Origin of the sequence: Acinetobacter sp. SH20PTE14 (assembly GCF_021391555.1) — a bacterium.
Classification (GTDB): Bacteria; Pseudomonadota; Gammaproteobacteria; order Pseudomonadales; family Moraxellaceae; genus Acinetobacter; species Acinetobacter amyesii.
Genome location: NZ_CP090067.1, coordinates 3,109,229 through 3,165,828 on the forward strand (window position 1 = coordinate 3,109,229; position 56,600 = coordinate 3,165,828).

Here is a 56,600-nt window from a genome sequence, read left to right on the forward strand (position 1 = left end):
ACCCCGTATTCTTGCTGTGCCATAACCGCGGCTCGTCCACTCATAGGCTCATGAGGATTATTTTTTGCATCAACAAATTCGCGTACAAGATGCTTCGCAAATTCGCGTTTGTTTTTTATTGCCGATAAATCATAGCTGGGAAAAGCTTGTTTTAAATATTGATCCAACTGTTGTGGTGTCGCCTGATCAATGACGGCATTCACCTGAGTCATTTGATTTTTAAGTTGCTGTTGTAATTCGATATTATTTTCAGACTGCTCAGGTATATTCTGCTGAAGGTTTTGAATAAACCTAATCCCTGTCTGATCTCTATTACTTTCTATAACTGTAGGATCATCAGATACAGTATTAGACGGGGCTATTAAATAGCCCAATCCAAAACAGACGAGTCCAATCAACATTGGCACAATGAATTTCATCAGCATTAATTACACGTAATCGTTTCAGTCACGTTATTCGCCAGCGTGATTTTCAAACTTCCATTTGTAAATAATGCCCCCTGATTCACTTCTTCTTTAGTTCGATTACTGCCTGACAATAATCTTAATCCTTCTGATGTACAGATTCCTGTCTGGGTATCATTTGTTAGCTTTAATACACAGCCTGCTGTTGTCACTTTATGGGTATTTGCTACAGGTTGAGTACATATTGCCGTGATCACATTTGTAGACGGTGTTTTAAGATCACACGCTGAACAATCTCGACTTGCACTACCGCATGCATTTGCTGCTTTTTCACTGCGGCAAATATAGGTTTGAGTACCAAAAGTAAATTCTTTTTCATAAGATGAATTAAAACTCCCACTGCTTCCACCACCACATGCTGTTAATAAAGCACTTGTCATTACAGTTAAAGCCATTAACATTTTGTTCATATGCATTGTCATACCTTTTATTTTTAAAAATTTTTTTAACTATTAGTCAAATTATATTCGGTAGATTGTAGCAGTTAAATTGTGTAAATGATAAACAACCGAAAAAACAACAGGCAAAAAAAAACCTCAAACAATGGTTTGAGGTTTTTTCGAATATGGTGGCGAGACCCAGGATCGAACTGGGGACACACGGATTTTCAATCCGTTGCTCTACCTACTGAGCTATCACGCCGATGCGGTGTATTAAGCCGTATCTCAGTCAATTAGTCAATCATATTTATAAAAATATTTTTCGTATGCATATTTTTTAGGCAAAAAAAAATCCCTGATGGGATCAGGGATTGATAAACTGAAAAATCAGTTTTGAATATGGTGGCGAGACCCAGGATCGAACTGGGGACACACGGATTTTCAATCCGTTGCTCTACCTACTGAGCTATCACGCCGATGGGGCGTATTAAACAATTTCAGTCTCATGGCGTCAAGCATCCGTTGCACTTTTTTGTGCAAATGTTTATTTTTAAATCAATATTTCACATTATTTGCTTATTTTTTGAGTGCTTTTAAATTTCCACAGCTGAAATTACTGTGACGACAACGTATTTATCCAACAAAAAAGCAGCTCAATGGCTGCTTTCAATTGGGGGACCAGTTATTCAGCCGCAGTAATTTTACCAATGTGCGCCAAACAGCGATGTATCGCGCCACAACCCGGCTCAAAAGTCTTCACCCCTTTTTCTTCTTCCATACGGGTAGCCTCACTGACCAAGCGCTCTGCAACACCACGCCCACGATTTGCAGGGTGTACCACAATATATTCAAGGGTTTTGCTTTCACCTTGGCCTGTACACCAAATCGCGCCAATCAATTTTGTATTAAATTCTGCAGTATAAACTAAGGTATACTGAGCTAAGTTCTGCTCAAGTTGTTTAATCGCATCGGAACCGTCGCTAAACTCAGGGCTGGTGTCATACAGTCGCTCAAGCTGGCTGCGCACTTCATCATTTTCCAAAGAAGTATAGGCATGTACGGTAATAGGCATTGATAAACCCTCCTGAGCAATCTAATATGCGGTGACTTTTCGTCACAGCGAAAATATTTTTACATCAATCATTTTGACGTATTTGAGGAACGTGTCTATGACAGATCGTATCAGTGAAGTGGTAAGAAACACCAACGAAACCAAAATTCGAGTTCGTGTGAATCTTGATGGTACTGGTCAAGGCACTTTAAACACTGGTGTTCCATTTTTAGATCATATGATTGATCAAATCAAGCGACATGGTCTGTTTGATATTGATATTCATTGTGATGGCGATCTTGAAATTGACGATCATCATACCGTAGAAGACTGTGGGATTACACTTGGCCAAGCCTTTGCTCAAGCATTAGGCGATAAAAAAGGCTTACGTCGCTACGGTCACTTCTATGCGCCGCTCGATGAATCACTGAGTCGTGTTGTGGTGGATTTATCTGGCCGTCCGGGTCTTTGGATGGATATTCCATTCACTCGCGCGCGCATCGGGACTTTTGATGTGGATCTTTTCTCTGAATTTTTCCAAGGTTTTGTGAACCATGCGTTAATGACGCTGCACATCGACAACCTAAAAGGTAAAAACAGCCACCACCAAATTGAAAGCGTATTTAAAGCCTTTGCCCGTGCATTACGTATGGCGTGTGAAGTTGACCCGCGTGCCGAAAATACTGTTGCGTCTACCAAAGGAACATTGTAATGACCCGTATTGCCCTTCTTGACTATGGCATGGGAAATCTTCACTCAGCAGCAAAAGCCCTCGAACACGTGGGCGCAACTGTTGATGTCACCAATGATCCTAAGCTGATTGCACAAGCAGATAAAATTGTGTTCCCCGGTGTTGGCGCAATGCGTGACTGTATGCAAGGCATGCATGATGCAGGCATTGATGAAGTGGTCCGTAAAGCGGCATTTAATAAACCTGTGCTTGCGATCTGTGTCGGTATGCAAGCCCTAATGCAGCATTCCGAAGAAAATGGCGGTGCAGATGCATTGGGTATTTTTGAAGGTTCGGTTAAACGCTTTCCTGACGTAGAGGGATTAAAAGTGCCGCACATGGGCTGGAACCAAGTGCATCAGGCAGACCCTAGCCACCCGATGTGGAAAAACATTGAGCAAGATGCACGTTTCTATTTCGTACATAGCTTCTATGTAGAGCCGCAAGATTCAAGCATTGTCGCTGCTACCTGTGACTATGGTTTGGAATTTTGTACCGCAATTCACAAGGAAAACTTGTTTGCGACACAATTTCACCCAGAAAAAAGTCATACAGCCGGTCTGCAATTGCTGAAAAACTTTGTGGAATGGGATATTTAAAATTCCTTCACCGCAAAAAAGCCCGCTCCTTGTGGGCTTTTTTGTACAGTTTATTTTTCATCCTTTTATTTTCTACATATTCATTTTAGAATTTGCCTACTTATAAAAATACCAAAGCCTAGGAATAATAATGAATACCTTCACATCTGACTCACCGACCCAAGCCAGTGGTCGCTTTAGCCGTCGCGCATATCTTGCATGGAATCTACTTCTCGGCATTATTTTTACGCTAATTGCTGTTGTGGTCGGCCTGCTCATACCCGGTGCGCAAAATGCGCTGACTGAGGGTGCTATGTCAACGCCACTCATGATTATTTTCTTTATCATGTATGCCATCGTCATTTATTACAGCGTCATTTTCTTAATCCGTCGTTTACATGACCGAGACCATTCAGGATGGCTTGCACTGCTGATCTTAGTTCCTGTAGTGAATATATTGTTTGCGCTCTATGTGTTATTTGCACCGGGTAATAGCGGTAGTAATAGCTTTGGACAACCACGCCCGACCAAAGGCTGGGAAACAATGCTGGCTGTTTTGTATATCGTGGTGTTTATAGTCGGGATACTTGCTGCGATCATGATTCCGTCTTACCAAAACTAAGTGATCCGCTCTCAACAAGCCACGATTCAACAACAATAATGATAAATCATTAGATGCCGCCGAGATCGTCCTAAACAGCAATACATCTACTCAAACAAGCTCACACAAGTGGGCTTTTTTTGTACTTTACCTTTATAATCAACGCGCTTTTTTGGTACAGGATCAAATCCTGTACTTTTTCACATTTTTATGTCGTTTTTAGCTCAATTTTTTGCGGCTAAAAATGAATGATAACAATACTTTTTACGATAATTTAAGATCATTTAATATGAATAATTCACCCAATATTAACTCTGGCTGGAACCGTGACGGTCGCTTTAATCGCATGTCATTTATCGGTTGGAATGTCTTCTATGGCCTCATGCTAAGCATACTGATGCTGCTGATTGTCAGCATGATGCCCAATACTCTCAATGCCCTAATAGCTCACGCTGAAAATCCAATGACGCAAGTGATTGGATTTATCCTAAATGTTTTAATGCTGATCCCTTTGATGATTTTTTCCGTACGTCGTCTGCATGACTTTAATCTCTCAGGCTGGTTTGCACTCTTAGAGTTGATTCCGTTGCTCAATATCGTTATGTGCATTGCGCTGATGCTCATCCCTGGGTCTGCAAATGCCAATCAATATGGCGAGCCACGTGCATCCAAAACATGGGAAGTGGTCCTCGCCTTTCTCTTTATCGGTTTATTCTTACTGATCTTGGTAAATGTATTATTTACTGCGCGTTTTCTGTTTTAAGTCACTGTGTTTAAGTGCCCTCGTCACTGTCATAGCAACGCGCTATGACAGGCAGATGAGTCAATGGCTCATGCTCAACGCCACATCTCGGAATTTGCATTTCCGACCTAAACTCTCTAGTCTGCAACAACAAGCCTTTGAATTGAATCACAATGACTGATGCTCTACCGACACCTATTTTGCCAACAAAAGAACAGATTAAAGATTTTCCATTGTTCCAAAATTTAGTGCCAGAGCAGATCCATGTCATTCACAATGCAGAACAATGCCAACACTGGGCCGATGAATTGCAGACGACTGCCTTATTCGGTTTCGACTCTGAATCTAAGCCGACTTTTCGTAAAGGTGAGGTCTCTACCGGTCCACATTTAATCCAACTTGCGACGGCGCAACAGGCGTGGTTGTTTCAAATGAACGAATGCACTTGGGATTTTTTAAGACCAATCTTGAGTAATCGTGATCAAATTAAAGTGGGTTTTGGCTTAAAAAATGATGCGCATTTATTTCGTAAAAAAGGCATCGAACTGAATAGTGTATTGGAACTCTCCAAGTGCTTTGCTTCTTTTGGCTTAAGCCAACCTTTAGGTTTAAAAAATGCCATGGCACTGCTTTTTCGTGTGAATTTTCCAAAATCTAAATCGGTCAGCACCTCGAATTGGGCCAAAAAGCGCTTAAGTCCGGAGCAAATTCGTTATGCCGCTGCCGATGCCTATGCCCCTGTTTTGGTCTTTGAAGAATTATTACAACGTGGCTTATTACCTAAAACCATTCCCAATACGTCTCTCAAACTAAGAATTCGTCCGCACATGAAATTTTAAATCCTTAATTATTTTAATGATTTAATTTATATTCAGCGATGTAACCGCTCTGTAACTGGATATTGCCCCAATCTATGGCATGACCAAGTGCAAAGATCGGCTGAAGAGTGCCAATGAATTTGCAGTTTATTTGCACTAGAGATTTAAACAGTACGTTATTGCCTTAAAAATAGTCACAGCACAGTCTAAAAAAAATAAAATCGCACCTTTTAAGTACATTTATATCTTTGATTTAACTCATTTTAATTACATTAATACACATTTATATTTTTATTCGACTAAGGTTTTGATCTCTCTAGATTTTCTAGCAGAATTACATGATTTATCTCATTCATTCTATACTTTCATAATTTTTTTTCATCAGTCCCCTTTTGCTAAAACAAATCTGCCAAATACATAACACATCATAATTTAAAAACTTGGAGAACCTGACATGTTGAACTTATTTACAGGAAAAATCAGCGGTGTACTCAGCCTGACTTTACAAGGGATCAGTAAAGCGGTTGGACTGGTTTTAAATACTGTTTTGGATACTGTAGACAGCGTTTTAGAGACCGTGAATAGCTTAACAGCGCCCTTAACAGATGCACTGACTGAACTACCACTCATTGGCGGGACCATCGAAAAAGTACTCACGGTTGAAAATCAGTTGGTCGGCACCTTAGGTGACGGCTTACATGCTGTAGCTGATCAACTAGCGACAGGTGATCTTCTCGGCGGTGTACAGACCGCTCTCAATGGCGTAACTGGTGTGGTCGGTCAAACTGTGACTGAAGTTGCAGGTTTGGTTGATCATATAGGTGGTGTTGCTGCACCAATCACAGACGCACTTTCTGACCTGCCATTGCTGGGCGGGCTATTGAATGCAGTAGGCGAAACTACGGGTAATTTAACTGGCTTGTTGGCTGAAACGGGCGACTATGTAGCCAGTATTGATCCTACCGAATTATTAACATCCGTCCTGAACGATCCTTTAGCAAGTGTGGGTGGTGTCGTGCAAGATGTTTCAGGCACTTTAGATGCCTTACTGGATGACATTGCACCGATTACATCGATTGCCACTGAACTTCCTGTGGTCGGTGATCTCGTTCAAGTGGTCGGTGAAAGTACCACCGCTCTCAATCAAGGCTTGTACGATGTCGGCACCTTACTTCAATCCGTAAACAGCGATTTATTACAAACAACCGCTTATGTTTAATGACTAAAAACGCGAATACACAGCGCATTTTTTTAGACCAAGAATAAAATCCAATCCTCTATTTACACTGGCCTGACACATGTCAGGCTTTTTTAATTCATCAATTCTGATATTAGCATTTAGTGAATAGCCGTTTATTTGATAAGATTAGGCACAAATTCATTCTTAATTTGATTGAGCAAGGAGCGAAAGCATGCTGATCATCCCTGCAATTGACCTGAAAGATGGCAAATGTGTCCGTTTAAAACAAGGTCGTATGGAAGACGATACCGTATTTTCTGACGATCCAGTGGCAACTGCACAGCATTGGGTAAATGAAGGCGCGCGTCGCTTACATTTGGTAGATTTAAACGGTGCTTTCGCTGGTACACCGATTCATAAGCCTGTGGTTGAAGCGATTGCTAAAGCACAGCCTGAATTGCCAATTCAAATTGGTGGTGGTATCCGCTCTCTTGAAACCATTGAACACTACCTTGATGCAGGCGTCTCGTTTGTCATCATTGGTACAAAAGCGGTAAAAGAGCCTGAATTTGTTGAAGAAGCGTGCAAAAAATTTGCAGGCCATATCATTGTCGGTATCGATGCCATGAACGGCATGGTGGCAACGGATGGTTGGGCAAATGTCACTGACGTGAAAGCGACTGATTTGGCAAAACGCTTTGCAGATGCCGGCGTATCGAGCATCGTCTACACCGACATCGCACGTGATGGCATGATGCAAGGTGTGAACGTTGAACAAACCGTTAACCTTGCAACGTATTCTGGCTTACCTGTTATTGCATCTGGTGGTGTGACCAACCTTGACGACGTGCGTAACTTAAAAGGCCAACCGGGTATTTTAGGTGCGATTACCGGTCGTGCAATTTATGAAGGCACATTGAACCTTCGTGAAGCTCAATTACTGCTTGATCAACAAAGCTTATAATTTACCCGAGCAGAAAAGAGGTCTTCGGGCCTCTTTTTTTATTTCTCCACTTTGAACATTCAAATACACATGCCAACCGTCCAATCTGCTTGGAAAGCCAAGTTTCCGCAGCTCGCACTCATCCTGATTACCATGATTTGGGGCGCCAGTTTTATCACCGTGCAATACGGTTTAAATTTTAGCAGTCCCGTGCTGTTTGTCGGTCTACGTTTTGCCGCAGCAACACTGGCTGTGAGTCTTTTATCACTCAAATATCTTAGACACTTTTCTCAATATGATGTCATTGCGGGCGCAAGTATCGGCGCGGTGATTGCGATCGGCTATGCGACGCAAACAATCGGCCTGCAAAGCATCAGCAGCAGTGAATCGGCTTTTTTAACAGCGCTGTATGTACCGCTGGTGCCGATTTTTATGTGGCTCTGTTTTCGGCATAAACCGCATCTGATGACATGGCTGGGTGTGTGTTTGGCTTTTGTTGGTTTGGTCTTTTTAACGGGTAATGGTTTTGGCGCTATTCAGCTCAATTTTGGACAAATCATTACGCTGCTCGGTTCGATTGCCATTGCCTTTGAAATTATCTTGATCAGCTATTTTGCGCCCCGCGTCAATCTGCGCAGAGTGACGGTTCTACAACTGGCATTTGCCTCACTGTTCTGTTTTTGCTTTGCTCCACTGGTAGGTGAAACCACATTGCCCAAATTTGAATGGCCATTAATCGCTGTACTCTGCGGATTGGGGCTGGCCAGCGCCGTGATTCAACTGGTGATGAACTGGGCGCAGCGTATGGTTGACCCTGCACAGGCGGCAATCATCTATGCAGGTGAACCGGTTTGGGCCGCGATCATTGGGCGGCTTGCGGGTGAACGCTTAACACCGCTCGCTCTCATTGGCGGACTGTGTGTAGTGCTTGGTGTGATTGTGAGTGAATGGCGGCCGAAATGGTTAAAGAAACGCTAATTTCTGCATCCTCTATTAGATCAAAAAAGCGACTCATACGGTCGCTTTTTTGATGCTAAGATTTTTATTCCAAAAAGTTCTGAACTCGCATCACTCATACATCGGTCGGTTGTCATTGACACGGATTAAACCTTTAATCGCACGGTACACAATCCATAACCAAGACAGTCCGATCACCGTGACGCAGAAGGTACTCGCTCCCAGTGCCACACCCGCAAAGGCATTGGCATTATTGCCAGTAAAGAACAGAAAAATAAAAGGCACGAAAGCAATGATATTCCAAATGAGATACCACCAAAACGTACGGATCTGCCAAGTGAAATGGCTTTCAAAAATCGTGCCGCGCACATCACTGCGTTTGACGTAATTGATAATCAACGCGAGGACCGCAAGCAAGCCGGCAGAAAAAATCGCCACAATATAAAGAATATACAAAATAATCGTGAGCAGGCGGTTTGGATCTTTATCAATGGAATAATTCATTTCGCTCTCCGTCATGATGATTTTGCGGATCATTCCACCCTAGATATGCAGGATATTAAATGGTGAAATTAGCCATAAAATCAGTAATATGTTAAAGGCTATGGTACAGAAATATATTTTTCGAAACGGTTGTTTTTGTGTTTTATGCCGCAAACGTTGCTGAGCCAGCCATGCCGCCGGCCACCCACCTAAAAAAGACAAAAGATGCAGTGTATTTTCTGGCACACGTCGGTTCCCTATTTGCGCAGCTTCTTTATCTTGAGCATAGAACCAATAGGTCAAGACATTGATAATACTCACAAAAAGCAGCACCATGCCACTGAGTAAACCCGCCACAGATAAGCCCGCCAAGGCTAGGATATACACAATGCACAAGATTTGCATCGGCTCTGCCTGACGCGGCATCTGCACCACATTTTTTTTATTGGGGCGTTGTGTAGCTTTGGTTTGTGAGGCTTTTAAATAATGCACTTGCTGCGCACGAAAGCGTCCGCGTTCGTCTAAGATCACAGCATAATCCAACGCGCAGCCCACGATTGGTCGTGGGCCGGGACGGGAAAAGTCTTTAATGTGCAAAAATACGCGATCTTTGGTGCTATCGTTCGGTTGAATGAAGCCGTAGCCCTTATCATCAAACCATTCTACTAAGCGTCCTTGATCACGCATGCTTTTCCCTCTCGTTGTTTTTAAAATTTATGCAGTGACGAATTTTAATCGTTCAATCAGCATATTACGCATTTCAGCAGGGTTTTTCTGCAAAATATCATCACCTGTACGACCTTCTGCAGCATTTTTCTGTGCCACCTGTAAACGCATCATCCAGAAGCGACCCGCCGCCATCGCCAAATATAACTCTAGGCATGATTTTTCATCTGCGGTTAATGGACGCACGCTTTCATAGGCATTTAAAAAGGCAATGGCTTTGTCTTCATTCAAATGTACATCCGGATATTCAGTACAAAAGTCATTTAAAGTAATAGCAATATCAAACAAGAGTTCGTCTTTATTTAACTCATAAAAGTCTAAAATGCCGTTGAGTTGATCGCCTTCAAATAGAGTATTGTCACGGAACAGATCAGAATGAATAAAACCGGTAGGACGGTCTGGATACATCGCCGTTAAGATGTCATATAAGCCCAACAGATTGTTAAGTAACGTGGTATCTGCTTCATTTAATGTTGGACGAATATCACGTGAAACTTGTAACCAATAAGCATGATCACGATATTCTGCACGTTCCAAAGGGAAATCTTGTAAAGCCACATGCATTTTCGCTTGGGCTACAGCAATCGCTTCTGCTTGCGCTAAGCTCGCAGGCATGGGATGTTGACCTTGCATGCGTGGCGCAATCTGTGCAGGTTTATCCTTTAAGCTATGAATCGCTTTACCTGAATGATTCAGTGGTACAGGCACAGCTAGACCAGCCTGCCCCAAGTGTTCGAGTACAGGAACCAGCTCCCCTGCACCTTGCTCGTCCATCTCTTCAAAAACGGTTAATACATACTGCGTGCCATTTTCGCAAACAATAAAATAGTTGGTATTTTGAATACCGCCTTGAATCGGAATCAGGTCAATCACCTCCAGTCCATAAGGTGCTGCAAAATCCTGAACTTCCTTTAAAGTCAAAGTGGTATAAACCGACATAGAAAACCTGCGAAAAAACTTACATATTTTTGATAGAATAACCGCTCCGACTACTAAGGTGTAGCATCTAAGTCGCGAAGTTTCATAATCGGCTGTTATTTTTGGAAAAAATTATGCTTGCTAAACGTATTATTCCTTGCCTCGACGTGGACAACGGTCGTGTAGTGAAAGGTGTTCAATTTCTTGATATTCGTGATGCAGGCGATCCAGTTGAAGTTGCACGCCGTTATAACGAACAAGGTGCGGACGAAATTACCTTCTTAGACATTACCGCAACCTCAAATGGTCGTGATACCACTTACCGTACGGTAGAGCGTATGGCTGAGTCTGTATTTGTGCCATTAACAGTCGGTGGTGGCGTGCGTAAAGTAGAAGATATCCGCCTGTTATTAAATGCCGGTGCGGACAAAGTTTCGATTAACTCTGCGGCTATTTATAACCCTGAATTTGTACAAGAAGCCTCTCAGCGTTTTGGCGCACAGTGTATTGTGGTTGCTATTGATGCGAAAAAAACCGGCGATAATAAATGGGAAATCTTTACCCATGGTGGCCGTAAAGAAACCGGTATCGATGCCATCGAATGGGCTGTAAAAATGGCTGACTTCGGTGCGGGTGAATTATTAGTAACCTCAATGGACGCAGATGGTACCAAAGCGGGTTATGACCTTGAACTGATGCGTAACATCAATGACCGTGTCACCATTCCAACCATTGCTTCTGGTGGTGTCGGTAATCTCCAACATTTGGCCGATGGTATTTTAAAAGGTGGCGCAGATGCTGTGCTTGCAGCCTCTATTTTCCACTTTGGTCAACACACCATTCCTGAAGCGAAAAAATATCTAGCAGAACAAGGCATTGAAATGCGTCTTTAATTGATTCGTTTTCAATGAAGATTTAAAAGAGCGATGATTCGCTCTTTTTTTTGCCTTGTTGCTTTGATGCCACGTCATTGACGTTGTAGCAGAGCATCGTCCATACAATTCATTTACTATAGACATAAAAAAAGGAGCCTTTTCGGCTCCTATAAACCAAGAAAAACTACAGCACTTGGTCTGATACTTAAAACAAATGAAAAAATATACATAGCAACTTCATCAATCAACTCGTCGTGTACAAGCCTTTTGATGATTTAAATATAGGGCATTTGCACTGCATTTGATTGACAGTAGATTCATAATTTATTGACAAATTGCGACAGCTCAATTGAATGGCAACGCTTGTTGTCAAAACGCTCAGTGCATTCATATTAGACCGTTTCAAGCAGTGCAACTGGCTTTTCACGCTCAGCGACCCACTTTGCAGGAAATACCCGATTCACCCAGTGTGACAATGGCTTGGCAATCGCTGTCGGTAGTAGCACACCCAGTGGATTCTGTTCCTGTAATTTCGCCGAGGAGATCACCCGAGTTCCTAAAATATAATCAAACCACGGCTTAGTCACACACCAGTTGGCATCCTGATTTGAATTCATATGGTGGTCATAGTGCCATGGAATTTTTTTCATCGCCCACTCTGGCTCAAGATGTGCGCGACGATGGATATAATAATAATTGCAAGCACTATACAGCACTGCCAAGCTCATTCCTTTCGACACAGGATAAAATAACGGCGTAAATACACCTGCAACTATAGCCAAAGATATAATTTCATTTTTCGTGCGCCAGTTCTGTACACCTTCAACATAGCCATGATCATGAAAATCTGTTTTTCGAACTTCACGATGATGTTCCCAATGTGATTTCATGCTTTTCGGTACTGGACTAAAACGTGGCTTGCCTGACCGATGTGTCCCATGCAAAACATATTTATGCGCGAACCATTCAAAGGCATTGGCGACGACCAACCCTGCAATAAAACCTTTTAACATGACCAATATCTCCTTTTCTTAGCTCCACTATAGGTAATGAAAAGGGCTAGATATTGACCGTTTTTTTTAATATTATTGACAAAACACGACAAAATTTAGAATTAAAAAAATATGCAACAACTCAAGGACTATACAGGATCGGTCTATGGAGGACTGGGCCATTTGCTCTATGCTTATCACCAAGCTCAAGGCATTGCTATTCCTGAAAAATTGAATAAAGTTAAAAACTTAGAGCGTTTTGATTATGCCATTTGGCGTGATTTATTGATGGATTTAGATCAAAAGATCCAAAAGCCGGCGCTGGGTTTAGAAATTGCTGAACATGTGCAACCCAAACATATTGGCATTATTGCGTATATTGCCCTGTCCTGTGAAAACTTGGGCGAAGCGCTGCTCCGCTACCATGATTTTCATCGCTTAATCTTCGATGGTAGTCCATTGCTGATTGATATTCAAAATGATTTTTTCTCGATCGGTTGGAATGATTTACCCATGAATATGGCCAATCAATTGACCGATGAAATTGCGATTGCCTTAATGCTGCAGTTTCTAAAATTATTCATGCGTTTTGAAGATATCAATTTACACGAAGTGCATTTTCATAATCCTGCACCGAAAAATGTCGCTCAGTATGAACAATATTTTCGCTGTAAAGTTCGATTTTCCCAAGAAAAGTCGAAAGTTATTATTCCCATTCAAGAACTGTCTCGCCCCTTTTCCCAAGGCGATCAGACCTTACAAAAACTGTTAATGCAACAGGCACAGTCTTTATTGGAAAAGCTGCCGAATACCACGCAAATCGACCAACGCTTACAGCAAGCCATCTTAATGGGTTTACAAAAAAATCAGTTCCAAATTGAACATGTCGCTACGCAACTCAATCTTTCCGTCCGACAATTACAACGCCATTTACAACAACAAGGCAGCACCTATCAGCAACGCATGCAGGAGGTCCGCTGTATGATGGCTGAAGAATTTTTAAGAGACCCACATTTAAGTTTGCAAAAAATTGCGCTACTGCTGGGTTATTCAGAACAGAGTGCATTTCAACGTGCTTTTAAACAATGGCGAAATTTAACCCCACAGCAATGGCGCTTATCGCAAATTGAAGCAGCAAGTTAAAATGTGACGCAGTTATCATTTTATATATTGTGATTTTCAGCAAAATCCATTAAAGCTATGCATATTCAATAAATGAATAAAACAACACTTCACAACTATATTGCACTCATGCTGAGTGAAAGATTGAAAATCTATTCCAAATGACAAAAACAAATGGAATTTTAAATGAATAAATATTTAGCAGAACTGATCGGTACGTTTTGGCTGGTCTTTGGTGGTTGTGGTAGTGCGGTCTTGGCTGCGGCCTTTCCTGAACTTGGCATTGGCTTCGCAGGCGTGGCACTGGCCTTCGGTTTAACGGTGTTAACGGCTGCTTATGCGCTGGGTCATATCTCAGGGGGACATTTTAACCCTGCCGTGAGTATCGGCTTGTGGGCCGGTGGTCGTTTTGAAGCGAAAGAACTAGCACCCTATATTATTTCTCAATTGCTGGGTGCAACCCTCGCCGCATTTATTCTATTCATCATTGTACAAGGTCAGGCCGGATTTACAGGAGTCGGCGGTTTTGCCACCAATGGCTATGGTGAATTATCTCCAGGTAAATACTCTATGCTCTCAGCGTTAGTCATTGAAATTGTGCTGACGGCTGGCTTCCTGATTGTGATCATGGGAGCAACGGATAAACGTGCCCCTGCTGGATTTGCCCCAATTGCGATCGGTCTTGCGCTTACATTGATCCATCTGATCAGCATTCCCGTCACTAATACTTCGGTCAACCCAGCGCGTAGTATGGGTGTGGCATTCTTTGCTGAAACTGCTGCGCTATCACAAGTTTGGCTATTTTGGGTAGCCCCAATCATTGGTGCGGTGATTGGTGCGGTCATCTATAAACTGATGGCAAAAGACGAATAAATAGAAGAAGACACCATAAAAAAGCTCACAATCTGTGAGCTTTTTTTCATTCATCCCGAATTGAGCTTTGCTTCCTTCGACGGCCGATGACACAGCTTTAAAGAAATGGATTTTCTACTTCGTTTTCTTCACCGCCCTGCGCTATTTTTTCAGCTAAGTTGGTTTCTGCCTCAAGCGTGGTCACCACATCATTGAAAAATGCCTGTAAAGCTTTCGCTGCAGCTAAACCTGCTTGGTCTTTCGTCACCTGTAAGTTGCCATAAATATTAATTCGATCTTGGCCATTTTCTAGTGTTAAGTCATGAATTGCATGCGACGCTGTGTCATTTTCAAATGCTTTAAACATGTTGGATATCCTTCTTTTTTGTTGTAGTGATGCAGCAATAGAAATACGTGAAAAAGATTTCAACTGCAAGCAATGATCCTCTTCATCGCTCGCAGTTCAGCGCTATTATCTACTCAATTATTTCAAAATCTGTAGCAGATATTGCAGAATTTCTTCAATCAATTGTTTGACCAAGGCATCTTGATTGTTGTCATTTTCACTGCTTGCCATGGATGTCTCTCCCACAGAACCACCACTCGATTTAAACTCTTTTTGCAAACTTAAAATCTTGTCTTCTGCGACATCTGCAGCACACTGGCTTTCAGCATCCCAATGCAAATAAGCGATATCTTGATTTGCTTTTACTTGGGTGGCTTTGAGTGGCAAACGGTAGGTATTACGCTTTTGGTCTTCGGTTAATTCTGGAAAGAAATTAATTCCAGTCAGCTCTTCTAACGCACAAATACTCATCACTTTGACTGTCGGTGCGGTATCACGCAAGGTATTGTCCGCATAGTACACACCGGCAACACCTTTTTTCGGCAAATAGATCGCCTTATAGGTGGCGGTCGGCACAATCACCCCTTGCCCGATGGTTTTTAATTTTTTCGCACTGTATACCGGCCCCGTCACCACATAGACATCTTGCTTTTGTTTGGTCACTATCGCCCGTGTGGCTTCTTCTAACTCGCGCCACACTTGCTGATTATTTTTTGGGGCTTGCGGCACCATATTGGCCAAAGAAAAACTGTCTAACTGTGCCGCTTTATTGGGCATATCGGCATTGGGTGCCATGTGTCCACGGTCATAGCCTGAAGATTTATAGTCTGACAGCAAAGCCCGATATTCAGACGGCACGCGAGTCTCTTCATGAAAGTTATCTTCACGCGGAATTTTTTGACTCAGCCGTGCGGGGGTTAAGGCTTCTGCTACCCAAAGCGGTGTCTTGGATATTCCTGAATACATGACATTAAAGCCATTAAAACACAGGGGGAAACTATTTTTGTGCAGGCTTTCACGGACCAAATAAGGCGGCACTTCACGGTAAAATTGGTCCAAACAGGCGCTATTTGAACTGCTGCTCATGGAAACAAGTTGTTGAATTTTTTCTTGCCCGAAAGCAATAGCAAAGCTTCCTGTTGCCACCAGACCCAACAGCACTTTTATGCCATTTTGCCCAAATAACTGTGAAAGTGGATTTGCTGAATTGCGTTTCTTTTTGACCATGACTTACAACAATGACTTCTAAAAGGACTATTTTTCCGCAGCTTAGCAAGGGTGCATATTTTAGTACACTTTTCTTTTTTAATTTGCTTAACAATCACACAAATATTGTTTAACAAAGCAGCAGTTGATGTAACTTTATGTCGCAGTTGTGCAGTTCTTTATAGGAGGTCATGAAGCAGTTGCGTATGTTTCATTGAATTCGCCTCAAGAATTATGACAAGGTAAAAATACGAAAAATTGCGATAAAAATATACGGAGTGATTATGCATTCTAAAATTTTAGGTTTAGGTTTAATTTCAGGTTTAATGAGCGCAGCAGCATTTGCAGAGCCGCCGATTCAACCCGGTGATACATTAGAAAGCTTATCTAAAGTCAAAATTGTGACCACCGTGAATGGTCAACCTGGTTCCATTCAGGACTTAGTTTCAAGTGGCCAAGTTCAATTGGTTGAAGCTCCTGCCGGACAAGTCAATGCCGCTGCAACAGAACAGCCCTTAAACCCTGAACAGGCTCAGGCAAACCAAATCGATCCGAATGCCCCTGCAGTCCCTGCAAATGCTGAACAAGCCGTGACTGAAGCGGAAAATGCACTCGCAAATGAACAACAAAGTGTAGCTGCTGCACCTACAGAGCAGTCCGTTCCAACTGAACAAACAGCAGTGGCCAATACACCTGAAGCCGTATCAGCGGATAACAACGCTGCACCCGTCATTGCCTCTTCTGCAGAAGCGCCAGTCAATGCCGATAGCGCATCGGCTGCATTGCCTGAAGCTCCTCAAGCACAACAAGATGCTTTTATGGCAGCACCTGAGACTCAAAGTGTAAATCCTGCAGATGCATCAATTCAAGCCAACCCAGAAGCACCTGTTGCTGACGAAGCCATCCAAGCTGCGCCTGAAGCCTCTGCAGATGTAGACGCGACAATCAACTAATCAGCGTATTTTCAAGGATGAAATAACGCAACATCTTCATTCTGTTGTTTTGCTCGCATACTCCTCCCAGGAAAAAGTAACAGAATGATCTCTATGTCTTTGGACTAAAAAAGTTTAATTATTACAGATAAAAAAAAGCCAGAATTGATCTGGCTTTTTCGTGTCTAACTTTTAAATCTATGCCTAAAAGTTCAATCTACGTCTTAAATTTCAATCTGACTGCCCAACTCAACCACACGGTTGGTTGGAATTTGATAAAAATCGCTGACTGGACTGGTATTTCGCTGCATAGAGATAAACAGCTTTTCTCGCCAAGGTGCCATGCCTTCACCCAAGGTATGAATAATACGGTCTCTGGAAATAAAGAAACTGATTTGCATTAGATCAAATTCAAAGCCCAATTCACGATACGCATGCTCCAAAGCGGCAGGAATATTCGGCTGATCTTTAAACCCATAAAACATTGTGATTCGATAGAATCGATCATCTAGTTTTTCCGTGATCACCCGCTCATTTTCGGGTACAAATGGCACATCTCGGGTGTTGACCGTAACCATAATATTGCGTTCATGCAGAACTTTGTTGTGCTTAATATTATGCAACATGGCATGAGGCACGATCTCAGGCGTTCCTGTCAAGAATACGGCATCACCTGGAACAAACTTGGTTTCACTACCCATGCTGACACTGCGAATAAACAGGTCAATAGGCAAGGCATCTTTACCGAGTCGATTGAGCACCAATGCCCGACCATCTTTCCACGTCATTAAAATCGTAAACAATACCGCACCAATCAGGATTGGAACCCAACCGCCCGCTGCAATTTTTAATGATGTCGATGCAACAAAGATCAAATCAATCAATAAAAATGGCACTGCAAATATTGCCACTTTCCAAACGGGCCAACGCCATAAACCATAAGCCAAAACTGAGATCAAAATCGTACCGCAGAGCATGGTCATGGTCACAGCTACGCCATACGCACTGGCCAAATTCGCACTGTTTTCAAACAGCAAGATCAAGATCAGCACCGAGATAAACAATGCCCAGTTAATAAATGGCAAATAAATCTGACCACGTTCAACTTCAGAGGTATGTTTCACTGTCAAACGCGGCAAATAACGCAATTGAATCGCCTGATTGACCATGGAGAATACCCCTGTGATCACCGCTTGAGAGGCAATCACCGCGGCCGCAGTTGCCAAAGCAATCATTGGATACAATGCCCATTCAGGAATCAGCATATAGAATGGATTGGCTAAAGCTTCAGGATTACGCAGTAGCAAAGCACCTTGACCCGCATAGTTCAACAGCAAGCACGGCATCACCACAATAAACCATGCCAAGCGGATTGGGAGTCGGCCAAAATGCCCCATATCGGCATAGATTGCCTCACCACCCGTCATCGTCAAGATAACCGCACCCATGGTCAAAAACGCAACATAAGGCTGCTGAACCACAAAATTGAAGGCCCAATGTGGACTGATCATGGTCAACACAAATGGCGTTTGCGAAATACTCCATAGTCCAAAACCACCAATGGATAAAAACCACATGAGCGTTAAAGGCCCAAAGAATTTACCCATCGTGCCTGTGCCATGGCGTTGCACTAAAAATAGCCCCGCTAAAATACCGATCGATAAGGGTTGCAGCCATTGGTTAAACATCGGCGTCGCAATACTTAAGCCTTCAATCGCGGATAACACAGAGATTGCGGGGGTAATGATCCCATCACCAAAGAACAAAGATGCCCCAATAAAGCCAAGGGCAATCAGGTAGATTTTTTTGTTTTCGGCAATTCGTGTGGTTCGTAGATTCAAGGCCAACAGCGACATAATACCGCCCTCGCCATTGTTATCTGCGCGCATGATGATGCTGACGTATTTAAAACTAATCGTCAGCATGATGCACCAGAAAATCAGGGACAGAATACCCAGCACAGACGCTTCGCTAATCGCCAAGTGTGCTGTGAGGAAACATTGGCGCAGCGCATATAACGGGCTCGTTCCAATGTCTCCGAATACTACGCCCAAAGCTGCCAAGGTGATGGCAGGCAATGCGGCTTTTTGTGCAGTACTTTGCATATAATTGTCTTCAATTTAGACAGGATTTTTGCGAATCATAGCACCGCTCAAGATGTTTTTGTCTAATTCAATTGTTTCTCTTGGCAGAATATATTTTTTTCGCTATTATCCACCGCGCAAAAGGTGAAGTGTCCGAGTGGCTGAAGGAGCACGCCTGGAAAGTGTGTAAACGTTTATAGCGTTTCGAGGGTTCGAATCCCTCTTTCACCGCCAGAATAAACTGCTATACCAAGCAGAATGAAGGTCTAAATTGATAAAATTTAGGCCTTTTTTAATTTTATTGTTCTCAATATTAAATATTCCCCTAATTGATCTTTTAGCCTTTTAGCTCAATGACTTCACAGTATTTGAGTCCTGATTGATGGATTTAAATCACACGTTTTTTCCTAATGCACGACTTATGGATTTTTTATTGGCAGCAATAAGTACACGTATATTTACAAATACAAATTTTATATTCTAAAGACAATTACTTAAGCCTATGCTAAAAAATAATCATCCTCTCAATATAGGCACTATTCAAAAAATTATTCATTAATTTAAACATCATAGAACTGAAACGCGATTGCGGTACTTTTAACTTGATCAACGAAAAACTTAAAAAACACCTTTCATATATCACTGCTATTCGGGAGAGAACATGAATAACAGCCAGAATTATGTTAAGCAGATCAAGAACGCCAAACGTGGTGGCTATACCCCAACCCTTGCCAAAGACATCAATAAACATAAAATTCAAAAAGCACAGCGTCTGATTGACGAATGGCGAAAGCTCGCCAATGAACTCCGCCCCCAAATGCAACTGGAGATGGCATATACACTTGAAGAATGCGCCCAGGATCTAGACCAAATTTTAAGAATGAAATAGCACTCAACGTTCATCCATCCTATTTTTTCGCCCACATCTTGTGGGCGAAACATTGCCTAATTTTATTTTTCTGGTTTTTAGAGCCAAACATCGGTTGAATGCTGAATAAATCAAACGTATAAATTACATTCGATTTGCTGTTTTTTTAACTTGCGCCGCTTCAAAAAATCTGTAGAATGCATTCCACAACGCCGGCATAGCTCAGTTGGTAGAGCAACTGACTTGTAATCAGTAGGTCCACAGTTCGAATCCGTGTGCCGGCACCATTTCTTAGCCTCGCTTTTTAGTGAGGCTTTGATGTTTTTAGAGCCGCTCTTTTATGGCTTCCTCGCGCTAATCTGCACATAACGAATCAGCCCGTCTCGATACAACTTTTCGCACAATTTTGCCGTCATCTTGATTTTGAATTGATCCACATGACTCAGGCTCATCTGACTTTTTTGTTCTTGAATATAATCGGCAAAACCCTGAAATACGAATTCGCTGATATCTTCAATCTGGATATTTTCGAAACCTGCCTGTTGCACTTGGTGTTGTAAATTTTGTTTTGAATTTAAATTTTTCAAATTTACATCTGCTGCTTTCAACAGACTTTGATATTTCAATCGTTGCAATGAATTTAAATTCAAAAACGCATCAGACAACATTAAATAGTGAAAAGCAAAGCGCCCTTTTGAATTCAAAACATTAACAACTGATAAAAGCAATAAATTCAAATCACTATGATACGCAGCATCAATACACAGCACCGCATCCATACAGTTTTGTGGATAAATATTTTTTAAATTCAAAAATGAATCTTGTTGTATTTCGATTTTTGAATTTAAATTTTTTTGGATCTTTTCCACACATTCGGTTTGCAATTCGACTGCGGATAAGTTTTGAATTTGAAAATGTTCCATCCAAAAAACCAAGCTCGCGCCCTGCCCACAACCAAGGTCTAAAACACGATCTGTAGATTTTAATTGAATGGATTTGGCAAGATGGAAAGCGAGTTTTTGACAGGCTGCAGGATAGGATGATTTTGCATCATTCCAATAGCCCAAATTGCTCCAAGCAAGCTCCGCATCATCTCCGAGTAGTCGACTGTTAATCGCATATTTATGGCTAGGGATGTACTGACGAATTGCTTGAAGCCATTTCATGTTAGTAACCGAGTTGAGGGGCAACCTCCACTTTAGGTTTTAAACCTACAAACGGCAATGGTGCACCAAAAATTTCTGCAATATGCATAGCAGACGTTACCGCAGACTCTAAAATCGGCAGACCGTCACAAGACCATGAGCCACAGAAGAAGACTTTACGCTCAGGGGATAAATGTCGTTGCTGTAACTCTTTATTCAGCGCCACCGTATGTGAATCCACCACTGCGCGTGTCAAACTGACCGAAGAGATCACTTTTTTAGGATCAATCGGTGTCACTGGCTGCCAAGTTTGGAACACTGGAGTTTTACCCACCAAGCTCGGCTCGATTGAGTTCAGCCACACGGTAAATTGCTGACGAGTAAATTTACGATCCATCATATAACTTAGTACAGACCAATCTTTGCGCTTCGGCGGCATCACGGTTTGATCGGTGTGAATCACCAACTGACCTTGCTCAAATTTAAATTTCTTTAAGAGCTCAATATCATCAGCAAACTGGGTTGGATCTAAAAATTCTTCCGTTTTGGTGGTTGGTGTCGCAACAACCACGCGATCGAATAGATGATGTGCACCGGCCTCAGTTTCCACCAAGACTTTATCGTCTTGCTCGTGCACTTTGGTAATTGCCGTACCACTTTGAATATTTAAACCTTCAATCAGTTTATCAACCAACGCAGGTGTACCGCCTTGGATACGCAGCAAGGCATCACCATTGGTCAATTGACGCAAGAAAATCAACAGCGGTTTCGCAGGCCATTCCCCAATCGTTTTCGGGTTACAGGTGCAAATGGTATACAACACAGGCATGACCGCACCATGCCAAAATACTTCTTCAATTTCATTTTTATTAATGAATTCAGCAAGCGTAATGTCCTGATTTTTTGATTTAAAAAATCGAGTGATCGCGGCTTTGAGTTGCAACATTCCTTTGACTAAACGCCAGCCATATTGTTGTAAGCCTTTACGATTATTAATAATTGGGAAATTACCAATACGGCTACGACTGGTGGTCAACCACGTTTCTGTACGATCTTCAAAGAGCCAACTGCATGCCATATAGGTACGGACTGGGAAAGTTTTAATCCCTAAATGGGTCGCCAAACTTAAGGTATTTTTCCAGAGGTGTGGATTCATCACACGCAAAGGGGCATCGATCAAGCCACCTTCAAACTCAGTGCTGTGGCTATCCATACCACGACCAGGCAGAGCTTCGAAAATTGTAATGTTATGCCCTGCGTCTTTAAGAATTCTTGCGGTAGCCAGCCCAGCCATGCCACTACCGATGACTGCAATTTCCAATTTTCTTTTCCATCTATAAAACACAGTTTAAAAGTATGACTGATCAGAAGTTAAAAATAGCTATTAAAAAATACCAGATTCGCATTTTTTGTATGGATTTCAGTACAGCGGTTTTTAAGTTAAATTTACAAATATTTACAGTCAAAAAGCACACAATTTAAGCTTTGTTTTTTAAACATATTTTTCTTTAAAATTTTAATTACCCTATAAAACCAAACAATTAAATTAACCATTTTTATAACTTTCGGTTTACTTTAAAGCCAAGTCTCGCTAAGATGCGCCACATAAGAAAGTGATAAATTCATCACAATTTATAAAAAGTAAAATGATATTTAAATCATGACAACTATAAATACTACAGCGCTTAATAAAAAAGCCTCTGACTGTTCAGAGGCTTTTTTTTCGGCTATTTCAATGTCATGAATTTCGCTTAAGCTTCATGCGCCAGTGCAATTTCACCAAATTTTCCGTTATTGAAATCATCAAAGGCTTGAATGATTTCAGCTTTGCTATTCATCACAAATGGGCCATAACCTTGAATCGGCTCATTTAGTGGCTCACCGCTAAGCAACAAAAATTGTGTGTCCTGCAACGCTTGTAGCTGAATGGCGATATCGTCTTTGGCAAACATGACCATCGAACTGTCTTGCACTTTATGGCTTTCATTCACCACAACCTCACCCTTCAAGACCACCAAAATGGTGTTATGCCCTTCAGGTACATGTAAGGTGGTTTCATATTGAGCTTTCAACTCACCATCCCAGACATTCACTGGACTAAAGGTCTGTGCTGGCCCAAGGTGACCACCCATTTCACCGGCAATCACCCGAATATGCCCTGCACCTTCATCCATGTCTATGCGTGGAATATCTTGGCGCGTGATCGCTTGATAACGAGGCTGAGTCATTTTGTCTTTTGCCGGTAAATTCACCCACAATTGAACCATCTCAAAAAGACCACCTGCTTGAGCAAATTCAGGCGAATGAAATTCTTCATGTACCAAACCCGAACCTGCGGTCATCCATTGCACATCACCCGTTTGAATTGTGCCGCCACCACCACTTGAGTCTTTATGAGTCACTTCACCGCTGTAGGCGATAGTCACGGTTTCAAAACCACGATGTGGATGTGAACCCACGCCATGCTGTGCAGTGGTGGGATCGAACTGATAAGGTGCTGCATAATCCAAAAGCAAAAATGGGCTAATCGCCTGACCTAGACGATCATAGGAAAATAAGCTTTTGACTGGAAAACCATCGCCCACCCAGTGCATTTGCTGATTACGATAAACACCAATTACTTTTTTCATTTCTTAGCTCCTATATTCATACGATAGGATGAACATAGCGCTAATTTTAAACTTTGAAATACTTACTGACCATCATCCAGATAGCATTCTATATCTCAAATATAGAACAATAATCAGTAATACAATCTAAAATTTACTCAAAAACAAGCATTGATTTGAAAAATATAGGGGTTTAAGTCATATTCAACAATAAATTATCCCAATTTTATGATTGTTTTTCTCATTTAAACCCATTCCGTTATCCCATTTTTATAGCTATGCTAAATCGAGTTAACACGCAGACTTCATCTGATCCTGCGTACTTGCAAACAGGAAAGAGGACAATAAAATGGGCAAACCTTACGTTCGTTTAGATAAAGATAATGCCGCGGTACTTTTAGTTGACCATCAAACGGGTCTACTTTCATTGGTTCGCGATATTGATCCAGATAAATTTAAAAATAATGTGCTCGCACTTGCTGCAGCTGCTAAATATTTTAATCTTCCAACAATTCTCACCACAAGTTTTGAACAAGGTCCAAACGGGCCATTGGTTCCAGAACTCAAAGAAATGTTCCCTGACGCACCTTATATTGCACGACCAGGTCAAATTAATGCTTGGGATAATGAAGATTTTGTGAAAGCAGTCAAAGCAACCGGCAAAAAACAATTGATTATTGCCGGAGTAGTGACTGAGGTTTGTGTGGCATTCCCAACCTTGTCTGCTTTAGAAGAAGACTTTGACGTCTTTGTGGTGACCGATGCTTCAGGTACTTTCAACCATTTAACCCGCGACTCAGCATGGGAACGTATGACGCAAGCGGGTGCACAGCTCATGACGTGGTTTGGTACCGCGTGTGAATTACACCGTGACTGGCGTAATGATATTGAAGGTTTAGGTGCGCTTTTCGGCAATCATATTCCAGACTACCGTAACCTCATCAACAGCTATACGCAAAATACTGAAAAGAAATAATCCTCCAGTAGTAAAAAGCGGCTTCGAGCCGCTTTTTTTATACCTGATGTATAAATTGACGTATGATAATTGGAATTGAAATAATTTTTCACTGCATAAGGTGATCCATGCATTCATTTGATGACTATTACTACTTTTACTTGGTGGTGAAACATGGCGGTTTTAGCGCTGCAAGTGAAGCATCGAATATTACAAAGTCAAAATTAAGCCGACGCATTTTAGATCTTGAAGCCAAATATAATGTCACCCTTATTCAGCGTTCTACCCGACACTTTAAGGTCACGACATTAGGCCAAGAATTGTATGAAGAATGCATAAAAGTGATCGAACAAGTCGAATGTGCGCATCAGGTGCTCTTGAAGCAAAAAAGTGAACTTGAAGGCTTGGTTAAAATTAGCTGTCCACCAGTCATGATGGAACATCAAATTCGCCCCTTGTTAAATCAGTTTTTAAAAGATCATCCCAAAGTTCAGGTCGAACTCGAGCTGTCTAGCCGCCGTGTGGATGTCTTACATGACGACATTGATTTGGCGATTCGCACCAATTTTAGTAAGAATGAAGACTCGAGCATTATTGTACGTGACGTGATTAAAACCGTGCATTGCTTAGTGATTAGTCCTGAACTTCTACAAGGACGCGAGTTAAAGCATATTACCGAATTGACAGAATTTCCGAGTATCGTTTTGGGCACACAGAAAAACCGCTATCAATGGCATTTGCATCATACGGGACAGCAAGAACAGATTGAAATTGCCTTACAGCCTCGGATTAAAAGCAATGACTTAGCCGGTGCTTATTATGCAGCACTCGATGGTTTAGGCATTGCAGACTTACCCTATTTAACCGTGCAAGCAGATATTGAGGCAGGTCGTTTAATTCACCTCTTCCCCGAATGGTGCTCAAATGTCGGTACGGTACAATTGGTATATGCTTCGCGCAAAGGTCAACGCCTAGTCATGGAAAGATTAATTGACTATTTAGTCGATGGAGTTCGTGGCTATGCTCCAGAACATGATGGCTATTTAGTCTAATGATCTAAACCACAAAAAAGCCAGAACTGAGTTCTGGCTTTTTTAAATCTACGGTTGGATCACCAAATTAGATTTTACCCACTAGGTCGATCGATGGTGCAAGCGTCGCTTCACCTTCTTTCCATTTTGCAGGACATACTTCACCTGGGTGTGCATGTACATATTGAGCAGCTTTTACTTTACGCATCAATTCAGAAGCATCACGACCAATACCACCTGCATTGATTTCAACGATTTGGATCTTACCTTCAGGGTCAATTACGAAAGTACCACGGTCAGCAAGACCATCCGCTTCAATTAAAACATCAAAGTTTTTCGCAAGTGTCCAAGTTGGATCGCCAACCATTGGGTATTCGATTTTCTTAATTTCTTCAGAAGAATCGTGCCAAGCTTTATGCGTGAAGTGTGTATCAGTAGATACTGAATAAATTTCTACGCCCATTTTTTTGAATTCAGCATAGTGATCAGCAAGATCGCCTAATTCTGTTGGACATACAAAAGTAAAGTCAGCAGGATAGAAAAACACCACAGACCATTTACCGTAGAAGTCTTTTTCTGAAACTTCAATAAATTGACCGTCTTGGTAAGCGGTAGCGTTAAATGGTTTTACTTCAGTATTAATTAAACTCATTTGATATTCCTCTAACTCATTTCAGGGATTGCTTATCTGTTGAAGCTAGAATACGACTTATCAAATCATAGGTAAAACCGAACTTTTTTATAAAAACTATCGGATTTTTAGATTTATTATTTATATTAATATTAGATTTTAATCGACGCTACCAATCAATAATCTATTCGCTCAATGCTGAACACAGTACTGGCAAACATTTAGATACACATAAAAAAACCCTCAAGATTGAGGGCTTTTTTTGATGATGATCTACCGTTTTAAACGCTGTGTTTAAGGTTCATTAAAACGGTAAGTCGTCATCTAAATCTGCTGCTGCAGGAGCCGGTGTCGGTGCAGGCTGTTGTTTTGGCGCAAAACCACCTGGGTTGTTATTGCCATAGCTATTGCCTTGAGCCGGTTGGTTATTGCCATAACCGCCTTGGTTTGAGCTATTACCGTAGCCACCTTGGTTTTGGTTATTGTTATAACCACCTTGTTGATTATTAAAACGAGGCTGACCAAAATCACCGCCTTGACCTTGTTCGCCTTGTTGGCGATTATTGTCAAGCATTTGCATTTGTTCACCACGAATTTCAGTCGTGTAACGCTCTTGACCGCCTTGATCTGTCCACTGACGAGTACGTAATGAACCTTCAATATAAACTTTAGAACCTTTGCGCAAATATTGCTGTGCAATTTCACCTAAGCGGTTATGTAACACAATACGGTGCCATTCTGTTTGCTCTTTACGTTCACCTGTATTTTTATCTGTCCATGAATCACTCGTTGCAATTGAGAACTGAGTGAGAGAACCACCATTTGGGAAAGTTTTTGTTTCAGGGTCACGACCCAAAGTACCAACTAAAATGACATTGCTCATATTAGTTTTACTATAAGTTGCAGTATCCATATGTTTTTTTTAAAAAAATTGAATATTTTACAAATAATACTATAACAAAAAAAATTGCTTCTATCTATACTAAATTCAACCTATCTTTTTTATAAATTAAGGTGTTGATCATCTGTATAAGTTCATTCGAATTACTATTCTGCAATACTTATTTTATATACAGTTGAATTAGGATCAGATGTAAAGATATTATTGTTCTTGATTATTCAGACGCAGCTCTATTGAAATTTATAAGACTAGCCTGCTCCTATTGAGCTTCTAATAAATTCCTCAAAGCTTTTAACTCATAGCTTAAAAGGTGAATTTCTGATTCTTTTTGATCTATAAATCGATTAATCAGTTCAGAGCACTTAGGAAATTTTATAAGATACTTTTTATATATGCTTAACTCCTGAAATAAATCTGATATATTCTCATTTACACGTGTATATTCCATCGAAAGACAATTCTCAACCTCTAAAGATTTCAATTGGCTAATTAAATCGCAAATATCTTTTTTTGAATAATTAGATGAATATTTGTACGTACAATTACTAGTATCCATAAATATCAAGTTTTGACTTACTAACTCCCTAAAAATAATATAGATTTTTGAATAAAATCTTTTAGGCTCATATTCAGGAGAATATTTTATAAATTCTGCTCGAATGTTTTTAAACTCAGAGTTAAAGAATGTTTGATTTGATAAAAAGTCTAGAAAACTAAACTTAAGTTGATGATTTATATTCATATCTAAACACCATCTCCAAAACCTAAAATATCCCATTTTGGGATATTTAAAAGAATAGTACAACATGTCGAGCTATGAGCTCAATACATGATCCTCGCTATAAACAGCTAATTGATAAACTTATTCGAATACGTGAGTTAAAAGAAGTTACTCAGGTAGAGCTTGCCTCACGCTTAAAAAAGCCACAGTCATATGTAGCAAAAATAGAGAATTTGGATCGAAGAATCGATATTCTTGAATTAATGGATTGGCTAGAGTGCTTAAATTCTAATATTTATGAGTTCCTTAAATAAATTAGAGAACCTTTCTTAACTCTTGTCGAAAAACAAAAATCTTAATCAATTTATTAACTTATTCGCCATCATATCTAATTGATTTTTTATTTTCGACCAATCAGGCATAACTTGATTCAATAGTTGGTAGAAACGCTCACTATGATTATATTCAACCAAATGACAAAGTTCATGCAAAATAACATAATCAATGCAAATTGTAGGTGCTTTAACTAGATGAGGGTTGAGCGTAAGCACACCTGATGGAGAACAGTTTCCCCACTGTATACGCATGGTCACTAAACGGATTTCAGGCTTGTCTCCAACCCATAAGGCTTGTTCTAGAATACGTTGCAAACGTATTTCAAATATGACTTTTGCTCGAGATCTATACCATTCCTTTAAATGAGATTGAATACTTTCAAGATTGGCATCTAAGGCATTCACTTCTAATTTACCCCTCAGAAGTTTTACACCTTGTGGCTTGGTATCATCATGAATCACTTTCAATTGATACTGTTTACCCAAATAAAAGTGGCTTTCACCACTTTTATATTGGCGAGGCGTGATAAATTTACTTTGTTCACGAAACCCTCTTAATTGCTTATAGATCCAACGACTACGCTGCTTGACCGCATCAATAATTGTTTTATCATCTGCATTTAACGGTGCCGATACAACTACCCGACAATCAGCATAGACTTTAATCAGTATCTTTTCAGTACGGCTAGGACTTTCAAGGGCACTGTTGCAAATAGAGATTTGAGTCGATGATGTTCCCTTTAAAAAGTACTTAGAGACCGAAAACCCTGTTGATTAGACACACTTCACCCTGAGGCTGACCATAATAAAATGACGATGCTTGTCCTTTACGTAGTGCACGCATGACTTCAATACCTTTAATTGTGGCATAAGCCGTCTTCATAGATTTGAATCCTAATGTGGCCCTGATGATCCGCTTTAGCTTGCCATGATCACATTCAATCACGTTATTTTTATACTTAATCTGCCTGTGCTCAAGGTCTGGTGGACATTTACCTTCCCGTTTTAACCGTGATAAAGCACGTCCATATGTGGGTGCTTTATCCGTGTTGATCACTTGTGGAATTTGCCACTTCTTCACATTATTTAAAATTTTTCCAAGAAAACAATATGCTGATTTGGTATTACGTCTAGAAGAAAGATAAAAATCAATGGTATCGCCACGTTGATCGACTGCACGATACAGATAAGACCATCGTCCATTCACTTTTACATAGGTTTCATCAATATGCCACGAGCTCAGATCTGTAGGATTACGCCAATACCAGCGTAAACGTTTTTCTATTTCAGGAGCATAACGTTGAACCCAACGGTAAATAGTCGTGTGATCAACATTCACACCCCGTTCGGCCAGCATTTCCTGCAGTTCACGATAGCTAATGCCATATTTACAATACCAGCGCACAGCCCAAAGAATGATTTCGCCCTGAAAATGCCGACCATGGAAAAGATTCATATGCTGCACCTTTAGCTAAAACAGTCTTCAGCTTACCATTCGTGGTTATTTGCAACAGTGCCGTTTAAAGTGCGTGTGATAAATAGAAGTGTAATACAGGAAAATGGTAAGGTTTATCAGCCTAGTCATCTGTCCATTATGTAGAAAGAGCAGCACTTTAATGTTTATGCTGTTCCAATGTATTACATTCCTTACTTTCTATTTGTAACGTAATTTCAGTAATACTATGATTATGTTTTAGAACGTCTAAGGCCTTTTGATAGAGCTGATCTGGATCGCTATTAGGAGCAACCAAATGAGCAGTTAAATGAATGTTTTTTGAAGATATAGCCCAGACTTTCAACTGATGAATCCCTTCAACACCCTCTAGCATCAATAAATCATTTCTTAACGACTCAATATCAATCTCATCAGGAACCCCTTCAAGCAAAATATGGATACTTTGTTTTAATAAAACCCAAGTTCGAGGTAAAACCCAGAAGCCAATTAACACAGCGATTACGGTATCTACCCACATCCACTGGGTAAAATAAATGACCACTCCTCCGATAATCACGCCTATCGATCCCAGTGCATCACTAAGGACTTCTAAATATGCGCCTTTCACATTTAGACTTTCTTGAGCACTCGCAGAAAGGATTTTCATTGAAATCAAATTTATGACCAAACCAATGACTGCGACAATCATCATTCCAACACTTTGAATTTCAGCAGGATGCGTAAAGCGTTGGTAAGCTTCATAGACAATATATATCGCCACCACAAAAAGCATCACTGCATTAAACAGAGCCGCTAAAATTTCGAATCGCTGATAGCCAAAAGTTCTTTTATCATCTGCGGCTTTTTTACCAATTTTGATAGCAGCAAGAGCAATAGCTAATGCGGCTACATCAGTAAACATGTGAGCGGCATCAGACAGTAATGCTAAACTTTGGGTAATAAAAGCAGCGACAACTTCTACTATTAAAAAAGTAGTCGTTAAACCCAAAGCAAACATTAATTTCTTACTATTTCCTTCAGTAACAACCGCATGGCTATGATCATGATGTTCTGACATAAAATTTTCCTTATTCAATCCATGATTAGCAGAGATACTTGAGACAGGCTCAATATCTCTGCTAAAAATTGCTTAATCTAATGGATTAAGAAGCTTTCTTTTCATTCATCCAGCGGTACAGTACGGGCAATAAAACCAATGTAAGCAGGGTAGAGGAGATAATTCCTCCAATAACCACTGTTGCTAAAGGTCTCTGTACTTCTGCCCCAGTTCCGGTTGCCAAAGCCATCGGGACAAACCCAAGGGACGCCACACAAGCTGTCATCAGCACAGGTCTAAGACGCAAAATTGCACCCTGCCACGTTGCATAATAAAGGTCATATTGTTGTCGCAACTCTTTGATAAAGGTAAGCATGACTAAGCCATTCAGTACAGCCACCCCCGATAGTGCAATGAAGCCAACCCCTGCTGACATGGATAATGGAATGTCACGCAACCACAACGCGATTAAGCCTCCACATAAGGCAAACGGTACACCACTAAAGACCAGTAAGCTTTCTTTGATATTATGGAATACAGCCATCAATAAAATAAAGATCGTCAACAATGCGAGCGGAACCACCAATTGCATACGCGCTTTTGCAGACATCAGATTTTGAAATTGACCGCCATAATCTATCCAATAACCGCTTGGTAATTCTTGTTTGGATAACGTGCTCTGAAGCTCTGTTACGAATGAGCCTAAATCACGTCCTTCTACATTTGCAGTAATAACCACTCGACGTTTACCATTTTCACGGCTGACCTGATTAATACCCAGGATATTTTCAACGCGTGCCACATCTTGCAGTTGGACTAAACCACCATTCGGCAATTGAATAGGAAGTACCGCTAACTGTTCAGGACTACGCTGGGATTCATCTAGACGGATGACAAAATCAAAACGCTTGTCTCCCTGTAAAATTGTTCCAACATTCTGGCCACCGACACTTGTAGCTACCAGATCCTGAATTGCTCTTACCGACAAGCCATATTGTGCAGCTCTGGACTTATCCACCTCTACATTCAACAAGGGTAAGCCACTGGTCTGTTCTACATTAACGGCTGTCGCGCCTGAAATTGAGTTAATTTTTTGAGAAATTTTATTCGCTTCGCGATTTAGAATCTCCATGTCATCACCAAATAATTTGACACCCACATCACTTCGCACCCCTGAAATTAACTCGTTAAAGCGCAGTTCAATGGGTTGCGAGAACTCACTGTTATTTCCCGGCAATGTCGCTAAGAAAGTAATCATTCTTTGGCGAAGCTCATCAATCGTTTGTTTTGGATCAGGCCATTCATCATGAGGTTTTAACAGTACCACGCCATCTGAAATGTTGGGTGGCATGACATCTGTGGCCACTTCTGCTGTACCGGTACGGGCAAAGATTGCTTTAATTTCAGGAAATTCTTTCAACAGTAACTTTTCAGTATTTTCCTGCATTTTCAGTGACTGTTCTAACCCTGTACTTGGGGAACGCATTTGCTGAACAGCAAAATCACCTTCACCCAGTTGAGGTGCAAACTCGCTACCTGTTTGAGTGGCTAGCACGCCCGTAAGCACTAAAATACAGGCAGCCACAATAGTCACAAATAAACGAAGCTCATAGGCTTTATCTAAAAGCAGTTCATATTTGGTTTTAAGCCAATGCATCCAGCGACTTTCGGTTTCCTTGACTTCTCCAGTGACAAATAGGGCAACTGCGGCTGGCACAAAAGTGACAGATAAAATCATGGCCCCAATTAAAGCCAGTACAACAGTCATTGCCATAGGATGGAAAAGTTTGGCTTCTACACCCGTCAGGGTAAAGATAGGTAGATAAACCACCAAAATAATTAACTGTCCAAAAATCAGAGGACGACGCGCCTGTTTTGCAGCCAAGAAGACTTCTTTAAATCTTTCAGAACGGCTAAGTAAACCACCTTTCAGCTTCTGAGCTTCTGCTAGCCGACGGATACAGTTTTCTACAATAACCACTGCACCATCAATAATAATACCGAAGTCCAGTGCCCCTAAACTCATCAGATTTGCACTAATCTTCTGCTCTGCCATTCCCGTCAAGGTAAACAGCATTGACAGTGGAATAACGCAAGCCGTGATCAGCGCAGCACGGAAATTACCTAGAAAGAGAAATAAAATAACAATGACGAGGATTGCACCCTCAATCAAATTTTTCTGAACGGTTTTGATCGCCCGATCAACCAAATGCGTACGGTCATACACAGTCTCAATCACCACACCTTTAGGTAGCGATTGCTGGATCGATTGCACCTTTTCATCAATGGCTTGAGCAACGGTACGGCTATTTTCTCCCATCATCATCATGGCAATACCCAATACAGTTTCTTCACCATTATAGGTTGCAGCCCCTGTTCTTAAGTCATGACCAATTGAGACATTGGCGACATCTGCCACCCGAATCGGATAGCCGTTTTTATTGGCAATACTGATGTTCTGGATATCTTCAATCGTGTTTAAAGTGCCGGGAACACGAACCGTTAGCTGTTGTCCATTTTTCTCAATATAGCCAGCACCACGGTTTTCATTATTCTCTGTTAAGGCAGTTTGTAAATCAGACAAAGGAATTTGCAATTGTTGCAATCGGTTCAGATCAGGGGCAACCACATAGGTTTTATTAAAGCCACCGATACTGTTGATCTCAGCAACGCCTTTTACGCGCTGTAATTGCGGTCTTACAATCCAATCCTGAATTTCACGTAAATCCATCGCCGAATAAGGGGTTCCATCCGGCTTTTTAGCATTTGGTTCGGCTTTAATCACCCATTGATAGATTTCACCTAAACCTGTCGAAATAGGCGACATGTTAGGTTGCACATCTTCAGGCATTTCTCCCATTGCTTCTTGCAAGCGCTGGTTGATAAGCTGTCTGGCCCAGTAAATATCCGTGCCATCTTCAAAAATGATGGTCACTTGCGATAAGCCGTAGCGTGAAATCGAACGGGTTTGTTCCATTTTCGGCATGCCTGACATGGCATTCTCAATGGGATAGGTAATCCGCTGTTCCATTTCCAAAGCCGTAAAGCCATTGGCTGAAGTGTTAATCTGCACCTGAGTATTGGTAATATCCGGTACAGCATCAATCGGTAACTTTTGATAACTATAAATACCAATAGCAATCCAGGCTGCAATAAACAGCATAATCCAAATGGCGTTATGGATAGAAAACTGGATCAGCCGATCAAACAGCCCTTCAGGTTTTACCGATTCGTGGTCTGGAATGTGAGGGCTTTTAGTGCTCATGTGAAGCCTCTCCTTTTTCCATCTCAGATTTCAGTAAGAAACTGCCTTGAGCTGCATATTTTTGTCCCTGATTAAGCCCATTTACCACTTCAATCCACTGGCTATCCCCAGACGATTGACCTAATTTCACCGGTTGCGGACTGAATTCAACTTTCTGTCCATGCTGAGTGGCGACAAAAACCACATCTTTTCCATCGACATTCTGAACTGCGGACTTAAGTACCCGTAATGCGGTACTTTCACTGCGTTGTTGCAACTGTACGTTTACCATCAAGTTTGGACGTAATTCGGTTGCATTCGATTCAACTTTTGCTCGCACCTGAAGACGGCCTGTTTGAATATCCGCTTCAGTATTTAAAGTCTGAATAACAGCCTGATAGACCTTTTCCGTTTGCAAGGATTTAAATTCGATCTTTTGATTCGGGGCTAAGCCCATAATTTCAGAATTTGGAACAATAAACTCAAGCCAGAGTTGATCTAACCGGTCTATCGTAAAGAGTTGATCGGCTAACTGAACATTTTCCCCGAGAACCAAATCCTTTTTACTGATCACGCCAGAAATGGGAGCTTTCAAAATATAGCGTCCGTTACTGGCATTCACTGCACCAAATGCACTTAAACGTGATTGGGCCGCTTGAACCTGAATTTGTGCCCGTTTATAGCTGTTATAAGCACGTTGATAGTCCTGTTTTGCTGAAATGCCCTGTGACCAAAGCTGACGCTCACGATCATAGTCTTGTTTCGCCAGTTCAAGGTTGGTTTGTTCAATTTTAAGATTGGCCTGCTGATCAACTAGATCAGGAACAAGCAACGCAGCCAAAGGCTGTCCTTTCTGAACTTTTTGACCGAGTTCTACATAGACATTTTCTACATGACCACTAAAACTCGGTGAGACGTGCGCTTGCTGGTCAGTATTCACATTCAGTTTGGCAGGATAAGAACTTAATTTAACCACCGGGCCTTGATCGACCGCTGATAATTGTATGCCCTGTTCCACCAGTTGCTTGGCAGTCAGGCTCACACCTTCTGCATGCTCTTCGGTTTCACCACCATGTTCTTCTCCCCCTTCTTCCTCGGCATGTTCATCTGATGTTTCAGATTTATTCTTACCCGTTAAGATCAAGAAAATACTGAGGAGTACGGTAGCGCCGATGACCAAACTAATCAGTAGGGGTTGAGAGATTTTTCCGCTCTGTTTTTTTAAGCTGTTTTTAAGATCGAACATGTTAATTTCCCCCACCAATGACAGGCATGGCCTGTATGTCTTGCCATAAATTTTGATTGATTTGTGCAATAGCATCTTTCGACATGACTTCACTTGGGCTAATGCCTAAGCTTAAACTTTCTGCTTCGATGGCCTTTTGCCAGCCCTCCCGTAACAACTGGACTTTACGTAGACGGATGTCTTGTAATTGAAGCGTGGCTTGCTGAACATCGGTTAAAGCAAACTTTCCTGCCAGAAAACCTTGTAAAGTTTTACTTTGAACTTGAGTCGCCAAAGGAATTTGAGTCTCGTCAACGACTTTGAATTGAAGCTCTAAACCCTGCAACTCGGTTAAGATCGTGCCTATTTGCAGCGCATTTTGCTTTAGATAAAAGTCTTTCTGACGCTCTAATAAGTTCATTTTTTCTTGCGCGATTTTTATGCCATTTTGCTGACGATCGAAAATATTGAGCGGTACACTGACTCCAACCACCAGTTGATTTTGTGTTGAGTTATCCAAGGATTGGGTGCGGTTAACGCCCAGGTTTAAAGTAGGATTAGGACGTGACTTTGCTTTCAGCTGATCAACCGTTGCTTGAGACTCTAACACCTGTAAAATCCGATATTTCTCAATGTAGTTATCCGCTAAATATTCTTGAACCTGCCCATGAGTCGATTTTGGCCAAAGCTTTTGCGAAGAGAGGTTTACCTTCAATGACTTATCAGAGGTTCCCCATAAATTTGATAATTGTTGGGTTGCCACTTGTACCTGTAAGTCGGCCTGTCTAAAAAGACGGATATTTTCAGCATGACTTAAACGTGCGCGATTCACATCTACTTGCGCGATACTGCCTGCATTAAAGCGCTTTTCGATTGCTTGAAGGTTTTCTTCGCTCACCCGAAGTTGTTCATTGACAATGTTTTTTTCAAGTTCGGCAATGGCCAGTTGCGACCATACATATTTCACTGCAAGCTCAATTTGTGCTTGATAAATCTTCTGTTTCAGCGCTGTTTTATCTATTGAGAGACTGGCTAATTTTTGGTTTGCTCTTCGCTCACCAAAAATATCCAAAGGTTGTGATATACCGATGGCAAGCTCTTTTTCATTATTTGAACCAAAGCCCGTTTGTTCAACTGACAATTCAGGATTTTTAAACAGCTTACTTTGCTGAAGATTCGTGGCATTAATACTATTTTGCGTTTCCCAGAAATTTTGGGACGCTTGATATTGGTTAACCTGCTCAATAGCTTGCTGCAGCGTTAAATCTTGAGTACTGGCGACTACGGAAGTACTGAAGCTGATCATTGCAGATAGCAAGATACCGCTACCTAAGGCTGACCAGGATAAATTCAGGATGGAGGTATCCTGATGTAATTTGTTTTTTGACATGAAAATGCCCCACGCATAATGAAATTAGGAGTGGTGGGCTTTTATAAGACTACCCCACCAATAGTAGGGGCAAATCGGGAGGCGGGGTTAATTGATCCAGATAAGGGGGTTTATAAAAAGTTATTCCCAAATAAGTTGGGGTAATGCCGGTCTCAAAATTAGCTTTAAGCTTCAGATCATCGGGTGGGTCAATCTGAATCACGATTGTATTTGAGAAATGACTGCACTTTTCGTTAAAACAAACCTTCTGACAATAGTCATAGATTTCTTTATAGTTTTCTAGGGAATAAAGTGCTTGACGAGGACTATCACTCTTTTCGTCTAAATCGATTGGATTAGAGAGTATTGAATTGGGTATGTTTGGCATTTCATGCAGACAAGCAGCCTCTGCCACACTCCAAATATTCTGGAATGTGAATAAGAGTACCAATATCTGGATTAGAAATGTTTTTCTCTTCATACACAAATCTGTATTTAAAACACCAATCGGAAGCTAACCAAAGCTATCTAAGATCTGATCACAAAATTTAAGTCACCTTAATCTTTTTGCAGCCTTAAGTAAAGATATACAGAGTTTTTGAAAAAGCATAGGTCTAGATAATCAAGCTAGATTTTTTAGAACTCCACATTGGTCAATTGTACATAAACCATCACAAGTACCTCTTAGATCAGACAATTGTTCAATCAGCTTTTGCTGTTTGATTATATTTTCCTTGATAGCACAGACATGTAAGTCAATTAATTCATTCACATCTGAACAATTTTTCTTGGGATTATCTTTATAGGTGAGTAATTGACGAATTTCATTCAAACTCATATTTAAAGTTCGGCAATTCAAAATAAACTTAATTCGCTCAACATAGCCTATATCGTAAAGGCGGTAATTTCCTTCCGTTCTTTCGGGTTCCGGAATTAAACCTTCCTTTTCATAAAACCTAATTGTTAATACTGAACATGAGGTTTTTTTAGAGAGTTCACCAATTTTTAAATGCATTGAGTTAGTATTTCCAAAAAATCTTGACTCTATAGTAACTATAGGGATTCTAATATTCAAAGTTTATAAATTTTTTTAATGGGTATAATTATGAGTGGTTGTGGATGTAGTAAAGAAACACCATGCGAAGATAAGAAATCTCAACAAGAAAATCATCCATCAATTGCAGAAGCAAACAATTCAAAGAATTGTGATAATACGCTTAGCTGTTGTGGTGAAGAGGAAGAAAAAAAATCTTCATCTCCTTGCTGTAACACTTCAAACAGTTGTGAAGATACCGCTCAATCCTGTTGTGGTTCTGATCCCAAAGAAAATTTAAGCACTGAAGACGTTTTAAAAGATTCGCACTACATGAGTGAATACTTAGTTCCCAAAATGGATTGTTCTGCGGAAGAACAGATGGTTCGTATGGCGCTATCTTCAATTGATGGTGTTCAAAAACTCATCTTTGATTTACCTAACCGGTCTTTAAAGGTTCTACATAATCAAAAAGATGAAAATATAACTACCAAACTTGAAGCTTTGGGTTTTGGTGCAAAGCTTGTGAAGACTGAAACTTATATAAGCAATCAACAGGCTAAGCAAACAAGTACCTATACCATTCCTAAAATGGATTGCTCTGCTGAAGAGCAAATGGTCCGTATGGCTCTTGCAGATATTGAAGCAGTTAAAGGTCTTACTTTTGATCTTCCCAATCGAAAACTGAAAGTCTTCCATAATGAAGGGAGTCAGCAAATTACGGCCAAACTTGAAGAACTGGGTTTTGGGGCGAAACTTGATGAAACACAGCTTTCTACAGGCGATATACCTAATGAACCTGATCCTGTGAGACAAGCTAAAGTACTTAAACTGTTATTAGGCATTAATGCTCTACTGTTCTTTATAGAATTCATCAGCGGAATTATTGCTGCGTCTACAGGATTGATTGCTGATTCTCTAGATATGTTTGCCGATGCAGCCGTTTATGGTATTGCGCTATATGCCGTCGGAAAAGCTGCGAAATATCAAGTGAAAGCAGCCCATTTCGCAGGTTGGATTCAGTTATTACTTGCTGTCATCGTGATTATTGATGTCATTAGACGATTCATGTTTGGAAGCGAGCCAGAATCAACGCTCATGATTGTTATTGGCCTGCTCGCACTTATAGCTAACGTGACATGCTTATATCTTATTTCTGGTCATCGAGAAGATGGCGCACATATGAAAGCCAGTTGGATTTTCTCGGCGAATGACGTTGTGGTAAATATGGGCGTTATATTTGCCGGTGTACTCGTGGCGTGGACGGGATCAGCTTACCCAGACTTAATCATTGGCATCCTGGTTTCTTTATTCGTGCTTAATGGTGCTCGAAAGATTTTGGCTTTGAAGTAAGAGTATCGAAAATGAATCTATTTCAAGTTAAACAAAATCAGATCGTCAAAATTAGAGATCTCAAAAAAGGTAATCAATACAGTCATACCACTGATCCCGTATTGGAACGGCTCCAACTATTAGGTTTTAGAGAGGGTGAAACTCTACAAGTACTCGCTAAAGGTGTTTTTGGCGGAGATCCTGTTTTAGTTCAAATTGAAACTTCAAGATTCGCATTAAGAAAGAATGAAGCTGAAAGAATTTTTGTAGAGTTAGTATCCAATGAAGATTAAGAACATTGCATTAGTCGGTAATCCAAATTGCGGAAAAACCTCTTTATTTAATACGCTTACTGGTACGCGACAAAAAGTTGCCAACTATGCTGGAGTTACCGTAGAAAGAAAAGAAGGTTCTTTTAAATTACCTTCTGGTGATGCAATACGAGTATTGGACTTACCCGGAACTTACAGTTTAAAACCTAGTAGTTTAGATGAAGAAGTCACCAGGGCAGTTTGTTTGGGCGAGCTAAAAGGTGAAATTCTACCCGATATTTTTATATGCGTTGTAGATGCCACAAATTTAAGCTTACATTTGAGCTTGGTTCTCGAAGTTCGTGCTCTAAATCGCCCTATGATTCTTGTATTAAATATGATGGATGAGGTCAAAAAGCGTGGTATTTCCATTGATAAGGATAAACTGTCTCAACTGTTAGGTATCCCTGTAGTTGAAGCTGTCGCAGTTAAAACAAAAGGAATTCAAGATTTAATTAATCAATTAGATCAAAAAAATCTTTTTATTACTCCTTATCATTCTGAATTAAGTCATTTTGAACAGGTCAAACAAATCACCAAACAAGTTATTTTAAATAATGACAGTGGTGATAAAAGAACCGCATTTCTAGATAAAATTTTTCTACATCCTGTATTGGGTTTAGTAATCTTAACTTTAACCATGTTTGTGATGTTCCAGGCGGTATTTATATGGGCAACGCCTTTTATTGAATTCATTGAAAATTTTGTCGCATGGCTCAGTGATTTTATTGGACCACTAATCCAACATCCTCTATTAAAAAGCTTGGTTGTGGATGGGGTAATTGCTGGTGCAGGTAGCGTGCTTGCATATATGCCTCAGATTTTGATTTTATTCTTCTTCATTTTAATGCTTGAAGAGTCAGGTTATTTACCCCGGGCAGCATTTCTTTTAGATAAATTAATGTCTAAAGCCGGGCTTAGCGGCCGTTCATTTATTCCTCTGCTATCCAGTTTTGCTTGTGCCATTCCCGGAATTATGGCAACCAGAAGTATCAGCTCTGAACGGGACCGATTAGCAACAATTATGATTGCACCCTTGATGACCTGTTCAGCAAGATTGCCAGTATATGCTTTATTGATCGCGGCATTTATTCCCAACCAATTAATCTACGGCTGGTTAAGTCTGCAAGGATTAGTCCTTTTTGGTCTTTATATGTCGGGAATAGTCTCAGCGTTATTAGTTTCAGTGTTTCTGAAGTTGGTTCGAAAAGATAAAACTGAAAGTATTTTTATTTTTGAACTTCCCACATACCGAATTCCAGATATTAGAAATATTGCATTAGGCTTATATGATAGGGCAACTATTTTCTTAAAACGAGTTGGTGGCATTATCGTTGCGCTGTCTATCTTGTTATGGGTGCTAGTCACGTTCCCTCAACCACCAGATAATGCAAGCATGCCGGCCATTAACTATAGTTTAGCTGGTCAGTTAGGGCATTTAATTCATCCTATATTTGCGCCTATTGGGTTTACATGGGAAATATGTATTGCACTCATTCCTGCTATGGCAGCAAGGGAAGTTGTAATTGCTGCTCTTGGGGTGATTTATGCGATGTCAGGTGATGAAGATACAGTAACTCAAAGTCTGTTAAGTCAAATTTCAGGCCCGGATGGATGGGGGTTAGCCACAGGTTTATCATTATTGGTATGGTTTATTTTTGCTCCCCATTGTCTTGCTACGTTAGCAACAATTAGACGAGAAACTGGCAGCTGGAAACAGCCCATCATTATGGCAACTTATTTGTTTGCATTAGCCTACATCTTTTCATTCATCACATATCAAGTTGCGAGTAATTTTTAATTAGCAAATGAATAAAATAAGGGAGCTAGCTCCCTTATTTTATTGAAATACTCACTATAAATGAAGCGCTTTTACAAGAAAAACTGTATAGATATCAATAATATTAAACAGCTTCCTAAGAAAACTTCTAATTTAATTATAAATTATGAAAGAGTTCCCTCTTTTTAGTGCAATTCATGAAATTAGGTTTAAATATCAAAAATTATGGCTTAATGAAGAGCATGATCTTGTAGACACTTTTAGTGAAATAATAATCAAAATATTGGAATGCTCCCAGTAGCCTAGACACAAAACCGATTCTAAAATTCTTATACTCGATATGGATAATTATTCTGAAAATTTTTTAGTATTAATTTCTTGTAGATAAGTGAAGATCTCATCTACTGTAGCTCTCGCTGTTCTAGAAACGCCAATTAATGTTGCAGATGCCATACCTGTCCAATCTCCATATCCAACTAACCACAAGTTAGGTAACTTGGCACTGTTGCAAATAGTCGGTGGTGATAAACTTATCATCCCCTTTTGCTGATGGAGCTGCACATGAACCCATTCAAAGGCCGGCATTTTCAGCGTGACATCATTCTGTGGGCCGTACGCTGGTACTGCAAATACGGCATCAGTTACCGTGAGCTGCAGGAGATGCTGGCTGAACGCGGAGTGAATGTCGATCACTCCACGATTTACCGCTGGGTTCAGCGTTATGCGCCTGAAATGGAAAAACGGCTGCGCTGGTACTGGCGTAACCCTTCCGATCTTTGCCCGTGGCACATGGATGAAACCTACGTGAAGGTCAATGGCCGCTGGGCGTATCTGTACCGGGCCGTCGACAGCCGGGGCCGCACTGTCGATTTTTATCTCTCCTCCCGTCGTAACAGCAAAGCTGCATACCGGTTTCTGGGTAAAATCCTCAACAACGTGAAGAAGTGGCAGATCCCGCGATTCATCAACACGGATAAAGCGCCCGCCTATGGTCGCGCGCTTGCTCTGCTCAAACGCGAAGGCCGGTGCCCGTCTGACGTTGAACACCGACAGATTAAGTACCGGAACAACGTGATTGAATGCGATCATGGCAAACTGAAACGGATAATCGGCGCCACGCTGGGATTTAAATCCATGAAGACGGCTTACGCCACCATCAAAGGTATTGAGGTGATGCGTGCACTACGCAAAGGCCAGGCCTCAGCATTTTATTATGGTGATCCCCTGGGCGAAATGCGCCTGGTAAGCAGAGTTTTTGAAATGTAAGGCCTTTGAATAAGACAAAAGGCTGTCTCATCGCTAACTTTGCAACAGTGCCGGCTTGTGCCAGATTCCCAAAGTCAAAAGCAAAAAAATAACCGCTGCTGCCGTTTCTTTTTCCTAGTAACAGAAATGAGATTTTCACCTTTGCGCTTTTCCGCAACGGTTGCAAATTCATTCCCAAGATCAAGTAAAAAAACCATGGGCTTTGCCCAAACCCACGAGGGAAAAATTTCCCCTCGACCCCCTCCAAAAAACTCCCCCAACCCCCTCACTTTTTGAGGGGGCTCCCTCGCCGGTTGGCAGGACAAAACAAAGTTTTGTCAATGCCGAGAGGGTGGAAAATCAGTGGCTCGTATCAACTCCTTAAATTCCTTCCGCTTTGCTCCAGTCAGACATTTACCGTTGACACTTCCCGTTTATCTTTCCTTCTGGCCAAATAAAAAAAGAGTAGCCGTAGCCACTCTTAATTTTACTTATTCAACAATCGCGCCCGATTGCGGCATACTTAAAAATAATCTCAATATTTTTTTGATCTTCTATTCCTCGATTATTCCATATCCTTCTGGTGCAGGAATCCCATGTTCTGCAGAACGACTGACTGATTCCCACTCTTTCCATGTAGATATACGTTTTTCTGCATTTTCAACAGCTAAATCATAAACAAGGCTTCCTAGAATCAATCGGAGAGGCGGATTCTCACTATTAACCAGTTTCATTATAGCTTCGGCAGCCAACTTAGGGTCACTATCAACTGATTCGGTTGAGTTTTGTTGAGCCAACTTCTCACGTAATGAATCATACTCTTTGTTCTGTGTGGTAAAACTCATTTTTAAGTATAGATTCGTCCAATAGCCTCCGGGTTCAACGATAGATACCTTTACACCAAAATGTGCAGCTTCTTGTGCTAATGCCTCGCTAAATCCTTCTAAAGCAAATTTGCTAGCACTATAGATTCCCGACATTGGACCAGTAATCAGTCCACCAATACTAGATATCTGTATAATATGACCTGATCCTTGTGTCCGTAAGTACGGCATAGCTGCTTGACAAATCCAAATTGCACCATAGAAATTAGTCTCCATTTGACTTCTAACTTCATCTTCACTAAATTCTTCAATCATTCCCAATACCATATTTCCTGCATTGTTAATGACAATATCGATCCTTCCAAAATGTTTAATGGCAGTTTCCACTGTAGTAAAAACAGCACTTCTATCAGTAACATCAAGACTTAACGGAAGTAACATTCCTTCAAACTGGTATTTTAACTCATTAAGTTTTTCAATATTTCTAGCAACACCAACAACCTTATCTCCTGACTCTAGTACTTTTTTAGTGAACTCGTATCCTAGTCCACTGCTCGCTCCTGTAATAAACCATACTCGTGTATTTTCTACGTTACTAAATGTCATAAATAATTTCCTCCATTAATCATGTAATATTTAGGTAGCAATTACCCGATATAAAAAAGGGTGAGTACCAAATATTTTATCCAAAAAAGGCTCAGCAAAAAGGGAAAACAAAAAAACGCAAAACGTAATAGAATCTTAACTAACTATTTCGATATCTTTTGAGTTCTGTTTTTTAAATTGGTCATCCCAAATAATCCTAACAGTAAACTTACTTGGAAAATCCATTCCTCTTGAGTATGAAAGTTTTCCTGAGTGTCCAGAAACAATATTCATAGGGAAAATTTCATCAATATCCCAAAAATGCCCTCGATACATACTATCAATTAGAATCTCTAAGTAGACATTTTCAGCAGTAGCTTTACCAACATTAGTTAGTATCAACTGATAATTTCCTTTTGAACCTGTTCTATATGCTCTAATATCTGCCCTATTTTGTTCATTAGAATATTCCTGCTCTTTTGTAATTAAAAGGCGGTTGATTTCAAGCTGCTGCTCCAGAACCTTTTTATTCAGTCTCTTAAAAGAAAAGAAGCTATACATCGAAAAACTTATTGATAGTCCTGCAAAAATAGCTGAAATTGCTGCTATTGTAAGTTCCCAATTAATTTCCATTATTCTTATTTCCATCCCTTACCTTTAAATATTTTTTTCATTTCCTTCGCTAAATCTGTAGCTATCTTATTAGTATCTACTTTGTCCAAAATATGATTTTGTTCAATTAACTCATCTTTATGAAGTTTTAAACCACAAGTACCACAAGTGGCTATTTCATTTTCATCGATTGATAAAAGAGTACAATCACAACTTGGACAAGATAAAGTAATTTGCTGATCTGGAATATTAAGTTTCATTTTTATAATGCCTTTAGATAAATAATTAATTTAAAAAAATTAATTCCAAATAACAAGGATAAAATATAAGCAGAACGACTATAAATGTCGTGCATATTTTATTGTATTTAACATATGGCTGTTAGGCACTGTTGCAAATAGGCTGACATGATAAGCTAAATATCTTATTTATTTCGAGATACAGCAGATGAATCCCTTCCACGGTCGGCACTTTCAAGGTGAAATCATTCTTTGGGCTGTTCGTTGGTATTGTAAATATGGCATCAGCTATCGTGAACTTCAGGAAATGCTGGCCGAACGTGGAGTGAATGTTGATCACACCACAATTTATCGCTGGGTTCAGCGTTATGCTCCAGAAATGGAAAAACGTTTACGTTGGTATTGGCGTAATCCTACAGATCGACATTTATGGCATCTGGATGAAACTTACGTAAAAGTGAATGGCAAATGGGCATATCTATACCGTGCAGTTGACCAACGTGGCCATACTCTTGATTTCTATCTTTCTGCTAGACGAAATACCCATTCAGCTTATTGTTTTCTTGGAAAAATTTTAAATAATGTGAAGAAGTGGCAAATTCCACAAGTGATCAACACGGATAAAGCACCCACATATGGACGTGCTTTATCACGGTTAAAACGGGAAGGTAAATGTCCACCAGACCTTGAGCACAGGCAGATTAAGTATAAAAATAACGTGATTGAATGTGATCATGGCAAGCTAAAGCGGATCATCAGGGCCACATTAGGATTCAAATCTATGAAGACGGCTTATGCCACAATTAAAGGTATTGAAGTCATGCGTGCACTACGTAAAGGACAAGCATCGTCATTTTATTATGGTCAGCCTCAGGGTGAAGTGTGTCTAATCAACAGGGTTTTCGGTCTCTAAGTACTTTTTAAAGGGAACATCATCGACTCAAATCTCTATTTGCAACAGTGCCCCATGAAGTGCCTGCCTGCGTCTGTTAGCCGAACGCCCCGCGCATGGCGCTCAAATAGCAGGACACCAAGGTTATCCTCCAGCGCTTTCACACGCGCGCTGACGCTCGACTAGCTGATACCAAGTGCCTTGGCCGCATGCCGAAAATTCAGATGCTCGGCGACGGCGATGAACTGAACAAGGGAAATGAGCGGTATCCTGCCAGACAGGATACCGACATTCACGAGGTTTCGATGGTTAGTGCGCCGCATCGGAGCGGGCCTGCTACCAGTCGTCGGTTAGACGACTGGCGACTTCTCGGTGGCAGCCCCACGGAGCCGAAGGAGCACCAGCCCCAACGAAACCAGTACCGCCATCGCCGTGGCGTAACAGATCACGGGCCACGCTGTGTCACCGTTTAAAAGTGCCACCGCCAATGTCCCGACAATGCTGACTATCAGGCTTTGAACGCAGAAGTAGAACGCGACCGCTGATCCCGCGATGTCGTCGAACTCTGCCAAAGCGCCGTTCGCGGTAACGGACACCGTGAAGACAATACCGACCGCGACAACCCACATCGGTAGGATGAAGGTGAGGAATGACGGCGAGCCGTAAAGTTCGCCGATCCCCAACAGGACCGCTCCGCAAACAAGCAACGCCATCCCACGCGCCACGCATCCTGCGATGCCCCATCTGGCGACAAAGGACTTCGCGAAACGGGTTGTCACGATCATTACAAGCGCGACAGTGGCGAAGGCAAAGCTGAATCCGATCTCGGAATATTCCGCTTGGCCTATGAGCACACGGGGAGCCGTCGAGAAGAAGACGAAGTAGGTGCCCATACCGGCGCTAAAGCCGACAGTGTAAACCCAAAAAGCCGGACTCGCGAAGATCGGCAAGACAGATCGGCGCGTCTTGACTTGATCCAGAGGGCGGGTTTCGTGCCACCTGAAACCCGCATTTAGGAGTGCGAGCATCGCCAGTATAGCCAAAGTAATGAATATCGCCTGCCATCCCAAGAACTCGCCGATCAATACTCCGGCGATAGGGCCGAGCGCAGGCACGAACGCCAGCATCGAACTGAAAAGGCCGTAGATGACGACACCCTCAGGACGGTTGGCATAAACGTCGCGAACCGTCGCGAACGTCGCCACCAGCATGGCCGACGCGCCCACTGCTTGAAGTAGACGGAAAGCGACAAAGGCCGGTGCAGTTGAAGACCAAGCTGCTCCCAGAGACGCAATGACGAAAGCCGTTGCGCCCGCAAGTAGAATTGGCCGTCGCCCGATTCTGTCTGAGAGCGGACCAAAAATCACCTGGCCCACGCCGAGCATCACCATATAGAGGCTCAACGTGAGTTGGATCATAGCGGGCGTCGTGTTCAGGATGCCGGGCATCGCTGGAACGACAGGGAGATAAATATCCATCGCCAGTGAAGCGAGGATGTCGAAAGGAGCCATCAGCAGCAGTGCTGCCGGCAGCGTATAGGCCCACGCGGGGCGTGTGGTGGTCATGACGAATCAACCCTCGATTAAGGAATACCGGGCGACGTCTGCTCGTCAGCAATCAGATGAGACTAGCCTTACAGAGCGCCGCAACAACAATACTGGTTGTTGCGGCTTACTTGTCTGCTGACTTGGAATTTCCCATCTGATTACTCCACGCTTACGAATATGAATTGCTACATTTTATCCGATTATCTTTTGCTTCGCAATGCGGCATGGGCGCACTCAGCGTTCCAGCCCCCTCTGCCGCCCTAAATGCTTGCTCCAATGCATCGAGCACCATATCTGTATTCATCCGTGTCGATACTTTCCATCCAACAATTGCTCGTGAGAACACATCAATAATAAATGCAGTATAAACCCAGCCTGAATTTGTTTGAATATACGTAAAGTCACTCACCCACAGTTGGTCAGGATGATCAGCAGTAAAATTACGTTTTACCAAGTCATCCGCTCGTTTTTGATCATCTCGGCTACGGGTGGTTTGTTTGTTCTTACCACGCCAAACACCTTTTATACCTAGCTTTTGCATTAATCGAGCAACAGTACAGCGCGCAATAATATAGCCTTCACGTTTCAGTTTTTGCCAGACTTTACGTACACCATACCGACCTGAACTTTCCTTCCAAATTCGTTTAATCTCCTCAGCATGATGCAAGTCATGTAAATCTCGCTTTGCTCGATGTTCTGGATTTTCACAGAGATCTAGAGTCCGGTAATAGGTTGAAGGTGCGATCGGTAAAATTCTACAAATCGCCTCGACTCCGTACAGCTCTTTATTATTATGGATAAAATCCACCATTATTTGTGTGGGCGGTCGAGCTCCGCCTGGGCGAAAAAAGCGGCTGCTTTACGTAGAATTTCATTGGCGCGTTGCAGTTCTTTATTTTCGCGTTCGAGTTGTTTGATACGTTCTTGGTCTGAAAGCTGCTGTACTTTAACTGGATTTTGTTTATCTAAATATTTTTGATACCAAACACGTAGTGTTTCAGGAGTACAACCCTTGCGCAGTATACTGCTCAGGGAGCAATAGCGGTGATCGCAGCCCAATTCGATGGATAATCTTTCTCGGATTCAATCAATAATTGAACCGCTCTTTCTCTGATTTCAGGGGTATATTTTACTTTTTTCATCGGGACATTCTCTCAGAAAGCTTGGTCTCCGACAAACCCGGTACGGTTCAAAAATCTTCCATTGATTTATTTATATCTGTTAAACCAGTCGCATTATGAAATGTAATATAAGTAGAAATTTCAGTATAAATGGTCATGATCTTTTCTAAATTTGAATATCTAAGCGTCTTCATTAATCAACCTTATTGATTATTAGTTTCTTCTTTTAAAGCTCTTTGTACTGTTGCTATCCCTACTTTAAACTTTTCTGCAACACCTCTAAATGTTGAATTTTCTTCAGCCATTGCTTTTCGTATTTCAACATAGTCAACCTTCCGCTTTCTTCCCTTATATAAGCCCTTCGCTTTGGCTTTTGCAATTCCTTCCTTTTGACGCTCACGGATCATGGAGCGTTCAAACTCTGCAAATGGGCACTGTTGCAAAGTTAGCGATGAGACAGCCTTTTGTCTTATTCAAAGGCCTTACATTTCAAAAACTCTGCTTACCAGGCGCATTTCGCCCAGGGGATCACCATAATAAAATGCTGAGGCCTGGCCTTTGCGTAGTGCACGCATCACCTCAATACCTTTGATGGTGGCGTAAGCCGTCTTCATGGATTTAAATCCCAGCGTGGCGCCGATTATCCGTTTCAGTTTGCCATGATCGCATTCAATCACGTTGTTCCGGTACTTAATCTGTCGGTGTTCAACGTCAGACGGGCACCGGCCTTCGCGTTTGAGCAGAGCAAGCGCGCGACCATAGGCGGGCGCTTTATCCGTGTTGATGAATCGCGGGATCTGCCACTTCTTCACGTTGTTGAGGATTTTACCCAGAAACCGGTATGCAGCTTTGCTGTTACGACGGGAGGAGAGATAAAAATCGACAGTGCGGCCCCGGCTGTCGACGGCCCGGTACAGATACGCCCAGCGGCCATTGACCTTCACGTAGGTTTCATCCATGTGCCACGGGCAAAGATCGGAAGGGTTACGCCAGTACCAGCGCAGCCGTTTTTCCATTTCAGGCGCATAACGCTGAACCCAGCGGTAAATCGTGGAGTGATCGACATTCACTCCGCGTTCAGCCAGCATCTCCTGCAGCTCACGGTAACTGATGCCGTATTTGCAGTACCAGCGTACGGCCCACAGAATGATGTCACGCTGAAAATGCCGGCCTTTGAATGGGTTCATGTGCAGCTCCATCAGCAAAAGGGGATGATAAGTTTATCACCACCGACTATTTGCAACAGTGCCGATAAAAATATATCATCATGAACAATAAAACTGTCTGCTTACATAAACAGTAATACAAGGGGTGTTATGAGCCATATTCAACGGGAAACGTCTTGCTCGAGGCCGCGATTAAATTCCAACCTGGATGCTGATTTATATGGGTATAGATGGGCTCGCGATAATGTCGGGCAATCAGGTGCGACAATCTATCGATTGTATGGGAAGCCCGATGCGCCAGAGTTGTTTCTGAAACATGGCAAAGGTAGCGTTGCCAATGATGTTACAGATGAGATGGTCAGACTAAACTGGCTGACGGCATTTATGCCTCTTCCGACCATCAAGCATTTTATCCGTACTCCTGATGATGCATGGTTACTCACCACTGCGATCCCCGGGAAAACAGCATTCCAGGTATTAGAAGAATATCCTGATTCAGGTGAAAATATTGTTGATGCGCTGGCAGCGTTCCTGCGCCGGTTGCATTCGATTCCTGTTTGTAATTGTCCTTTTAACAGCGATCGCGCATTTCGTCTCGCTCAGGCGCAATCACGAATGAATAACGGTTTGGTTGATGCGAGTGATTTTGATGACGAGCGTAATGGCTGGCCTGTTGAACAAGTCTGGAAAGAAATGCATAAGCTTTTGCCATTCTCACCGGATTCAGTCGTCACTCATGGTGATTTCTCACTTGATAACCTTATTTTTGACGAGGGGAAATTAATAGGTTGTATTGATGTTGGACGAGTCGGAATCGCAGACCGATACCAGGATCTTGCCATCCTATGGAACTGCCTCGGTGAGTTTTCTCCTTCATTACAGAAACGGCTTTTTCAAAAATATGGTATTGATAATCCTGATATGAATAAATTGCAGTTTCATTTGATGCTCGATGAGTTTTTCTAATCAGAATTGGTTAATTGGTTGTAACACTGGCAGAGCATTACGCTGACTTGACGGGACGGCGCTTCCCTACCCTCATGGCCGCCTCCCAGGAATCGACCCAGGTGCTTATCGTGGACATAATCCTTTACTCATAAATTTATCTTATTCCATTATTGTACCTGTCACGCAAAACTTGCAGAAAAGCCATAAACGCAGGAGAATCCTGTCGGCGGTGAGGATAATAAATATGGTAGCCGTCAAAATATGGACACCACTCGGTCAGAACAGCAATCAGCTTGCCGCTTTTGATATATCCATCTGCAACATACTCGGGAATATAGGCAATCCCCAGCCCGTCTAATGCTGCATCGAGCTGATGAATCGTGCTGTTCGCAATATATTGCCCTTTGACTTTCAGACTGAATTTCTGAGCATCTTTCTCGAATTCCCAGGCGTACAATCCACTCGTATCAGAATAGCGGACGTTAATGCAGTTGTGGTTCAAAAGATCCTGCGGCTTCCTGGGCTTAGCATAACGCTTAAAATGGCACTGTTGCAAAGTTAGCGATGAGGCAGCCTTTTGTCTTATTCAAAGGCCTTACATTTCAAAAACTCTGCTTACCAGGCGCATTTCGCCCAGGGGATCACCATAATAAAATGCTGAGGCCTGGCCTTTGCGTAGTGCACGCATCACCTCAATACCTTTGATGGTGGCGTAAGCCGTCTTCATGGATTTAAATCCCAGCGTGGCGCCGATTATCCGTTTCAGTTTGCCATGATCGCATTCAATCACGTTGTTCCGGTACTTAATCTGTCGGTGTTCAACGTCAGACGGGCACCGGCCTTCGCGTTTGAGCAGAGCAAGCGCGCGACCATAGGCGGGCGCTTTATCCGTGTTGATGAATCGCGGGATCTGCCACTTCTTCACGTTGTTGAGGATTTTACCCAGAAACCGGTATGCAGCTTTGCTGTTACGACGGGAGGAGAGATAAAAATCGACAGTGCGGCCCCGGCTGTCGACGGCCCGGTACAGATACGCCCAGCGGCCATTGACCTTCACGTAGGTTTCATCCATGTGCCACGGGCAAAGATCGGAAGGGTTACGCCAGTACCAGCGCAGCCGTTTTTCCATTTCAGGCGCATAACGCTGAACCCAGCGGTAAATCGTGGAGTGATCGACATTCACTCCGCGTTCAGCCAGCATCTCCTGCAGCTCACGGTAACTGATGCCGTATTTGCAGTACCAGCGTACGGCCCACAGAATGATGTCACGCTGAAAATGCCGGCCTTTGAATGGGTTCATGTGCAGCTCCATCAGCAAAAGGGGATGATAAGTTTATCACCACCGACTATTTGCAACAGTGCCGTTCAGGCAGTACTTCATCAACCAGCAAGGCGGCACTTTCGGCCATCCGCCGCGCCCCACAGCTCGGGCAGAAACCGCGACGCTTACAGCTGAAAGCGACCAGGTGCTCGGCGTGGCAAGACTCGCAGCGAACCCGTAGAAAGCCATGCTCCAGCCGCCCGCATTGGAGAAATTCTTCAAATTCCCGTTGCACATAGCCCGGCAATTCCTTTCCCTGCTCTGCCATAAGCGCAGCGAATGCCGGGTAATACTCGTCAACGATCTGATAGAGAAGGGTTTGCTCGGGTCGGTGGCTCTGGTAACGACCAGTATCCCGATCCCGGCTGGCCGTCCTGGCCGCCACATGAGGCATGTTCCGCGTCCTTGCAATACTGTGTTTACATACAGTCTATCGCTTAGCGGAAAGTTCTTTTACCCTCAGCCGAAATGCCTGCCGTTGCTAGACATTGCCAGCCAGTGCCCGTCACTCCCACTCAATAGTTGCCGGCGGCTTTGAGGAAACATCGTAGGTTACCCGCGAAATACCGGGAATCTCATTAATGATGCGGCTAGAAACCGTTTCTAAAAACTCATACGGCAAGTGTGCCCAGCGCGCTGTCATAAAATCGATAGTTTCTACTGCGCGCAATGCCACCACATACTCATAGCGGCGGGCATCGCCCACTACGCCAACCGACTTCACTGGCAAGAATACAGCGAAGGCTTGGCTGGTTTTGTGATACAGGTCAGCGGCATACAGCTCTTCGATAAAGATGGCATCAGCCAAGCGCAACCTGTCGGCATATTCTTTTTTTACTTCGCCAAGAATACGCACACCCAAGCCAGGGCCAGGGAAGGGATGACGGTAAACCATGTCGTAGGGCAGACCTAACTCCATACCGATCTTGCGCACCTCATCTTTAAACAGCTCGCGCAGCGGCTCCACCAGCTTGAGCGTCATAACACATTGATATTAGCTTCAATCTCTAAACCGTTGATTTGGAAATACATAATACCCTATTTGTTCATTCTTTTGTTATTTGTTGTATGTTGCGTTATTCCATCAATAATTTTATTCCAATCTTCGAAATGTAGTTCGTGTCCGGTTCCATCAAGCGTTATTAGTTTTGAGCCGTTTATCTTTTCAAGTAAAACTGCTGAATTCTTAAAATGCCATATTTTATCGTCCGTTCCGTGTACAATTAAGGTTGGTTGATTGATTTCGCTCAATCTGTTCCAGTATTCTTCACCACCTTGCAGTGCCGCATGATTGAACATACTTATATAGTTATTAGCTCTTTTAAATTCGGCTCTAATCAGTTTTTCACTTCTTTGTTTGTCAAATTGTTTCCTGCCGCTCATCAATTCAGCACCTTGAATTAAATAATTTGCCACACTGTCTTCATTTGTCCAATCTACGGTTTCAGCTTTTCCGTGAAAATCTAAAATACGCGTATCCATTTCAGGAATTGTGGGGTCTGAGTCGCCCCAAGGACCTGATGAGATTAGTGTTATTGAACTTACCCTGTCGGCATATTTTATTGATGCTATTTGAGAAATCAGTCCGCCCAGTGAAATTCCCACAAAATTGGCTTTGACTATTTTATAGCCGTCCAAAATTGAAATAGCATCATGGGTTAAGTCAACAATATCATAGGGGGTTGAACCCGGTTCGTAATTAGTAGATTTTCCTACGTCCCTATTGTCGTAGCGAATAACAAAAAATCCCTTTTCAGATAGTTTCTGGCAAAATTCAGCATCCCAATACAACATGGATACCGTTGCTCCCGCAATCAAGAGTATTGCCGGATCTTTTTCACATCCAAAACTTTCGGTAAAAAGTCTTATTCCGTTTTTTTTAACTATTTTCTCTTTCATTTCCTCGCCTTTCTGTTTTATAGATTCATTAGTTTTTGGAAAGAAAAGTCGAGGCTGAACATTTCCGTTTCGTTTATTATTGATTCTGCCTGTGCTTCTCTTCCATAAGCAAACATTTGCTGTTCATAATTTTCAATAGCCTCTTCAATGCTGTTAAATTTCCCATTGGTCAGATTATCCGACAATATCAAGGCATCCATCAACCCACTGTTTACGCCTTGTCCTGCAAAAGGAGGCATCAAATGAGCAGCATCTCCAATCATCGTTATGGGTAATGGACGCTTACTTTTCCAAGACTTATCTAAGGGAAATATTCGTGTCGCTAACCCTACAAAAGATGATGTCAAACGAATCAGTTCTTTGTAGCGTTCGTCCCAATCGGAAAATTTTTTCAGGAGAAAATCAACGACACTATTTCTGTCTTGAAAATCTACCCGCGTTTTGCTTTTCCATTCATCAGGTGTTTTAAAACTTATTCCAAAATGCAATGCACCATTATTATTAGGATTCGCAAATAATAAATTACCTTGATGAGCAGCCATTAGCCGGTTTCCATTGCAAAGCTGAAAAAATCCAGGACAGTTCACCTCCGGTTGATGAATATCGGCTTGTATATTGAAAGTACCTGTTTCTTCAACTTCCGTGTCGGTAACAAATTTTCTTACTTTAGACATTCCACCATTGGCAATAATAACCAGATCTGCTGTTTCACTCGATTTATCCTCAAAAGTTAGTATCCACTTCTCCTTATCAGGTTCAAGGGTAACAAGTTTTCTATCCCAAATGACGGTATCATTTTGTAAACTATTTAATAGGATAGTCCTTAAGTCATTTCTGTTTATTTCAGGATTGTCAAAACGATTTTCGGGTCTTACATTTTTTGTGGTTAAAATATTGCCCTTTTCATCAACAATATTTACACCCATTGGTAAAGCTAAGTCATAATAAGTTTGTAACAATCCCGCTCTTTTCATTGCTTCCTGTCCCGAATCCCTGTGCAGATCAAGTGTCCCACCAAAAATCCTTGCATCTTGGTCTTTGTCTCTCTCGTAAACTGTAATGTCCACGCCGTTTTGCTGTAACAATCTCGCCATTGTTAATCCAACAGGCCCGGCACCAATTATTGTAATTTTTTTATGTTTTAGTAAAGTCATATTCTTGTTCGCTGGTTTTAATGTCAACTAATGTCTGTCAATTTAATCACTTTGTTTTTTTTAAATTCAAACACGGATTTTCCTGATAACTTTAGCTTTTGCCCTTTTTTTAAGCCGTTCGGAAAGTCAATTGCTAAAATTGCTGTATAATCAATTTCTATTTCAGTGCTGTTGTCAAAATGCCTAAACGATTTAACTGTCTGTGTTCTCTTTGCAAAGTATGTTTTTGCTGTTTCTGCCTGTTGTTTAAACGCTGTTAACCCTTTCAGCGATAAACTTATATCATTATTTTGAATGTTTTCAAAAACAATATTATCGTCAAGGTCTGCAACCATTTTTTTGATATCAAATTGGTTGTATCCATCGATGTAGTTATTGATGATGTTTACTCTGTCGGTCATATTTTGTAATTATTTATCGGTTACATATTGGTGTTGTCTGTAGGTTGTTCTACGATAATTGCCAACTTTTAACTTCTATACGAAGGAACATGTTGGGATACTTGAACTTTCGATTTAGCGCCAACACGAGCAAACCGAAGTTAGCACCTACTCTCTATTCAGCATATTTTTTAAAAATACTTGTGGCAATGTGTCCGCCAAAACCAAAAGTATTACTCATTGCGTAATTCACTTGCCGTTGTTGTGATTGGTGTAACGTCAAGTTAAATATATCCCTATATTCAGGTTCAATATCTACCGAATTGATTGTTGGCGGAACAATGTTATTCTGAACAACGTATAGGAAGAATAAACGCCCTTTTCACCCAAGTCCAACAGCTTTGGACCGCAGTTGACTCTTTCGACACCCCTGCGATGCAACCCAATCCGGCTGACGGGGAGCCAGCAACGCTGAAAATTTACCCTCCTCTTTCCCACTAGCGGCTCCTTTTCCGACAACCAGCACGGCGGATCCCTGCCGCGGCGCTGTGAACGCAGCATTTTGATTGGTATCGTTGGCCTTCAGGCTCGTCAGTCAAACAGACCCAGGAGCAGCTCAGCCGGTGGCGCCCGGCTTTCGGGTAACGCCCTGGTCCCGCTGGTTTCGGCTTTGTGCTTCAGGTGATCAAGGATCTGCTTGATCACTATAGGGTCTTCAATGCAGGCGATGACTTTCATGGCGCCGCCGCAGCCGCTGCAGGTCTCGATGTCGATATTGAAAACACGCTTGAGCCGTTGCGCCCATGTCATCGACGCTCGCCGTTGTGCTGGTGTTGCCGGTTCATCAGCCACCCTGACCTTGTTGCCCCTGCCCCGTTTTGCCGGCGTGACCAACGCCCGGTGCCGACTGTTGGGTGCGAACACCCCGTGGAAGCGGGTTAGGTTGACTCTGGGCTTCGGTACCAGGGCGGCCAGCCTTGCAATGAAATCCAATGGTTCGAAAATGACGTGCGTGGTGCCGTCCCGGTACGGCGTCTTGAGCTGGTAGCGCACGTTGCCGCCTCGTGTTAACGACAGCCGCTTCTCGGATACCGCCGGGCGGCTGATGTACCGGCACAGCCGTTCGAGCTTCTTGCGTTCATCGGCCCTGGCCGCCACGCCGGCGTGCAGGCTGAACCCGGCTACCTTGCCAATCCCGTCACCGAACGGATCACCACTGGTCGGCAGAGTTTGCAAAGTGAACACCTTTCGCCCCGCCTGTGAACCGACAGCGATACGGTAAGTGATCGAGTGCCCCAGCAGGGGTGTCATCGGGTCGTCATCCACCGCATCCGAGGCCAGATAGCTGTTTTCGACATCCCGTTCCAGCAGGCCTTGCCGTTCCAGATAGCGACCCACCCGGTGGGCGATGGTGTGCGTCAGCTGGGTGAGCTCTGGGCTGGTCGGCGCCTTGACCCAGCGGAAACGCGCTGAGCCGTGGGATTGCTCGACATACACACCGTCGAGAAACAGCATGTGGAAGTGAACATTCAGATTGAGCGCCGATCCAAAACGCTGGATCAGGGTGACCGCGCCCGTCTTGGCCACTTGGTGGGTATGGCCCGCTTTCTTGACCAGGTGCGTGGCAATGACGCGGTAAACGATGCCCAGCACCCACCCCATGATCTCGGGCCGGCTGGCAAACAGGAAACGCAGCTGAAACGGG

General features: G+C 42.1%; 57 protein-coding genes, 4 tRNA genes, 6 pseudogenes and 1 other annotated feature (2 of these 68 running past the window's edge). Of the genes and pseudogenes, 24 read left to right on the forward strand and 43 right to left on the reverse strand.

Annotated features, from left to right (window positions below):
* The 5 genes from LXF01_RS15135 to LXF01_RS15155 all read right to left on the reverse strand — a co-directional run.
* Positions 1-425, reverse strand: partial view of a hypothetical protein gene (locus tag LXF01_RS15135; RefSeq protein ID WP_180025928.1) — the 5' portion only. Its footprint begins 298 nt before the window's first position; the window shows 425 of its 723 coding nt (coding positions 1-425); its start codon is at positions 423-425; its stop codon lies beyond the left edge, outside the window.
* Positions 425-874 carry a hypothetical protein gene (locus tag LXF01_RS15140; RefSeq protein WP_180025927.1) on the reverse strand — a complete coding sequence of 150 codons (450 nt, stop codon included), beginning with the start codon at positions 872-874 and terminating at the stop codon, positions 425-427. Before LXF01_RS15140 ends, LXF01_RS15135 begins: the two co-directional genes overlap by 1 nt.
* A 156-nt stretch (positions 875-1,030) precedes the next feature.
* Positions 1,031-1,106 (reverse strand) — tRNA-Phe (locus LXF01_RS15145).
* Between the two features lie 138 nt (positions 1,107-1,244).
* Positions 1,245-1,320: transfer RNA gene (locus LXF01_RS15150), tRNA-Phe, on the reverse strand.
* Between the two features lie 206 nt (positions 1,321-1,526).
* A complete protein-coding gene (locus LXF01_RS15155; protein WP_233944667.1) occupies positions 1,527-1,916 on the reverse strand; it encodes a GNAT family N-acetyltransferase in 390 nt (129 codons plus the stop codon).
* A gap of 97 nt (positions 1,917-2,013) precedes the next feature.
* Here LXF01_RS15155 and hisB point away from each other — a divergent pair, with 97 nt between their 5' ends.
* The 8 genes from hisB to LXF01_RS15195 all read left to right on the forward strand — a co-directional run bounded on the left by hisB (position 2,014) and on the right by LXF01_RS15195 (position 8,465).
* A complete protein-coding gene (gene hisB / locus LXF01_RS15160; RefSeq protein WP_180134820.1) occupies positions 2,014-2,607 on the forward strand; it encodes an imidazoleglycerol-phosphate dehydratase HisB in 594 nt (197 codons plus the stop codon).
* Positions 2,607-3,224: an imidazole glycerol phosphate synthase subunit HisH gene (hisH, locus tag LXF01_RS15165; protein ID WP_078193147.1), complete on the forward strand. Its 618-nt coding sequence runs from the start codon at positions 2,607-2,609 to the stop codon at positions 3,222-3,224. The genes hisB and hisH overlap by 1 nt, the downstream gene beginning before the upstream one ends.
* A 130-nt stretch (positions 3,225-3,354) precedes the next feature.
* Positions 3,355-3,825 carry a DUF805 domain-containing protein gene (locus LXF01_RS15170; RefSeq protein ID WP_233944668.1) on the forward strand — a complete coding sequence of 157 codons (471 nt, stop codon included), beginning with the start codon at positions 3,355-3,357 and terminating at the stop codon, positions 3,823-3,825.
* Between the two features lie 268 nt (positions 3,826-4,093).
* Positions 4,094-4,567 carry a DUF805 domain-containing protein gene (locus tag LXF01_RS15175; protein ID WP_180009274.1) on the forward strand — a complete coding sequence of 158 codons (474 nt, stop codon included), beginning with the start codon at positions 4,094-4,096 and terminating at the stop codon, positions 4,565-4,567.
* Between the two features lie 152 nt (positions 4,568-4,719).
* Entirely contained in the window at positions 4,720-5,385 is a 666-nt protein-coding gene (locus LXF01_RS15180) for a 3'-5' exonuclease (RefSeq protein WP_233944669.1), read from the forward strand.
* A 433-nt stretch (positions 5,386-5,818) separates the two neighbouring features.
* Positions 5,819-6,583, forward strand: a complete 765-nt coding sequence (locus LXF01_RS15185) for a hypothetical protein (protein WP_180147274.1) — start codon at positions 5,819-5,821, stop codon at positions 6,581-6,583.
* A 193-nt stretch (positions 6,584-6,776) separates the two neighbouring features.
* A complete protein-coding gene (hisA, locus tag LXF01_RS15190; protein ID WP_078190493.1) occupies positions 6,777-7,508 on the forward strand; it encodes a 1-(5-phosphoribosyl)-5-[(5-phosphoribosylamino)methylideneamino]imidazole-4-carboxamide isomerase in 732 nt (243 codons plus the stop codon).
* Positions 7,509-7,577: 69 nt separating this feature from the next.
* On the forward strand, positions 7,578-8,465 hold the full coding sequence (locus tag LXF01_RS15195) for a DMT family transporter (protein WP_233944670.1): 888 nt from the start codon (positions 7,578-7,580) through the stop codon (positions 8,463-8,465).
* A 90-nt stretch (positions 8,466-8,555) separates the two neighbouring features.
* Here LXF01_RS15195 and LXF01_RS15200 read toward each other — a convergent pair whose 3' ends face one another.
* From LXF01_RS15200 to LXF01_RS15210, 3 genes are read right to left on the reverse strand one after another with little or no spacing between them, the layout of a single operon-like run.
* Positions 8,556-8,948: a DUF4870 family protein gene (locus LXF01_RS15200; protein ID WP_168378990.1), complete on the reverse strand. Its 393-nt coding sequence runs from the start codon at positions 8,946-8,948 to the stop codon at positions 8,556-8,558.
* A 39-nt stretch (positions 8,949-8,987) separates the two neighbouring features.
* The gene (locus tag LXF01_RS15205) at positions 8,988-9,614 is read right to left on the reverse strand and encodes a DUF1294 domain-containing protein (protein WP_233944671.1); all 627 of its coding nucleotides are present in this window, start codon (positions 9,612-9,614) and stop codon (positions 8,988-8,990) included.
* Between the two features lie 27 nt (positions 9,615-9,641).
* A complete protein-coding gene (locus LXF01_RS15210; RefSeq protein ID WP_111884520.1) occupies positions 9,642-10,592 on the reverse strand; it encodes a homoserine kinase in 951 nt (316 codons plus the stop codon).
* A 113-nt stretch (positions 10,593-10,705) separates the two neighbouring features.
* Here LXF01_RS15210 and hisF point away from each other — a divergent pair, with 113 nt between their 5' ends.
* Positions 10,706-11,464 (forward strand): imidazole glycerol phosphate synthase subunit HisF, encoded by a 759-nt coding sequence (hisF, locus tag LXF01_RS15215; RefSeq protein WP_180010577.1) that lies wholly within the window; start codon positions 10,706-10,708, stop codon positions 11,462-11,464.
* A 374-nt stretch (positions 11,465-11,838) separates the two neighbouring features.
* Here hisF and LXF01_RS15220 read toward each other — a convergent pair whose 3' ends face one another.
* The gene (locus tag LXF01_RS15220) at positions 11,839-12,459 is read right to left on the reverse strand and encodes a hypothetical protein (protein ID WP_180084404.1); all 621 of its coding nucleotides are present in this window, start codon (positions 12,457-12,459) and stop codon (positions 11,839-11,841) included.
* Between the two features lie 111 nt (positions 12,460-12,570).
* On the opposite strand from LXF01_RS15220, the gene LXF01_RS15225 reads away from it, so the two are divergent.
* Together LXF01_RS15225 and aqpZ are read left to right on the forward strand one after the other, a co-directional pair.
* Positions 12,571-13,581, forward strand: coding sequence for an AraC family transcriptional regulator (locus LXF01_RS15225; protein WP_233944672.1), 1,011 nt, complete (start codon positions 12,571-12,573; stop codon positions 13,579-13,581).
* 165 nt (positions 13,582-13,746) lie between these two features.
* On the forward strand, positions 13,747-14,433 hold the full coding sequence (gene aqpZ / locus LXF01_RS15230; protein ID WP_180002782.1) for an aquaporin Z: 687 nt from the start codon (positions 13,747-13,749) through the stop codon (positions 14,431-14,433).
* 97 nt (positions 14,434-14,530) lie between these two features.
* Here aqpZ and LXF01_RS15235 read toward each other — a convergent pair whose 3' ends face one another.
* Together LXF01_RS15235 and LXF01_RS15240 are read right to left on the reverse strand one after the other, a co-directional pair.
* Positions 14,531-14,779: a hypothetical protein gene (locus LXF01_RS15235; protein WP_180002780.1), complete on the reverse strand. Its 249-nt coding sequence runs from the start codon at positions 14,777-14,779 to the stop codon at positions 14,531-14,533.
* Between the two features lie 117 nt (positions 14,780-14,896).
* Positions 14,897-15,985 (reverse strand): DNA/RNA non-specific endonuclease, encoded by a 1,089-nt coding sequence (locus tag LXF01_RS15240; RefSeq protein ID WP_168378985.1) that lies wholly within the window; start codon positions 15,983-15,985, stop codon positions 14,897-14,899.
* Positions 15,986-16,248: 263 nt separating this feature from the next.
* Between LXF01_RS15240 and LXF01_RS15245 the strand changes: the two genes are divergently transcribed.
* Positions 16,249-16,917: a hypothetical protein gene (locus LXF01_RS15245; protein WP_233944673.1), complete on the forward strand. Its 669-nt coding sequence runs from the start codon at positions 16,249-16,251 to the stop codon at positions 16,915-16,917.
* A 203-nt stretch (positions 16,918-17,120) separates the two neighbouring features.
* Here LXF01_RS15245 and LXF01_RS15250 read toward each other — a convergent pair whose 3' ends face one another.
* Entirely contained in the window at positions 17,121-19,001 is a 1,881-nt protein-coding gene (locus LXF01_RS15250; RefSeq protein WP_078193161.1) for a potassium transporter Kup, read from the reverse strand.
* 122 nt (positions 19,002-19,123) lie between these two features.
* Between LXF01_RS15250 and LXF01_RS15255 the strand changes: the two genes are divergently transcribed.
* From LXF01_RS15255 to LXF01_RS15265, 3 genes are all read left to right on the forward strand, one after another.
* Positions 19,124-19,214, forward strand: a tRNA-Ser gene (locus tag LXF01_RS15255).
* 427 nt (positions 19,215-19,641) lie between these two features.
* Positions 19,642-19,869, forward strand: coding sequence for a hypothetical protein (locus LXF01_RS15260; protein WP_078190515.1), 228 nt, complete (start codon positions 19,642-19,644; stop codon positions 19,867-19,869).
* A 190-nt stretch (positions 19,870-20,059) separates the two neighbouring features.
* Positions 20,060-20,135, forward strand: a tRNA-Thr gene (locus tag LXF01_RS15265).
* A 51-nt stretch (positions 20,136-20,186) separates the two neighbouring features.
* On the opposite strand, the gene LXF01_RS15270 is transcribed toward LXF01_RS15265, so the two are convergent.
* The 3 genes from LXF01_RS15270 to LXF01_RS15280 all read right to left on the reverse strand — a co-directional run bounded on the left by LXF01_RS15270 (position 20,187) and on the right by LXF01_RS15280 (position 23,623).
* The gene (locus LXF01_RS15270) at positions 20,187-21,014 is read right to left on the reverse strand and encodes an SAM-dependent methyltransferase (RefSeq protein ID WP_233944674.1); all 828 of its coding nucleotides are present in this window, start codon (positions 21,012-21,014) and stop codon (positions 20,187-20,189) included.
* 1 nt (position 21,015) lies between these two features.
* Positions 21,016-22,314, reverse strand: a complete 1,299-nt coding sequence (locus LXF01_RS15275) for an FAD-dependent oxidoreductase (RefSeq protein ID WP_180035457.1) — start codon at positions 22,312-22,314, stop codon at positions 21,016-21,018.
* A gap of 430 nt (positions 22,315-22,744) precedes the next feature.
* On the reverse strand, positions 22,745-23,623 hold the full coding sequence (locus LXF01_RS15280; protein WP_078190517.1) for a pirin family protein: 879 nt from the start codon (positions 23,621-23,623) through the stop codon (positions 22,745-22,747).
* A 328-nt stretch (positions 23,624-23,951) separates the two neighbouring features.
* On the opposite strand from LXF01_RS15280, the gene ycaC reads away from it, so the two are divergent.
* Together ycaC and LXF01_RS15290 are read left to right on the forward strand one after the other, a co-directional pair.
* Complete coding sequence (gene ycaC, locus LXF01_RS15285; RefSeq protein WP_078193174.1) at positions 23,952-24,578, forward strand: isochorismate family cysteine hydrolase YcaC; 627 nt, start codon at positions 23,952-23,954, stop codon at positions 24,576-24,578.
* Between the two features lie 107 nt (positions 24,579-24,685).
* Positions 24,686-25,609: a LysR substrate-binding domain-containing protein gene (locus tag LXF01_RS15290; protein WP_180088779.1), complete on the forward strand. Its 924-nt coding sequence runs from the start codon at positions 24,686-24,688 to the stop codon at positions 25,607-25,609.
* A gap of 67 nt (positions 25,610-25,676) precedes the next feature.
* Here LXF01_RS15290 and ahpC read toward each other — a convergent pair whose 3' ends face one another.
* The 3 genes from ahpC to LXF01_RS15305 all read right to left on the reverse strand — a co-directional run bounded on the left by ahpC (position 25,677) and on the right by LXF01_RS15305 (position 27,862).
* The gene (ahpC, locus tag LXF01_RS15295) at positions 25,677-26,240 is read right to left on the reverse strand and encodes an alkyl hydroperoxide reductase subunit C (RefSeq protein WP_078190520.1); all 564 of its coding nucleotides are present in this window, start codon (positions 26,238-26,240) and stop codon (positions 25,677-25,679) included.
* Positions 26,241-26,523: 283 nt separating this feature from the next.
* On the reverse strand, positions 26,524-27,102 hold the full coding sequence (gene ssb / locus LXF01_RS15300; RefSeq protein WP_180025068.1) for a single-stranded DNA-binding protein: 579 nt from the start codon (positions 27,100-27,102) through the stop codon (positions 26,524-26,526).
* 277 nt (positions 27,103-27,379) lie between these two features.
* Positions 27,380-27,862: a hypothetical protein gene (locus LXF01_RS15305; protein ID WP_058870464.1), complete on the reverse strand. Its 483-nt coding sequence runs from the start codon at positions 27,860-27,862 to the stop codon at positions 27,380-27,382.
* A 74-nt stretch (positions 27,863-27,936) separates the two neighbouring features.
* On the opposite strand from LXF01_RS15305, the gene LXF01_RS15310 reads away from it, so the two are divergent.
* The gene (locus LXF01_RS15310) at positions 27,937-28,155 is read left to right on the forward strand and encodes a helix-turn-helix domain-containing protein (RefSeq protein WP_005180668.1); all 219 of its coding nucleotides are present in this window, start codon (positions 27,937-27,939) and stop codon (positions 28,153-28,155) included.
* Positions 28,156-28,200: 45 nt separating this feature from the next.
* Here LXF01_RS15310 and LXF01_RS15315 read toward each other — a convergent pair whose 3' ends face one another.
* The 8 genes from LXF01_RS15315 to cadR form a co-directional block, all read right to left on the reverse strand.
* Positions 28,201-28,896 carry a M48 family metallopeptidase gene (locus LXF01_RS15315; protein WP_151838238.1) on the reverse strand — a complete coding sequence of 232 codons (696 nt, stop codon included), beginning with the start codon at positions 28,894-28,896 and terminating at the stop codon, positions 28,201-28,203.
* Between the two features lie 31 nt (positions 28,897-28,927).
* Complete coding sequence (locus LXF01_RS15320) at positions 28,928-29,632, reverse strand: IS6-like element IS1006 family transposase (protein WP_151838237.1); 705 nt, start codon at positions 29,630-29,632, stop codon at positions 28,928-28,930.
* A 157-nt stretch (positions 29,633-29,789) separates the two neighbouring features.
* Positions 29,790-30,689, reverse strand: a complete 900-nt coding sequence (locus LXF01_RS15325; protein ID WP_004665978.1) for a cation diffusion facilitator family transporter — start codon at positions 30,687-30,689, stop codon at positions 29,790-29,792.
* Between the two features lie 85 nt (positions 30,690-30,774).
* Positions 30,775-33,933: an efflux RND transporter permease subunit gene (locus LXF01_RS15330; protein ID WP_180025066.1), complete on the reverse strand. Its 3,159-nt coding sequence runs from the start codon at positions 33,931-33,933 to the stop codon at positions 30,775-30,777.
* Positions 33,923-35,158 carry an efflux RND transporter periplasmic adaptor subunit gene (locus LXF01_RS15335; protein WP_016165561.1) on the reverse strand — a complete coding sequence of 412 codons (1,236 nt, stop codon included), beginning with the start codon at positions 35,156-35,158 and terminating at the stop codon, positions 33,923-33,925. Before LXF01_RS15335 ends, LXF01_RS15330 begins: the two co-directional genes overlap by 11 nt.
* A gap of 1 nt (position 35,159) precedes the next feature.
* Positions 35,160-36,527 carry a TolC family protein gene (locus LXF01_RS15340; protein ID WP_004781067.1) on the reverse strand — a complete coding sequence of 456 codons (1,368 nt, stop codon included), beginning with the start codon at positions 36,525-36,527 and terminating at the stop codon, positions 35,160-35,162.
* A gap of 49 nt (positions 36,528-36,576) precedes the next feature.
* Complete coding sequence (locus tag LXF01_RS15345) at positions 36,577-36,987, reverse strand: hypothetical protein (protein WP_004733191.1); 411 nt, start codon at positions 36,985-36,987, stop codon at positions 36,577-36,579.
* A gap of 141 nt (positions 36,988-37,128) precedes the next feature.
* Complete coding sequence (gene cadR / locus LXF01_RS15350) at positions 37,129-37,521, reverse strand: Cd(II)/Pb(II)-responsive transcriptional regulator (RefSeq protein WP_126034944.1); 393 nt, start codon at positions 37,519-37,521, stop codon at positions 37,129-37,131.
* Between the two features lie 90 nt (positions 37,522-37,611).
* Between cadR and LXF01_RS15355 the strand changes: the two genes are divergently transcribed.
* From LXF01_RS15355 to feoB, 3 genes are read left to right on the forward strand one after another with little or no spacing between them, the layout of a single operon-like run.
* Positions 37,612-38,892: a cation transporter gene (locus tag LXF01_RS15355; protein ID WP_180025065.1), complete on the forward strand. Its 1,281-nt coding sequence runs from the start codon at positions 37,612-37,614 to the stop codon at positions 38,890-38,892.
* An 11-nt stretch (positions 38,893-38,903) separates the two neighbouring features.
* Positions 38,904-39,164: a FeoA family protein gene (locus LXF01_RS15360; protein WP_004665962.1), complete on the forward strand. Its 261-nt coding sequence runs from the start codon at positions 38,904-38,906 to the stop codon at positions 39,162-39,164.
* On the forward strand, positions 39,154-40,983 hold the full coding sequence (gene feoB, locus LXF01_RS15365; RefSeq protein ID WP_026444403.1) for a ferrous iron transporter B: 1,830 nt from the start codon (positions 39,154-39,156) through the stop codon (positions 40,981-40,983). Before LXF01_RS15360 ends, feoB begins: the two co-directional genes overlap by 11 nt.
* A gap of 327 nt (positions 40,984-41,310) precedes the next feature.
* On the opposite strand, the pseudogene LXF01_RS15370 reads toward feoB, so the two are convergent.
* Positions 41,311-41,466, reverse strand: a pseudogene (locus LXF01_RS15370) (pyridine nucleotide-disulfide oxidoreductase); the annotation flags it as partial.
* Positions 41,467-41,523: 57 nt separating this feature from the next.
* Between LXF01_RS15370 and LXF01_RS15375 the strand changes: the two are divergent.
* Positions 41,524-42,228 carry an IS6-like element IS26 family transposase gene (locus LXF01_RS15375; protein WP_001067855.1) on the forward strand — a complete coding sequence of 235 codons (705 nt, stop codon included), beginning with the start codon at positions 41,524-41,526 and terminating at the stop codon, positions 42,226-42,228.
* A 533-nt stretch (positions 42,229-42,761) separates the two neighbouring features.
* On the opposite strand, the gene LXF01_RS15380 is transcribed toward LXF01_RS15375, so the two are convergent.
* The 3 genes from LXF01_RS15380 to LXF01_RS15390 form a co-directional block, all read right to left on the reverse strand.
* Positions 42,762-43,637, reverse strand: a complete 876-nt coding sequence (locus tag LXF01_RS15380) for an SDR family oxidoreductase (RefSeq protein ID WP_012478242.1) — start codon at positions 43,635-43,637, stop codon at positions 42,762-42,764.
* Positions 43,638-43,772: 135 nt separating this feature from the next.
* The gene (locus tag LXF01_RS15385) at positions 43,773-44,249 is read right to left on the reverse strand and encodes a hypothetical protein (RefSeq protein ID WP_025465772.1); all 477 of its coding nucleotides are present in this window, start codon (positions 44,247-44,249) and stop codon (positions 43,773-43,775) included.
* A 5-nt stretch (positions 44,250-44,254) separates the two neighbouring features.
* Positions 44,255-44,488: a hypothetical protein gene (locus tag LXF01_RS15390; RefSeq protein ID WP_000773187.1), complete on the reverse strand. Its 234-nt coding sequence runs from the start codon at positions 44,486-44,488 to the stop codon at positions 44,255-44,257.
* A gap of 187 nt (positions 44,489-44,675) precedes the next feature.
* Here LXF01_RS15390 and LXF01_RS15395 point away from each other — a divergent pair, with 187 nt between their 5' ends.
* Positions 44,676-45,380, forward strand: a complete 705-nt coding sequence (locus tag LXF01_RS15395) for an IS6 family transposase (protein ID WP_005028420.1) — start codon at positions 44,676-44,678, stop codon at positions 45,378-45,380.
* 35 nt (positions 45,381-45,415) lie between these two features.
* Here LXF01_RS15395 and LXF01_RS17625 read toward each other — a convergent pair.
* The 5 genes and pseudogenes from LXF01_RS17625 to LXF01_RS15420 all read right to left on the reverse strand — a co-directional run.
* Positions 45,416-45,529, reverse strand: a pseudogene (locus LXF01_RS17625) (LysR family transcriptional regulator); the annotation flags it as partial.
* Positions 45,530-45,709: 180 nt separating this feature from the next.
* Positions 45,710-46,924, reverse strand: a complete 1,215-nt coding sequence (floR, locus tag LXF01_RS15405) for a chloramphenicol/florfenicol efflux MFS transporter FloR (protein WP_000214122.1) — start codon at positions 46,922-46,924, stop codon at positions 45,710-45,712.
* A 151-nt stretch (positions 46,925-47,075) separates the two neighbouring features.
* A pseudogene (locus tag LXF01_RS15410) lies at positions 47,076-48,048 on the reverse strand (IS3 family transposase).
* Positions 47,643-47,759: a sequence feature (AL1L pseudoknot), on the reverse strand. Its footprint overlaps the pseudogene before it by 117 nt.
* A gap of 182 nt (positions 48,049-48,230) precedes the next feature.
* On the reverse strand, positions 48,231-48,434 hold the full coding sequence (locus LXF01_RS15415) for a hypothetical protein (RefSeq protein ID WP_233944675.1): 204 nt from the start codon (positions 48,432-48,434) through the stop codon (positions 48,231-48,233).
* A gap of 75 nt (positions 48,435-48,509) precedes the next feature.
* Positions 48,510-49,214 (reverse strand): IS6-like element IS26 family transposase, encoded by a 705-nt coding sequence (locus LXF01_RS15420; protein ID WP_001067855.1) that lies wholly within the window; start codon positions 49,212-49,214, stop codon positions 48,510-48,512.
* A gap of 129 nt (positions 49,215-49,343) precedes the next feature.
* Here LXF01_RS15420 and aph(3')-Ia point away from each other — a divergent pair, with 129 nt between their 5' ends.
* Positions 49,344-50,159 (forward strand): aminoglycoside O-phosphotransferase APH(3')-Ia, encoded by an 816-nt coding sequence (gene aph(3')-Ia / locus LXF01_RS15425; RefSeq protein WP_000018323.1) that lies wholly within the window; start codon positions 49,344-49,346, stop codon positions 50,157-50,159.
* 136 nt (positions 50,160-50,295) lie between these two features.
* Here aph(3')-Ia and LXF01_RS15430 read toward each other — a convergent pair whose 3' ends face one another.
* The 8 genes and pseudogenes from LXF01_RS15430 to LXF01_RS15465 all read right to left on the reverse strand — a co-directional run.
* Positions 50,296-50,697, reverse strand: coding sequence for a LysR substrate-binding domain-containing protein (locus LXF01_RS15430; protein WP_001183556.1), 402 nt, complete (start codon positions 50,695-50,697; stop codon positions 50,296-50,298).
* A gap of 39 nt (positions 50,698-50,736) precedes the next feature.
* Positions 50,737-51,441: an IS6-like element IS26 family transposase gene (locus tag LXF01_RS15435; RefSeq protein ID WP_001067855.1), complete on the reverse strand. Its 705-nt coding sequence runs from the start codon at positions 51,439-51,441 to the stop codon at positions 50,737-50,739.
* Positions 51,442-51,502: 61 nt separating this feature from the next.
* Positions 51,503-51,856, reverse strand: a pseudogene (locus tag LXF01_RS15440) (transposase zinc-binding domain-containing protein); the annotation flags it as partial.
* Between the two features lie 111 nt (positions 51,857-51,967).
* A pseudogene (locus tag LXF01_RS15445) lies at positions 51,968-52,444 on the reverse strand (GMP synthase (glutamine-hydrolyzing)); the annotation flags it as partial.
* 56 nt (positions 52,445-52,500) lie between these two features.
* Positions 52,501-53,361: a macrolide hydrolase EstT gene (gene estT / locus LXF01_RS15450; protein ID WP_077782102.1), complete on the reverse strand. Its 861-nt coding sequence runs from the start codon at positions 53,359-53,361 to the stop codon at positions 52,501-52,503.
* A 17-nt stretch (positions 53,362-53,378) separates the two neighbouring features.
* Positions 53,379-54,515, reverse strand: coding sequence for a tetracycline-inactivating monooxygenase Tet(X) (tet(X), locus tag LXF01_RS15455; protein WP_044502094.1), 1,137 nt, complete (start codon positions 54,513-54,515; stop codon positions 53,379-53,381).
* A gap of 23 nt (positions 54,516-54,538) precedes the next feature.
* Positions 54,539-54,916: a hypothetical protein gene (locus tag LXF01_RS15460; protein ID WP_044502095.1), complete on the reverse strand. Its 378-nt coding sequence runs from the start codon at positions 54,914-54,916 to the stop codon at positions 54,539-54,541.
* Between the two features lie 570 nt (positions 54,917-55,486).
* Positions 55,487-56,600 (reverse strand): annotated as a pseudogene (locus LXF01_RS15465) (IS91-like element ISCR2 family transposase); its annotated part runs 278 nt beyond the window's last position; the annotation flags it as partial.

Excerpts from the sequence above, each read along its gene's own strand:
- LXF01_RS15260 (WP_078190515.1), top strand. The coding sequence starts at position 19,642 with ATGAATAACAGCCAGAATTATGTTAAGCAGATCAAGAACGCCAAACGT.
- aqpZ (WP_180002782.1), top strand. The coding sequence starts at position 13,747 with ATGAATAAATATTTAGCAGAACTGATCGGTACGTTTTGGCTGGTCTTT.
- LXF01_RS15355 (WP_180025065.1), top strand. The coding sequence starts at position 37,612 with ATGAGTGGTTGTGGATGTAGTAAAGAAACACCATGCGAAGATAAGAAA.
- LXF01_RS15185 (WP_180147274.1), top strand. The coding sequence starts at position 5,819 with ATGTTGAACTTATTTACAGGAAAAATCAGCGGTGTACTCAGCCTGACT.
- LXF01_RS15375 (WP_001067855.1), top strand. The coding sequence starts at position 41,524 with ATGAACCCATTCAAAGGCCGGCATTTTCAGCGTGACATCATTCTGTGG.
- LXF01_RS15360 (WP_004665962.1), top strand. The coding sequence starts at position 38,904 with ATGAATCTATTTCAAGTTAAACAAAATCAGATCGTCAAAATTAGAGAT.
- floR (WP_000214122.1), bottom strand. The coding sequence starts at position 46,924 with ATGACCACCACACGCCCCGCGTGGGCCTATACGCTGCCGGCAGCACTG.
- cadR (WP_126034944.1), bottom strand. The coding sequence starts at position 37,521 with ATGCATTTAAAAATTGGTGAACTCTCTAAAAAAACCTCATGTTCAGTA.
- hisB (WP_180134820.1), top strand. The coding sequence starts at position 2,014 with ATGACAGATCGTATCAGTGAAGTGGTAAGAAACACCAACGAAACCAAA.
- LXF01_RS15210 (WP_111884520.1), bottom strand. The coding sequence starts at position 10,592 with ATGTCGGTTTATACCACTTTGACTTTAAAGGAAGTTCAGGATTTTGCA.
- LXF01_RS15420 (WP_001067855.1), bottom strand. The coding sequence starts at position 49,214 with ATGAACCCATTCAAAGGCCGGCATTTTCAGCGTGACATCATTCTGTGG.
- ycaC (WP_078193174.1), top strand. The coding sequence starts at position 23,952 with ATGGGCAAACCTTACGTTCGTTTAGATAAAGATAATGCCGCGGTACTT.
- LXF01_RS15175 (WP_180009274.1), top strand. The coding sequence starts at position 4,094 with ATGAATAATTCACCCAATATTAACTCTGGCTGGAACCGTGACGGTCGC.
- LXF01_RS15170 (WP_233944668.1), top strand. The coding sequence starts at position 3,355 with ATGAATACCTTCACATCTGACTCACCGACCCAAGCCAGTGGTCGCTTT.
- LXF01_RS15390 (WP_000773187.1), bottom strand. The coding sequence starts at position 44,488 with ATGAAACTTAATATTCCAGATCAGCAAATTACTTTATCTTGTCCAAGT.
- LXF01_RS15240 (WP_168378985.1), bottom strand. The coding sequence starts at position 15,985 with ATGGTCAAAAAGAAACGCAATTCAGCAAATCCACTTTCACAGTTATTT.
- feoB (WP_026444403.1), top strand. The coding sequence starts at position 39,154 with ATGAAGATTAAGAACATTGCATTAGTCGGTAATCCAAATTGCGGAAAA.
- LXF01_RS15320 (WP_151838237.1), bottom strand. The coding sequence starts at position 29,632 with ATGAATCTTTTCCATGGTCGGCATTTTCAGGGCGAAATCATTCTTTGG.
- LXF01_RS15460 (WP_044502095.1), bottom strand. The coding sequence starts at position 54,916 with ATGACCGACAGAGTAAACATCATCAATAACTACATCGATGGATACAAC.
- LXF01_RS15225 (WP_233944672.1), top strand. The coding sequence starts at position 12,571 with ATGCAACAACTCAAGGACTATACAGGATCGGTCTATGGAGGACTGGGC.
- LXF01_RS15340 (WP_004781067.1), bottom strand. The coding sequence starts at position 36,527 with ATGTCAAAAAACAAATTACATCAGGATACCTCCATCCTGAATTTATCC.
- LXF01_RS15345 (WP_004733191.1), bottom strand. The coding sequence starts at position 36,987 with ATGAAGAGAAAAACATTTCTAATCCAGATATTGGTACTCTTATTCACA.
- LXF01_RS15280 (WP_078190517.1), bottom strand. The coding sequence starts at position 23,623 with ATGAAAAAAGTAATTGGTGTTTATCGTAATCAGCAAATGCACTGGGTG.
- ahpC (WP_078190520.1), bottom strand. The coding sequence starts at position 26,240 with ATGAGTTTAATTAATACTGAAGTAAAACCATTTAACGCTACCGCTTAC.
- LXF01_RS15415 (WP_233944675.1), bottom strand. The coding sequence starts at position 48,434 with ATGATCCGTGAGCGTCAAAAGGAAGGAATTGCAAAAGCCAAAGCGAAG.
- LXF01_RS15330 (WP_180025066.1), bottom strand. The coding sequence starts at position 33,933 with ATGAGCACTAAAAGCCCTCACATTCCAGACCACGAATCGGTAAAACCT.
- LXF01_RS15205 (WP_233944671.1), bottom strand. The coding sequence starts at position 9,614 with ATGCGTGATCAAGGACGCTTAGTAGAATGGTTTGATGATAAGGGCTAC.
- LXF01_RS15385 (WP_025465772.1), bottom strand. The coding sequence starts at position 44,249 with ATGGAAATTAATTGGGAACTTACAATAGCAGCAATTTCAGCTATTTTT.
- hisH (WP_078193147.1), top strand. The coding sequence starts at position 2,607 with ATGACCCGTATTGCCCTTCTTGACTATGGCATGGGAAATCTTCACTCA.
- LXF01_RS15155 (WP_233944667.1), bottom strand. The coding sequence starts at position 1,916 with ATGCCTATTACCGTACATGCCTATACTTCTTTGGAAAATGATGAAGTG.
- hisF (WP_180010577.1), top strand. The coding sequence starts at position 10,706 with ATGCTTGCTAAACGTATTATTCCTTGCCTCGACGTGGACAACGGTCGT.
- LXF01_RS15220 (WP_180084404.1), bottom strand. The coding sequence starts at position 12,459 with ATGTTAAAAGGTTTTATTGCAGGGTTGGTCGTCGCCAATGCCTTTGAA.
- LXF01_RS15270 (WP_233944674.1), bottom strand. The coding sequence starts at position 21,014 with ATGAAATGGCTTCAAGCAATTCGTCAGTACATCCCTAGCCATAAATAT.
- estT (WP_077782102.1), bottom strand. The coding sequence starts at position 53,361 with ATGAAAGAGAAAATAGTTAAAAAAAACGGAATAAGACTTTTTACCGAA.
- ssb (WP_180025068.1), bottom strand. The coding sequence starts at position 27,102 with ATGAGCAATGTCATTTTAGTTGGTACTTTGGGTCGTGACCCTGAAACA.
- LXF01_RS15310 (WP_005180668.1), top strand. The coding sequence starts at position 27,937 with ATGAGCTCAATACATGATCCTCGCTATAAACAGCTAATTGATAAACTT.
- LXF01_RS15250 (WP_078193161.1), bottom strand. The coding sequence starts at position 19,001 with ATGCAAAGTACTGCACAAAAAGCCGCATTGCCTGCCATCACCTTGGCA.
- LXF01_RS15380 (WP_012478242.1), bottom strand. The coding sequence starts at position 43,637 with ATGACATTTAGTAACGTAGAAAATACACGAGTATGGTTTATTACAGGA.
- LXF01_RS15180 (WP_233944669.1), top strand. The coding sequence starts at position 4,720 with ATGACTGATGCTCTACCGACACCTATTTTGCCAACAAAAGAACAGATT.
- LXF01_RS15195 (WP_233944670.1), top strand. The coding sequence starts at position 7,578 with ATGCCAACCGTCCAATCTGCTTGGAAAGCCAAGTTTCCGCAGCTCGCA.
- LXF01_RS15395 (WP_005028420.1), top strand. The coding sequence starts at position 44,676 with ATGAATCCCTTCCACGGTCGGCACTTTCAAGGTGAAATCATTCTTTGG.
- hisA (WP_078190493.1), top strand. The coding sequence starts at position 6,777 with ATGCTGATCATCCCTGCAATTGACCTGAAAGATGGCAAATGTGTCCGT.
- LXF01_RS15290 (WP_180088779.1), top strand. The coding sequence starts at position 24,686 with ATGCATTCATTTGATGACTATTACTACTTTTACTTGGTGGTGAAACAT.
- LXF01_RS15200 (WP_168378990.1), bottom strand. The coding sequence starts at position 8,948 with ATGAATTATTCCATTGATAAAGATCCAAACCGCCTGCTCACGATTATT.
- LXF01_RS15245 (WP_233944673.1), top strand. The coding sequence starts at position 16,249 with ATGCATTCTAAAATTTTAGGTTTAGGTTTAATTTCAGGTTTAATGAGC.
- LXF01_RS15305 (WP_058870464.1), bottom strand. The coding sequence starts at position 27,862 with ATGAATATAAATCATCAACTTAAGTTTAGTTTTCTAGACTTTTTATCA.
- LXF01_RS15140 (WP_180025927.1), bottom strand. The coding sequence starts at position 874 with ATGAACAAAATGTTAATGGCTTTAACTGTAATGACAAGTGCTTTATTA.
- LXF01_RS15235 (WP_180002780.1), bottom strand. The coding sequence starts at position 14,779 with ATGTTTAAAGCATTTGAAAATGACACAGCGTCGCATGCAATTCATGAC.
- LXF01_RS15325 (WP_004665978.1), bottom strand. The coding sequence starts at position 30,689 with ATGTCAGAACATCATGATCATAGCCATGCGGTTGTTACTGAAGGAAAT.
- LXF01_RS15435 (WP_001067855.1), bottom strand. The coding sequence starts at position 51,441 with ATGAACCCATTCAAAGGCCGGCATTTTCAGCGTGACATCATTCTGTGG.
- LXF01_RS15335 (WP_016165561.1), bottom strand. The coding sequence starts at position 35,158 with ATGTTCGATCTTAAAAACAGCTTAAAAAAACAGAGCGGAAAAATCTCT.